Source organism: Escherichia sp. WS568, assembly GCF_046486085.1.
Lineage (GTDB): Bacteria > Pseudomonadota > Gammaproteobacteria > Enterobacterales > Enterobacteriaceae > Escherichia > Escherichia coli.
Map to the genome: position 1 here is coordinate 57,307 of NZ_JBJQMC010000011.1, position 56,225 is coordinate 113,531.

Sequence of the window (56,225 nt, forward strand, 5' to 3'; positions counted from 1 at the left end):
GGCAGATATTAACGCCCAGAACGCCATTATGCATGACGGCAAAGCCTCAGAAGGCGATATTCAGGGCCACGTTGATGGTTGGATCAAAGCCCACCAGCAGCAGTTCGATGGCTGGGTGAATGAAGCGCTGGCAGCGCAGAAGTAATTTTTATTCGGGCGGATAAGGCGTTTTTGCCTCATCCGCCGCTCTGTACACAATGCCTGATGCGACGCTGGTGCGTCTTATCATACCTACAAACCACACCGCACATTTCAACAATCTATCTTTCATCCCATATTCATCAACATCCGCTATTATTGATTTCCAGCTTAATCATCACCTGATGAACAAAAATAATGACTAAACCTAATCATGAGCTTAGCCCGGCACTGATCGTGCTGATGTCTATCGCCACCGGTCTGGCGGTAGCCAGTAACTATTACGCCCAGCCATTACTCGACACCATCGCGCGTAACTTTTCCCTTTCCGCCAGTTCGGCGGGCTTTATTGTTACCGCCGCGCAGTTGGGCTATGCCGCAGGTCTGCTGTTTCTTGTTCCCCTCGGTGATATGTTTGAACGCCGCCGCCTGATTGTCTCGATGACCTTACTGGCAGCGGGCGGTATGTTGATTACCGCCAGCAGTCAGTCGCTGGCGATGATGATCCTCGGTACGGCATTAACCGGTTTATTCTCAGTCGTGGCACAAATTCTGGTTCCGCTGGCAGCGACGCTGGCTTCACCGGACAAACGCGGCAAAGTGGTCGGCACCATTATGAGCGGGCTGCTGTTGGGGATCTTGCTGGCACGGACCGTTGCCGGATTGCTGGCGAGTCTCGGTGGCTGGCGAACTGTCTTTTGGGTCGCTTCGGTATTAATGGCACTGATGGCGCTGGCGTTATGGCGTGGTCTGCCACAAATGAAATCAGAAACCCACCTCAACTACCCACAGTTGCTAGGTTCTGTTTTCAGCATGTTTATCAGCGATAAAATCCTGCGCACCCGCGCGTTGCTGGGCTGCCTGACCTTTGCCAACTTCAGCATTCTCTGGACCTCAATGGCCTTTTTGCTTGCCGCTCCACCTTTTAACTACAGCGATGGCGTAATTGGTCTGTTCGGACTTGCAGGAGCTGCCGGGGCGTTAGGCGCTCGTCCGGCGGGCGGTTTTGCCGATAAGGGCAAATCACACCTCACCACAACTTTCGGCCTGCTGCTGCTGTTACTTTCATGGCTGGCTATCTGGTTTGGACACACTTCTGTACTGGCGCTGGTTATCGGCATCCTGGTGCTGGACCTCACCGTGCAGGGCGTGCATATCACTAACCAGACGGTAATTTATCGAATACACCCTGATGCGCGTAATCGCCTGACCGCAGGTTACATGACCAGCTACTTTATTGGCGGTGCCGCCGGTTCGCTAATTTCAGCCTCAGCCTGGCAACATGGCGGTTGGGCTGGCGTTTGTCTGGCTGGCGCGACGATTGCCCTGGTTAACTTACTGGTCTGGTGGCGAGGTTTTCATCGTCAGGAAGCCGCAAATTAAGCAATCAGCAACCGTTTTCGTGGCTTTACACTTATAAGGGTGTTAAGAAGCCCATCAGTCTGATAAGGTTAAGATATTCATTCAGTCTATTTATAATATTAACAATCGTTAAGCGTACACTCTATGGAAAGCCCTACTCCACAGCCTGCTCCTGGTTCGGCGACCTTCATGGAAGGATGCAAAGACAGTTTACCGATTGTTATTAGTTATATTCCGGTGGCCTTTGCGTTCGGTCTGAATGCGACCCGTCTGGGATTCTCTCCTCTCGAAAGCGTTTTTTTCTCCTGCATCATTTATGCAGGCGCGAGCCAGTTCGTCATTACCGCGATGCTGGCAGCCGGGAGTAGTTTGTGGGTTGCTGCACTGACCGTCATGGCAATGGATGTTCGCCATGTTTTGTATGGCCCGTCACTGCGTAGCCGTATTATTCAGCGTCTGCAAAAATCGAAAACCGCCCTGTGGGCGTTTGGCCTGACGGATGAGGTTTTTGCCGCCGCAACCGCAAAACTGGTACGCAATAATCGCCGCTGGAGCGAAAACTGGATGATCGGCATTGCCTTCAGTTCATGGTCATCGTGGGTATTTGGTACGGTAATAGGGGCATTCTCCGGCAGCGGCTTGCTGCAAGGATATCCCGCCGTTGAAGCAGCATTAGGTTTTATGCTTCCGGCACTCTTTATGAGTTTCCTGCTCGCCTCTTTCCAGCGCAAACAATCTCTTTGCGTTACCGCAGCGTTAGTTGGTGCCCTTGCAGGCGTAACGCTATTTTCTATTCCCGTCGCCATTCTGGCAGGCATTGTCTGTGGCTGCCTCACTGCGTTAATCCAGGCATTCTGGCAAGGAGCGCCCGATGAGCTATGAGGTTCTGCTGCTTGGGTTACTGGTTGGCGCGGCGAATTATTGCTTCCGCTATCTGCCGCTGCGCCTGCGTGTGGGTAATGCCCGCCCAACCAAACGTGGCGCGATAGGCATTTTGCTCGACACCATTGGCATCGCCTCGATATGCGCTCTGCTGGTTGTCTCTACCGCACCAGAAGTGATGCACGATACACGCCGTTTCGTGCCCACGCTGGTCGGCTTCGCGGTACTGGGTGCCAGTTTCTATAAAACACGCAGCATTATCATCCCAACACTGCTTAGTGCGCTGGCCTATGGGCTAGCCTGGAAAGTGATGGCGATTATATAACCCACAAGAATCATTTTTCTAAAACAATACATTTACTTTATTTGTCACTGTCGTTACTATATCGGCTGAAATTAATGAGGTCATACCCAAATGGATAGTTCGTTTACGCCCATTGAACAAATGCTAAAATTTCGCGCCAGCCGCCACGAAGATTTTCCTTATCAGGAGATCCTTCTGACCCGTCTTTGCATGCATATGCAAAGCAAGCTGCTGGAAAACCGCAATAAAATGCTGAAGGCTCAGGGGATTAACGAGACGTTGTTTATGGCGTTGATTACGCTGGAGTCTCAGGAAAACCACAGTATTCAGCCTTCTGAATTGAGTTGTGCTCTTGGATCATCCCGTACCAACGCGACGCGTATTGCCGATGAACTGGAAAAACGCGGTTGGATCGAACGTCGTGAAAGCGATAACGATCGCCGCTGCCTGCATCTGCAATTAACGGAAAAAGGTCACGAGTTTTTGCGCGAGGTTTTACCACCGCAGCATAACTGCCTGCATCAACTCTGGTCCGCGCTCAGCACAACAGAAAAAGATCAGCTCGAGCAAATCACCCGCAAATTGCTCTCCCGTCTCGACCAGATGGAACAAGACGGTGTGGTTCTCGAAGCGATGAGCTAACGCGTCATCTCGCTCAAAAATCCAGATTTATAAAAGAAAAAATGACTGGCCAGCATCGCAACATGCTGGCCTTTTTGGCAAGCAGGTCGGCTCAGCCGATGAGTTAAGAAGATCGTGGAGAACAATATGAGCGCAAATGCGGAGACTCAAACCCCGCAGCAACCGGTAAAGAAGAGCGGCAAACGTAAGCGTCTGCTCCTCCTTCTCACCTTGCTCTTTATAATTATTGCCGTAGCGATAGGGATTTATTGGTTTTTAGTACTGCGTCATTTCGAAGAAACCGATGATGCATACGTGGCAGGGAATCAGATTCAAATTATGTCTCAGGTGTCTGGCAGCGTGACGAAAGTCTGGGCCGATAACACCGATTTTGTAAAAGAAGGCGACGTGCTGGTCACTCTCGACCCGACAGATGCTCGCCAGGCGTTTGAAAAAGCCAAAACTGCACTGGCTTCCAGCGTTCGCCAAACCCACCAGCTGATGATTAACAGCAAACAGTTGCAGGCGAATATTGAGGTGCAAAAAATCGCACTCGCGAAAGCACAAAGCGACTACAACCGCCGTGTGCCGCTGGGCAATGCCAACCTGATTGGTCGCGAAGAGCTGCAACACGCCCGCGACGCCGTTACCAGTGCCCAGGCACAACTGGACGTCGCTATTCAACAATACAATGCAAATCAGGCGATGATTCTGGGGACGAAACTGGAAGATCAGCCTGCCGTGCAACAGGCTGCCACCGAAGTACGTAACGCCTGGCTGGCGCTGGAGCGTACTCGTATTGTCAGTCCGATGACCGGTTATGTCTCCCGCCGCGCGGTACAGCCTGGGGCGCAAATTAGCCCAACGACGCCGCTGATGGCGGTCGTTCCAGCCACCAATATGTGGGTGGATGCCAACTTTAAAGAGACGCAGATTGCCAATATGCGTATCGGTCAACCGGTCACCATCACCACCGATATTTACGGCGATGATGTGAAATACACCGGTAAAGTGGTTGGTCTGGATATGGGCACAGGTAGCGCGTTCTCACTGCTTCCGGCGCAAAACGCCACCGGTAACTGGATCAAAGTCGTTCAGCGTCTGCCTGTTCGTATTGAACTGGACCAGAAACAGCTCGAGCAATACCCGCTGCGTATCGGTTTGTCCACGCTGGTGAGCGTCAATACCACTAACCGTGACGGTCAGGTACTGGCAAATAAAGTACGTTCCACACCGGTAGCGGTAAGCACCGCGCGTGAAATCAGCTTGGCACCTGTCAATAAACTGATCGACGATATCGTAAAAGCTAACGCTGGCTAATCCAGAGGTGCGTGTGATGCAACAGCAAAAACCGCTGGAAGGCGCGCAACTGGTCATTATGACGATTGCGCTGTCACTGGCGACATTCATGCAGGTGCTGGACTCCACCATTGCTAACGTGGCGATCCCCACTATCGCCGGGAATCTGGGCTCATCGCTCAGCCAGGGAACGTGGGTAATCACTTCTTTCGGGGTGGCGAATGCCATCTCGATCCCGCTTACCGGCTGGCTGGCAAAGCGCGTCGGGGAAGTGAAATTGTTCCTCTGGTCAACCATCGCCTTTGCTATTGCGTCGTGGGCGTGTGGTGTCTCCAGCAGCCTGAATATGCTGATCTTCTTCCGCGTGATTCAGGGGATTGTCGCCGGGCCGCTGATCCCGCTTTCGCAAAGTCTATTGCTGAATAACTACCCGCCAGCCAAACGCTCGATCGCGCTGGCGTTGTGGTCGATGACGGTGATTGTTGCGCCAATTTGCGGTCCGATCCTCGGCGGTTATATCAGTGATAATTACCACTGGGGCTGGATATTCTTCATCAACGTGCCGATTGGCGTGGCGGTGGTGTTGATGACACTGCAAACTCTGCGCGGACGTGAAACCCGCACCGAACGGCGGCGGATTGATGCCGTGGGGCTGGCACTGCTGGTTATTGGTATCGGCAGCCTGCAGATTATGCTCGACCGCGGTAAAGAGCTGGACTGGTTCTCATCACAGGAAATTATCATCCTCACCGTGGTGGCGGTGGTGGCTATCTGCTTCCTGATTGTCTGGGAGCTGACCGACGATAACCCGATAGTCGATCTGTCGTTGTTTAAGTCGCGCAACTTCACCATCGGCTGCTTGTGTATCAGCCTCGCGTATATGCTCTACTTCGGCGCGATTGTTCTGCTGCCGCAGTTGTTGCAGGAGGTCTACGGTTACACGGCGACGTGGGCAGGGCTGGCCTCTGCACCGGTAGGGATTATTCCGGTGATCCTGTCGCCGATTATCGGCCGCTTCGCGCATAAACTGGATATGCGCCGACTGGTAACCTTCAGCTTTATTATGTATGCCGTCTGCTTCTACTGGCGTGCCTATACCTTTGAACCGGGTATGGATTTTGGCGCGTCGGCCTGGCCGCAGTTTATCCAGGGTTTTGCGGTGGCCTGCTTCTTTATGCCGCTAACCACCATTACGCTGTCCGGTTTGCCACCGGAACGACTGGCGGCAGCATCGAGCCTCTCCAACTTTACGCGAACGCTGGCGGGGTCTATCGGCACATCGATAACCACGACTATGTGGACCAACCGCGAGTCGCTGCACCATGCGCAGTTGACTGAGTCGGTAAACCCGTTCAACCCGAATGCCCAGGCGATGTACAGTCAACTGGAAGGGCTTGGGATGACGCAACAGCAGGCATCAGGCTGGATTGCCCAGCAGATCACCAATCAGGGGCTGATTATTTCCGCCAATGAGATCTTCTGGATGTCAGCCGGGATATTCCTCGTCTTGCTGGGGCTGGTGTGGTTTGCTAAACCGCCATTTGGCGCAGGTGGCGGCGGAGGCGGTGCGCACTAAGTACAACTAAGCCAGTTCATTTGAACTGGCTTTTTTCAATTAATTGTGAAGATAGTTTACTGACTAGATGTGCAGTTCCTGCAACTTCTCTTTCGGCAGCGCCAGTTCTTCGTTGCTGTTGATGCGCACGTCACGTTCCAGAATGTTACGCGCAATATCCTGCGCTTCCTGCAACGAGTGCATCTGGTAAGTGCCACACTGGTAGACGTTCAGTTCCGGGATCTGATTCTGATCCTGCACTTTCAGCACGTCTTCCATTGCCGCTTTCCAGGCATCAGCGACACGCTGCTCATCTGGCGTACCAATCAGACTCATATAAAAACCGGTGCGGCAGCCCATTGGCGAGATATCGATAATCTCTACGCCATTACCGTTAAGATGGTTACGCATAAAACCAGCAAACAGGTGCTCCAGGGTATGGATCCCTCTTTCTGGCATCACTTCTTTGTTCGGCACGCAGAAGCGCAGATCGAACACGGTGATTGCGTCGCCATGCGGGGTGTTCATTGTTTTCGCCACCCGAACTGCAGGCGCTTCCATCCGGGTATGATCGACTGTGAAGCTATCTAACAACGGCATTTAGCCACCTCCGGTAATTTTTTTAAAAATTTTCTGAACTCTTTCTTCCCAGGCGAGTCTGAGTATATGAAAGACGCGCATTTGTTATCATCATCCCTGAATTCAGAGATGAAATTTTGGCCACTCACGAGTGGCCTTTTTCTTTTCTGTCAGGCGTGTTTTTCCAGCCACACCGCAAACGGTTCGGTATCAGCGGCTTCCATTTCCTGCTGACGGCGTTCAGACGCCTCGCGCTCGGCGACAAAATCCTCTTCGCGCAGAATTTCCAGCGGCTCTTCACGCAGCAGATTACGGTACGCTTCAGCAAACGCTTTGCCTGTTCCGCCAATACCAGTATCAATCATAGACCTTAAGATACGGGCAGAGAAAGTCAGATCGGGATTATCGAAGCAGGCGACCAGTTCATCACACACTTTCTGATACGCTTCGCCGCCGTTAATGCTATCCAGCGTTTGCGCGACGCGTTTCAGATCGCGGAACAGATCTTTACCCACCTGCGGTAACGGGAACTGCGCGGTTTCGCAGCCGATACCCAGCGTCAGGCCCGGTTTGCGACCTTCGAGGATCACCCGGTTCCAGTTAACGCGTGTACAGGCAAGTTCGCTACTGCTCATTTCCGGTGCATCAGCCAGCGCACACCAGACCATAAACAGGTCGAGGAATCGCACCTGCTGTTCATCTACACCAATCGGCGAGAATGGGTTGATGTCCAGCGAACGCACTTCAATATATTCAATGCCGCCACGTAACAGCGCATCAGAAGGCGACTCGCCGCTGCGGGTAACGCGTTTTGGACGAATCGGCGCGTACAGTTCGTTTTCAATCTGCAGCACGTTGCTGTTGATTTGCAGCCTCTTACCATCTTTCTCAATGCCAATCTTCGCGTACTCTTCCGATGGCGTTTTGATTGCCTGTTTAAGGCCCGCTACGTACTCGTAAAGATCGTTGAAGGTAATACCAAGATTGCTTTGCGATTTATTGGTATAGCCGAGATCACTCAAACGAAGAGAGGTCGCATACGGCAGGTAATACATACCGCACTCGGTTTTCTCAAACGGCAGCGATGTTGGTTTTCCTTGCAGGAAAGAAGAACAAATCGCCGGAGACGCGCCAAACAGATAAGGAATGACCCAACCGAAACGATAGTAATTGCGGATAACGCGGAAATAGCCCGCAGAAATTTTCTCTTTGGCATCAGCGCCCGCGATATCACCACACTTCGCTTGCCAGAATGCCATTGGCAAAGAGAAATTGTAGTGCACGCCGGAAATGGTTTGCATCAGCGCGCCGTAGCGATTTTTCAGCCCTTCACGGTACAGCGTTTTAAAGCGTCCAGTGTTAGAAGTGCCGTACTGTGCCAGTTCGATGTCCTGACCTTCTGCGATGTAGCATGGCATACTTAACGGCCACATCCGCTCATCGCCCATATTGCGCGCCGTATAACGATGCAGATCGCGCATAAAGGTCAACATATGTTCAATATCACCATCCACTGGTGTAATGAATTCCAGCAATGCTTCCGCAAAATCGGTAGTAATCCATTTGTGCGTCAGTGCGGAACCTAATGCTTCAGGATGACCTGTTGTTGCCAATGTGCCATCAGCATTAACACGCAAAGTTTCGCGCTCCAGCCCACGCTGTATCCCCTTTAACGCCTGAGGATGTTTTTCCAGCCAGGCCAGCGCCTGTGATACGTCCGGGATCAAATTGACCTCCCGCCTGTCAAAATCGTTTTAATTAGCATAACTGTAATGGTGACCATATGTGCAGGCCTACAATTAGTGCCACCACATCATGCCCTGAACGGTAGCTGCTGCAACTGCAACATAGCGTAACGCTTTACCAAGGCACAAAAAAAAGATTACCGGTCCCCACGAGATGCGCATCCATCCCGCTAACAGACACAGTAAATCGCCAACCACGGGCATCCAGCTTAATAATAGCGTGACTGCACCATAGCGTTTCAGCCAGCCGGTAGCTTTCTCTTGCCAGCGCGATGTTTTACGCAATGGAAAGAAACGCCCAAGGATAACGTTAGTTAACCCTCCAAGGCTATTACCCATTGTTGCTGTTAAAACTAAAACCCAGGGATGACTGATCCCGGAAAGCAACATTGCCACCAGCACGACTTCGGAGTTGCCGGGTAATAGTGTAGCGCTGAGAAAACTACTGGCAAACAACGAGAAAAGCGATAACGCTTCACTCACAGCAAGCGAACATCCACAGCGTCCATGCCTGCTGCACGGGCCGCCTGAATACCGAAATCGGCATCTTCAAAGACCACACACTGTGTCGGTTGCACGCCCATACGCTGCGCGCACAACAAAAATGTGTCTGGCGCGGGTTTATGGTGTTTGACGTGATCGGCAGCGACGACGGCGTCAAAATAACGGCGTAATCCCAGGTGCGCCAGCAATGCCTCAGCGATGGCGCTTTCACTCCCCGTTCCTACAGCCATTGGGCGACGACCATGCCAACTTTTCACCACTTCAACAAGAGGAAGCGGCTCGACACTATCCAGCAGCATACTTCTTACTGCTTCTGTTTTTTCACGCGCTAACGCATGCGGGTCGAGATCGGCCTGATTCAGCTCAATAATTGCCTGAGCAATACGCCAGGTGGGCGAGCCATTAAGCGCAATCATCGCCTGAACATCGTACTGAAGACCGTAGTGCCCTAATACTTCGCGCCACGCTTTACGGTGCGTAGGCTCGGTATCCAGGATGGTGCCATCCATATCAAAAATTAAACCTGCATAACGCTCGTACATGGTCTTCTCGCAAGTCGAAAAATATGACGCTACTTTAGCGTAATTGCTTGATTTTGTCGCTGATGGCGAAGGAGAAGAAAATTCAGGAAATGGATAAAGTAGTTATTTAGAAATGAGATATTTTTGAAGGAAATTTTTTGGAGAAGATGGTGCATCCGGGAGGATGACTCACTGGCGTTCGCCCTTCGGGCCGTTGCTGGCCGGCGTTATCCTCCCTGGTGCCTGCGGTTAATACCGCTACCTCTTCGATATCTTCATTGCTGAAGATTACGGAGAAGATGGTGCATCCGGGAGGATTCGAACCTCCGACCGCTCGGTTCGTAGCCGAGTACTCTATCCAGCTGAGCTACGGATGCATCGGGAAAATTTATTTTATTGCTGATATTGATACCGCTACTAAAGCCATATCAAGTAAGAGATGGTGCATCCGGGAGGATTCGAACCTCCGACCGCTCGGTTCGTAGCCGAGTACTCTATCCAGCTGAGCTACGGATGCATCGGGAAATTTATTTTACTGCTGATATTGATACCGCCACTAAAGCTATATCAAGTAAGAGATGGTGCATCCGGGAGGATTCGAACCTCCGACCGCTCGGTTCGTAGCCGAGTACTCTATCCAGCTGAGCTACGGATGCATCGGGAAACTTACTTTACTGCAGATTTTTTGATACCGCTACTAAAGCCGTATCAAGTAAGAGATGGTGCATCCGGGAGGATTCGAACCTCCGACCGCTCGGTTCGTAGCCGAGTACTCTATCCAGCTGAGCTACGGATGCATCGGGAAATTTATTTTACTGCTGATATTGATACCGCCACTAAAGCTATATCAAGTAAGAGATGGTGCATCCGGGAGGATTCGAACCTCCGACCGCTCGGTTCGTAGCCGAGTACTCTATCCAGCTGAGCTACGGATGCATCGGGAAACTTACTTTACTGCAGATTTTTTGATACCGCTACTAAAGCCGTATCAAGTAAGAGATGGTGCATCCGGGAGGATTCGAACCTCCGACCGCTCGGTTCGTAGCCGAGTACTCTATCCAGCTGAGCTACGGATGCAAATGGCGGTGAGGCGGGGATTCGAACCCCGGATGCAGCTTTTGACCGCATACTCCCTTAGCAGGGGAGCGCCTTCAGCCTCTCGGCCACCTCACCACACGCCTCTTACGAGTGCTTCGAAGAACTTGTTTATCGCTCATCGTCGCTGCGTGGCGCACATATTACTTTCTGAGACTTATAAGTCAAACAATTTTTCCCACACTTTTATCGTTTGCACACTTCACGCTCAATTAGTCTGTAAAAACGTCAAAAAGAGTGTTTTATCAACAGAAAAACGGAGGTCTGACAGATAGCAGTAATGCAAAAAAATGGAGACTTAAGTTGAATGAACGGGAGTAAAGCGAAAAGACAATGGAGTGAAAGAGAAATTTTGAGGGTGCGTCTCACCGATAAAGATGAGACGCGGAAAGATTAGTAACTGGACTGCTGGGATTTTTCAGCCTGGATACGCTGGTAGATCTCTTCACGGTGAACAGAAACTTCCTTCGGGGCATTTACGCCAATACGTACCTGGTTGCCCTTTACCCCTAAAACTGTCACGGTGACCTCATCCCCAATCATGAGGGTCTCACCAACTCGACGAGTCAGAATCAGCATTCTTTGCTCCTTGAAAGATTAAAAGAGTCGGGTCTCTCTGTATCCCGGCATTATCCATCATATAACGCCAAAAAGTAAGCAATGACAAACACATTACATCTAAGCAGTCATGGCATTACATTCTGTTAAACCTAAGTTTAGCCGATATACACAACTTCAACCTGACTTTATCGTTGTCGATAGCGTTAATGCGAATGCCGTGAAGCGAGTCCACGGCATTGCCTGACGCTTATATTATTGCAATTTCGCGCTGACCCAGCCTTTCACACTGGCTAACGCTGCAGGTAAGGCCGCAGCATCCGTACCACCGGCTTGCGCCATGTCAGGACGTCCACCACCCTTGCCGCCCACCTGCTGAGCGACCATACCAATCAGCTCCCCTGCTTTCACACGATCTGTGACGTCCTTAGATACGCCTGCAATCAGAGAAACCTTACCTTCGGCTACCGTTGCCAGCACGATAATTGTCGACCCCAGCTGATTTTTTAAATCGTCAACCATGGTACGCAACATTTTCGGCTCAACACCGCTAAGCTCGCTAACCAACAGCTTAACACCATTAACATCAATTGCCTTACTGGAAAGATTTGCGCTCTCCTGTGCGGCAGCTTGTTCTTTAAGCTGTTGTAACTCTTTTTCCAACTGACGCGTACGTTCCAGTACTGAACGCACTTTATCAGCCAGATTATTGCTATCGCCTTTCAGCAGATGCGCGACTTCGCTTAAGCGATCACTGTCTGCATGAACGGTGGCGATAGCGCCTTCTCCGGTTACCGCTTCGATACGACGAACGCCTGCAGCAGTACCCGATTCAGAGATGATGCGGAACAGACCAATATCACCAGTGCGGCTGGCGTGAGTACCGCCACACAACTCGGTGGAGAAATCACCCATGCTCAGCACGCGTACGCGCTCATCATACTTCTCGCCAAACAGCGCCATCGCACCTTTCGCTTTCGCCGCTTCGAGATCCATGATGTTGGTTTCGATCGGCAAGTTACGGCGAATCTGTGCGTTCACCAGGTCTTCGACCGCACGAATCTCTTCTGGTTTCATCGCTTCGTTGTGTGAGAAGTCGAAGCGCAGCACTTTGTCGTTAACCAGTGAACCTTTCTGCGATACATGAGTACCCAGAACCTGGCGCAGCGCAGCGTGCATCAGGTGCGTTGCGGAGTGATTCAGACGAATACGGGCGCGACGAGCCTCATCAACATCAGCCTGCACCGCGTCGCCCACTTTCAGAGAACCCGTAGCAAGTTTACCGATGTGACCAATCGCCTGGCCGTATTTCTGAGTATCTTCCACCGCAAAGGAGAAGTTAGCGCCTTTCAGTTCGCCTTTATCACCAACCTGACCGCCGGATTCCGCATAGAATGGCGTTTGATCCAGCACGACCACAGCTTCCTGGCCTGCATTGATGGCATCAACCGCTTTACCATCAACAAACAGCGCGGTCACTTTGCCGTTCAGTTCCAGATGGTCATAGCCTTTAAATTCAGATGCACTGTCAACACGGATCATTGCGTTGTAATCGGCACCAAAGCCGCTGGCTTCGCGCGCACGACGACGCTGCTCTTCCATTGCTGCTTCAAATCCAGCTTCGTCAACTTTGATGTTGCGCTCACGACAAACATCAGCCGTCAGGTCAACCGGGAAGCCATAGGTGTCGTACAGACGGAAAGCAGTTTCACCATCCAGCGTATCACCAGAAAGTTTTGCCAGCTCTTCATCCAGCAACGCCAGACCGCGCTCCAGAGTACGAGCAAACTGCTCTTCTTCAGTCTTCAGCACCTGCTCAACCTGCGCCTGCTGGCGTTTCAGGTCTTCACCCGCAGAGCCCATAACGTCGATCAGCGGACCAACCAGTTTGTAGAAAAAGGTTTCTTTCGCGCCGAGCATATTACCGTGACGCACTGCGCGACGAATGATACGACGCAGTACATAACCACGGTTTTCGTTGGACGGCATTACGCCATCCGCGATCAGGAACGCACAAGAACGAATGTGGTCAGCGATTACGCGCAGCGATTTATTGCTCAGATCGGTTGCGCCAGTGACTTTCGCTACCGCCTGGATCAGCGTGCGGAACAAGTCGATGTCATAGTTAGAGTTAACGTGTTGCAGCACCGCAGCAATACGCTCCAGACCCATACCGGTATCTACAGACGGCTTCGGCAGCGGTTCCATCGTGCCATCGGCCTGGCGGTTGAACTGCATGAAGACGATGTTCCAGATCTCAATGTAGCGGTCGCCGTCTTCTTCCGGACTTCCCGGAGGGCCACCCCAAATGTGGTCGCCGTGATCGTAGAAGATTTCGGTGCACGGGCCGCACGGACCAGTGTCACCCATCTGCCAGAAGTTGTCAGATGCGTATGGCGCACCTTTGTTATCGCCGATGCGAATAATACGTTCGCGCGGGATCCCTACTTCTTTTTCCCAGATTTCGTAGGCTTCGTCGTCGCTTTCATAGACGGTAACCCACAGACGCTCTTTCGGCAGGGCAAACCATTTTTCGCTGGTCAGCAGTTCCCATGCAAACTGAATGGCATCGTGTTTGAAATAGTCGCCGAAGCTGAAGTTGCCCAGCATTTCGAAGAAGGTATGGTGACGCGCGGTGTAACCGACGTTTTCCAGGTCGTTGTGTTTACCACCCGCACGCACGCAGCGTTGGGAAGTGGTAGCGCGGGAATAATTACGCTTGTCGAGCCCAAGGAACACATCCTTGAACTGGTTCATCCCGGCGTTGGTAAACAACAAAGTTGGGTCGTTATGGGGTACCAGGGAGCTGCTGGCAACTACCTGATGTCCCTTACTATGGAAAAAGTCGAGAAACGCCTGACGGATCTCAGCGGTGCTCTTGCTCATAATTATCCTGAAATCAAGCTAACGAAATATCGCCACCAGCCGTTGCGTGTCGTTAACCGCCCGGCTGGTAACTGAAAAGTGGGAATAAGATAAGTTTTCTTGACTGGGAAGTAAAATACCGTATGCGTTCAGTCGGCAAAATTTCGCCAAATATCCTGGATATCTTCCATCAGATAGCCACGATAGAGCAGAAAACGCTGGATCTTAACTTTTTCTGAAAAGACAGTTGGCAAAGGTTCGCCATATTTTCGCGTCGCCTGATCGCGCGCCAGTGCGCACCAGTCGATGTCACATTCACGCATCGCTTTTTCTGTCGCTTCGCGGGAAATACCTTTCTGATTCAGTTCCTGACGAATACGCGCAGGTCCATAACCTTTGCGGCTACGGCTGGCGATAAAGCGCGCAACAAATCGGCTGTCATCAAGATAGCCATGTTCATGGCACCAGGCAATAACGCGCTCGTAATCTTCTGCCGTGGCATCAATCTCTTCCGGGCCATTTTTGCCCATAATCGGTGCCGCGAGTTTACGTCGCAGTTCTTGCTCACTGTGATCGCGCACCGCCAGAATGCGTACCGCACGATCCAACAGGCGAGCATATGCCGGGCGAAGGGATGTTGATTCTGTCATGGCATATCCTTACAACTTAAAAAAGCAAAAGGGCCGCAGATGCGACCCTTGTGTATCAAACAAGACGATTAAAAATCTTCGTTAGTTTCTGCTACGCCTTCGCTGTCATCTACAGAGAAATCCGGCGTTGAGTTCGGGTTGCTCAGCAGCAACTCACGTACTTTCTTCTCGATCTCTTTCGCGGTTTCCGGGTTATCTTTCAGCCAGGCAGTCGCATTCGCTTTACCCTGACCGATCTTCTCACCTTTGTAGCTGTACCATGCGCCTGCTTTCTCGATCAGCTTCTCTTTCACGCCCAGATCAACCAGTTCGCCATAGAAGTTGATACCTTCGCCGTAGAGGATCTGGAATTCAGCCTGTTTAAACGGCGCAGCGATTTTGTTCTTCACCACTTTCACACGGGTTTCGCTACCCACCACGTTTTCGCCCTCTTTCACCGCGCCGATACGACGGATGTCGAGACGAACAGAGGCGTAGAATTTCAGCGCGTTACCACCGGTAGTGGTTTCCGGGTTACCGAACATCACACCAATTTTCATACGGATCTGGTTGATGAAGATCAGCAGCGTGTTGGACTGCTTCAGGTTACCCGCCAGCTTACGCATCGCCTGGCTCATCATACGTGCCGCAAGGCCCATGTGAGAGTCGCCGATTTCGCCTTCGATTTCCGCTTTCGGCGTCAGTGCCGCCACGGAGTCAACGACGATAACGTCTACTGCGCCAGAACGTGCCAGGGCGTCACAGATTTCCAGTGCCTGCTCGCCAGTGTCCGGCTGGGAGCACAGCAGGTTGTCGATATCGACGCCCAGTTTACGTGCGTAGATTGGGTCCAGCGCGTGTTCAGCATCGATAAACGCACAAGTTTTACCTTCGCGCTGGGCTGCGGCGATCACCTGCAACGTCAGCGTGGTTTTACCGGAAGATTCCGGTCCGTAGATTTCGACGATACGGCCCATCGGCAGACCACCTGCCCCAAGCGCGATATCCAGTGAAAGCGAACCGGTAGAGATGGTTTCCACATCCATGGAACGGTCTTCACCCAGGCGCATGATGGAGCCTTTACCAAATTGTTTCTCAATCTGGCCCAGTGCTGCCGCCAACGCTTTCTGTTTGTTTTCGTCGATAGCCATTTTTACTCCTGTCATGCCGGGTAATACCGGATAGTCAATATGTTCTGTTGAAGCAATTATACTGTATGCTCATACAGTATCAAGTGTTTTGTAGAAATTGTTGCCACAAGGTCTGCAATGCATACGCAGTAGCCTGACGACGCACCGCATCACGGTCACCGCTGAAGCATTCCCGGCGGGTAATACCTTCGCCGCGGGCGGTGGCAAAAGCAAACCAGACGGTGCCGACAGGCTTCTCTTCACTGCCGCCATCCGGCCCGGCGATACCACTAATAGACACGGCATAATCAGCACGAGCCGCTTTCAGTGCGCCTATCGCCATTTCCACCACGACGGGTTCACTCACCGCGCCATGCTGCGCCAGCGTCTCTTCACGTACGCCGATCATTTGCGCTTTGGCTTCGTTACTGTAGGTGACAAATCCGCGTTCAAACCAGGCGGAGCTACCGGCAATATCGGTAATCACTTTCGCTACCCAACCACCGGTACAAGACTCAGCAGTTGTTACGGTTGCGCCACGGGCTTTCAGCGCCTGCCCAACCTGTTCGCTTAACTGCATCAGTTCACTGTCAGTCATCACAACCTCTGTCAGTCAAAAATTTATGCCGGACAAGATAGCACTTTCGTCAGGAAGATGGTGTTGGCGTTGCAATTTTACGAGGAGGATTCAGAAAAAAGCTGATTAGCCAGAGGGAAGCTCACGCCCCCCTCTTGCAAAGAGTTACTGCACGCGCGCCAGCGCCACGGCTTGTCCTAACTGCCAGACCGCCATTGCGTAATGGGTGCTGTGGTTATAACGGGTAATGGTGTAGAAGTTCGGCAGACCGTACCAGTACTGGTAACCTGTTCCAACATCCAGACGCAGCAGGCTGGCTTGTTGATGGTTGCCCAGCGGCTGCTGTGGCGTTAAACCTGCCGCGGCAAGCTGCGAAATGCTGTACTTGGTTTTGAAGCCATTTGGCAAGCCTGGAGCCTGACCGTTTGCCATTACCGCAACCTGATCACCTTTCACCCAGCCGTGCGCTTTGAAATAGTTCGCCACACTACCAATGGCATCAACCGGATCCCACAGGTTGATATGCCCGTCGCCGCTGAAATCTACCGCATATTGTTTGTAAGACGACGGCATAAACTGTCCGTAGCCCATCGCCCCGGCAAAGGAACCTTTCAGATTGAGCGGATCGTCCTGCTCGTCGCGCGCCATTAACAGGAAGGTTTCCAGCTCGCCAGAGAAATATTCCGCGCGGCGTGGGTAGTTAAATGACAGCGTTGCCAGCGCATCGAGGATACGGGTTTTCCCCATCACGCGCCCCCAACGGGTTTCAACGCCGATAATCCCGACGATAATTTCCGGCGGTACGCCATACACCTGCCACGCGCGATTCAACGCATCTTCATACTGATTCCAGAAAACCACACCATTCTGCACGTTGTCCGGCGTAATAAATTTTTTGCGATAACGCAGCCATGCGCCGTTCGGACCTGATGGCGGTTTCACCGATGTGGTTGGTGCCTGGTTATCCATCAGCCGCAGTACCGAATCCAGACGTTTCGCCTGGGAGAGAATTTCCTGCAACTGCTGACGATTGAAACCGTGTTTGTTCACCATTTTGTCGATGAACTGCTGGGCATTCGGGTTATTGGCGAAGTCACCGCCCATCTGCATCACATTGTGCTGCGGCTCAAGCAGGAAGCCGCCAGACGGCGTTCCGGTGGTCGTTTCAGTCTCAGTAGGTTTTGGCTTGCTGCTACAGGCGGCAAGCAACACAAAAAGGGGAAGCAATGTTACATAACGACGCTTGAACATGAGGGGTCCATTTAACAGATTCAACCAGGGGCAAGTATGGTAAAGCATCCCGCCCCGCACAAGGAAGCGGTAGTCACTGCCCGATACGGACTTTACATAACTCAACTCATTCTCCTCACTACCTTCTTTATATAAACTTTCAAAATAAAATATTTATCTTTCATTTTGCGATCAAAATAACACTTTTAAATCTTTCAATCTGATTAGATTAGATTGCCGTTTGGTAATAAAACAATAAATCCTGAAGGAGAGAACAATGATAGAAACCATTACTCATGGTGCAGAGTGGTTTATCGGGCTGTTCCAAAAGGGCGGAGAGGTGTTTACCGGGATGGTGACCGGCATTCTTCCGCTGTTGATTAGCCTGTTGGTTATCATGAACGCACTGATTAATTTTATCGGTCAGCATCGTATTGAACGTTTTGCTCAACGTTGCGCCGGTAACCCTGTTTCCCGTTACCTGCTGTTACCGTGCATTGGCACGTTTGTCTTTTGCAATCCGATGACCTTAAGCCTGGGTCGCTTTATGCCGGAAAAGTACAAACCCAGCTATTACGCGGCGGCCTCTTATAGCTGCCACTCAATGAATGGCCTCTTCCCCCATATCAACCCTGGCGAACTGTTTGTTTATCTTGGCATTGCCAGCGGTCTGACAACACTGAATCTGCCACTTGGCCCACTGGCGGTGAGTTATCTGCTGGTTGGTTTGGTCACCAACTTCTTCCGCGGCTGGGTGACCGATCTGACCACCGCCATTTTTGAGAAAAAGATGGGCATTCAACTTGAACAAAAAGTTCATCTGGCAGGAGCAACATCATGACGCGTATTCGGATCGAAAAAGGAACGGGTGGCTGGGGCGGCCCGCTTGAGCTGGAAGCCAAACCGGGAAAAAAAATCGTCTATATCACCGCCGGTACCCGGCCTGCGATTGTTGACAAACTGGCACAGCTTACTGGCTGGCAGGCTATTGACGGATTTAAAGAAGGTGAACCCGCGGAGGCGGAAATTGGTGTCGCGGTAATCGACTGTGGCGGCACATTACGCTGTGGCATCTATCCGAAACGGCGTATTCCCACCATTAATATCCACTCGACGGGCAAGTCCGGCCCGCTGGCGCAGTACATTGTGGAAGATATTTATGTCTCTGGCGTAAAAGAAGAAAACATCACTGTAGTGGGTGATGCGACACCACAACCCTCTTCCGTGGGCCGTGACTATGACACCAGCAAGAAAATCACCGAACAAAGCGATGGTTTACTGGCGAAGGTGGGAATGGGTATGGGTTCTGCCGTTGCCGTGTTGTTTCAATCTGGTCGTGACACCATCGACACTGTATTAAAAACCATTCTGCCGTTTATGGCGTTCGTCTCGGCGCTTATCGGCATCATTATGGCTTCTGGCCTTGGTGACTGGATTGCCCACGGTCTTGCTCCGCTGGCGAGCCATCCACTGGGTCTGGTCATGTTGGCGCTCATCTGCTCCTTCCCGCTGCTTTCACCTTTCCTCGGCCCAGGCGCAGTTATCGCGCAGGTTATCGGCGTATTGATTGGTGTGCAGATTGGTCTCGGCAATATTCCGCCGCATCTGGCTTTACCTGCACTGTTTGCCATCAACGCGCAGGCGGCCTGCGACTTCATCCCGGTCGGTTTGTCGCTGGCGGAAGCTCGTCAGGACACGGTTCGCGTCGGTGTCCCTTCTGTTCTGGTGAGCCGCTTTTTAACCGGCGCGCCAACTGTACTGATCGCCTGGTTTGTCTCCGGTTTTATCTATCAATAGAGGCTGAAACATGACCGTTATTTATCAGACCACCATCACCCGTATTGGCGCGAGCGCCACTGACGCCCTCAGCGACCAGATGCTCATCACCTTTCGTGAAGGCGCGCCTGCGGATCTCGAAGAGTATTGCTTCATTCATTGCCACGGCGAGTTGAAAGGTGCACTCCATCCCGGTTTGCAATTTACGCTCGGGCGGCATCGCTATCCGGTGACCGCCGTTGGCAGCGTGGCGGAAGACAACCTTCGCGAACTGGGTCATGTCACCCTGCGCTTCGATGGTTTAAGCGAAGCGGAATTTCCGGGCACTGTCCATGTGGCAGGCCCTGTACCCGACGATATCGCGCCGGGATCGGTTTTGAAGTTTGAATCTGTTAAGGAGTAAAAAATGAATCAGGTTGCCGTTGTCATCGGTGGTGGGCAAACATTAGGCGCGTTCCTGTGCCACGGTCTGGCTGCCGAGGGGTATCGCGTCGCGGTTGTCGATATTCAGAGCGACAAAGCCGCAAATGTGGCACAAGAAATTAACGCCGAATATGGTGAAGGTATGGCGTACGGTTTTGGTGCTGACGCCACCAGCGAGCAAAGCGTTCTGGCGCTTTCTCGTGGGGTAGATGAAATCTTTGGTCGCGTGGATTTACTGGTCTACAGCGCCGGAATAGCAAAAGCAGCCTTTATCAGCGATTTCCAGCTTGGAGATTTTGACCGCTCGCTACAGGTGAATCTGGTGGGCTATTTCCTGTGTGCCCGTGAATTTTCGCGTTTGATGATCCGCGACGGGATTCAGGGTCGCATTATTCAGATCAACTCGAAATCCGGCAAAGTGGGCAGCAAACACAACTCTGGCTACAGCGCAGCGAAATTTGGTGGCGTCGGGCTGACTCAATCACTGGCGCTGGATCTGGCGGAGTACGGCATTACGGTGCATTCGCTGATGCTCGGTAACCTGCTGAAATCGCCTATGTTCCAGTCACTGTTGCCACAATACGCGACCAAGCTGGGTATCAAACCGGAGCAAGTCGAGCAGTATTACATCGATAAAGTACCGCTCAAACGCGGCTGCGATTATCAGGATGTGCTGAATATGCTGCTGTTCTACGCCAGTCCTAAGGCGTCGTACTGCACTGGTCAGTCGATCAATGTCACCGGCGGTCAGGTGATGTTCTGATCAACAGCGGAGATCTTTTAAGGATCTCCGCGCGACTAATAGAATGCCTGATGCGCTACGCTTATCAGGCCTACAGGACTTCCGCCACTACATTACGGAGAAGTTATGGTATCCGCACTCATCACCGTCGCCGTTATCGCCTGGTGTGCGCAACTGGCTTTAGGCGGCTGGCAAATTTCTCGTTTTAACCGTGCCTTCGACACACTATGCCAGCAAGGGCGGGTTGGCGTGGGCCGTTCCAGCGGGCGCTTTAAACCGCGGGTCGTGGTCGCCATCGCCCTGGACGATCAGCAGCGCATCGTCGACACCTTGTTTATGAAAGGACTGACCGTCTTCGCCCGACCGCAAAAAATTCCCGCAATTACCGGTATGCATGCGGGTGATTTACAGCCCGATGTGATCTTTCCCCATGATCCACTATCACAGAATGCTCTATCATTGGCGCTTAAACTGAAACGTGGATAATTTCGTTGTGAATGTTACTTGCTTGCGAAGTTATCATTTTGAAACCTAAATCAGGTAATCACGCCCATGAAACCTCGTCAGCGTCAGGCCGCCATTCTGGAGTATCTGCAAAAGCAGGGTAAATGCTCGGTTGAAGAATTGGCGCAATACTTTGACACCACAGGAACAACCATTCGCAAAGATCTGGTCATTCTGGAACATGCCGGAACCGTCATTCGTACTTATGGCGGAGTGGTGTTGAATAAAGAGGAATCCGATCCGCCTATCGATCATAAAACACTCATCAACACCCACAAGAAAGAGCTGATTGCAGAAGCTGCCGTTAGTTTTATCCATGATGGCGATTCGATCATTCTTGATGCTGGCAGTACCGTTTTGCAGATGGTTCCCCTGCTCTCGCGCTTTAATAACATCACAGTGATGACCAACAGCCTGCATATCGTCAATGCGCTATCCGAACTGGATAACGAACAAACTATCCTGATGCCAGGCGGAACATTTCGTAAAAAATCGGCCTCATTTCACGGGCAACTGGCAGAGAATGCCTTCGAGCATTTCACCTTCGATAAATTGTTTATGGGCACCGACGGCATCGATCTCAATGCGGGCGTAACCACCTTCAACGAGGTCTATACCGTCAGTAAGGCGATGTGTAATGCCGCGCGCGAAGTGATTTTGATGGCTGACTCATCGAAGTTTGGTCGTAAAAGCCCCAACGTGGTTTGTAGTCTTGAAAGCGTCGATAAGCTAATTACCGACGTAGGTATCGATCCGGCGTTTCGTCAGGCGCTGGAAAAGAAAGGGATCGATGTGATCATAACCGGAGAGAGCAATGAGTGAAGCACTACTGAACGCGGGACGTCAGACGTTAATGCTGGAGTTACAGGAAGCAAGCCGTTTACCGGAACGTCTGGGCGATGATTTTGTTCGCGCCGCCAATATCATCCTGCACTGCGAAGGCAAAGTGGTGGTTTCGGGAATTGGCAAATCGGGCCACATTGGTAAGAAAATCGCCGCAACGCTTGCCAGCACCGGCACTCCTGCCTTTTTTGTCCATCCGGCAGAGGCATTGCACGGCGACCTGGGGATGATCGAAAGCCGCGATGTGATGCTGTTTATCTCTTACTCCGGTGGCGCGAAGGAACTGGATCTGATTATTCCGCGTCTGGAAGATAAATCTATCGCGCTGCTGGCGATGACCGGCAAACCGACGTCACCGCTGGGCCTGGCGGCGAAAGCGGTGCTGGATATCTCCGTAGAACGCGAAGCCTGCCCGATGCATCTTGCGCCGACCTCCAGCACCGTGAATACCCTGATGATGGGCGACGCGTTGGCGATGGCAGTCATGCAGGCGCGTGGTTTTAATGAAGAAGATTTTGCCCGCTCCCACCCAGCCGGGGCACTGGGCGCTCGCTTGCTGAATAAAGTGCATCATCTGATGCGCCGTGATGACGCTATTCCGCAGGTAGCGTTAACCGCCAGCGTGATGGATGCGATGCTGGAACTCAGCCGCACCGGTCTGGGGCTGGTGGCGGTATGTGACGCTCAGCAACAGGTACAAGGCGTCTTTACCGACGGTGATTTACGTCGCTGGCTGGTTGGCGGCGGCGCACTCACCACGCCAGTCAATGAAGCGATGACGGTCGGCGGCACCACGTTGCAATCGCAAAGCCGTGCCATCGACGCCAAAGAAATCCTGATGAAACGCAAAATCACCGCCGCACCGGTAGTGGATGAAAACGGCAAACTCACCGGCGCAATTAACCTGCAGGATTTCTATCAGGCCGGGATTATTTAATCCTTCAGCCCCAGACGTTTCGCCAACCGATGCAAGTTGGCGACGTCGGTTTCCAGCATCCGTGCGCTGGCAGCCCAGTTGTGATGATTTTGTGCCAGTGCCTGACGAATGGTTTCACGCTGGAACGCTTCTGTCGCTTCACGCAGGTTTTGCTTAACGATAGGCACCGCCGCCGCTTCTGGCGGCGGCAACGTCACCTCAGGAAAAGCAAAATGTTGCGCTTCAAGAATCACTTCATCGCCGCTGCGAGTGGCTCTCGCCAGCACTACCGCCCGATGAATAGCATGTTCCAGTTCACGAACGTTCCCCGGAAAATTGTAGTGTTGCAGTAAATTTCGCGCTCTGGCACTTAATACCACGCGGGAGAGCCCCAACCGCAGGCGGCACTGTTCGCAGAAATACCCCGCCAGCAGAATGACATCATCGCCCCGCTCACGCAGCGGCGGCACTGAAAGTGGAAACACGCTCAGGCGGTGGAACAAGTCAGCGCGAAATCGCCCTGCCAGTACCTCTTCGCGTAAGTCACGGTTAGTCGCCGCCAGCACGCGCACATCGACCCGCAAACTGCGGTCATCGCCAACGCGCTGAATATCGCCATACTGCAACACCCGCAGCAGCTTGGCCTGCAATGCCAACGACAACTCGCCGATCTCATCCAGAAACAGCGTGCCGTTATCCGCCATTTCAAACTTCCCGCTGCGGTTACTGATAGCGCCAGTAAACGCCCCTTTCACGTGCCCGAACAACTCACTTTCCGCCACACTTTCCGGCAGTGCGGCACAGTTGAGATAGACCAGCGGATTCACCGCCCTTGGCGAGGCTTCATGAATCGCTTTCGCCACCAGCTCCTTACCGGTTCCCGTCTCACCGCTGATTAAGACGTTGAGATCGGACGCCGCCACAATCTCAATCTCTTTTTTCAATTGCGTCATGCCTGGCGACAGACCGATCATCTGCGTCTGTTTCACCGCTTCAAACGGCGCGGCATCGCCCGGCAGCATATTCTGGCTTTCCAGTTGCTCAATCAGCAACGCATTGCTTAACGCTCCCGCCGCCAGCGCGGCAATCAGGCGTAACTCTTCGTCGCTGAAAACATCGAACTGATCGGGCTGCATCCCGTCGAGCGTCAATGCGCCGATCAGGTTTTGCCCGGCAAACAATGGCAGACCAACGCAGGCGTGAACCTTCAGACTCTCCTGCCCGGGAATCAAACCGTCATAGGGATCGGGCAATTCGCTGTCTGCGGGAAAGCGCACCACGTCCCCGGCGCGGGCAATCGCTTCCAGCCGTGGATGCCCTTCCAGCGCAAAGCGTCTACCGAGTACATCCTTCGCCAGCCCGTCGATGGCAAGCGGAATAAACTGCCGCGAGTCATAACGTAGCAACGCAGAGGCATCACACTCCAGCACCTGACGCAGCGTGGTGATCAGGCGCTGAAAACGATCCTGATGACCAATCCCACGCTGCAATTCGATGGCGATATTCGCCAGCACATCAACGGAAAAACTCATCTTTGCCTCACTGTCAATTTGACTATAGATATTGTCATATCGACCATTTGATTAATAGTCATTTTGACTACTCATTAATGAGCATGAATTAATTTATACATAAAAATCAATCAGATAAAAAACTGGCACGCAATCTGCAATTAGCAAGACATCTTTTTAGAACACGCTGAATAAATTGAGGTTGCTATGTCTATTGTGGTGAAAAATAACATTCATTGGGTTGGTCAACGTGACTGGGAAGTGCGTGATTTTCACGGTACAGAATATAAAACGCTGCGCGGCAGCAGCTACAACAGCTACCTCATCCGTGAAGAAAAAAACGTGCTGATCGACACCGTCGACCATAAATTCAGCCGCGAATTTGTGCAGAACCTGCGTAATGAAATCGATCTGGCAGATATCGATTACATCGTAATTAACCATGCTGAAGAGGACCACGCCGGGGCGCTGACCGAACTGATGGCACAAATTCCCGATACGCCGATCTACTGTACTGCCAACGCTATCGACTCGATAAATGGTCATCACCATCATCCGGAGTGGAATTTTAATGTGGTGAAAACTGGCGACACGCTGGATATCGGCAACGGCAAACAGCTCATTTTTGTCGAAACGCCAATGCTGCACTGGCCGGACAGCATGATGACTTACCTGACAGGCGACGCGGTGCTGTTCAGTAACGATGCTTTCGGTCAGCACTACTGCGACGAGCATCTGTTCAACGATGAAGTGGATCAGACGGAGCTTTTCGAGCAGTGCCAGCGTTACTACGCCAATATCCTGACGCCGTTCAGCCGCCTGGTAACGCCGAAAATTACCGAGATCCTGGGCTTTAACTTGCCAGTCGATATGATAGCGACCTCTCACGGCGTGGTATGGCGCGATAACCCGACGCAAATTGTCGAGCTGTACCTGAAATGGGCGGCGGATTATCAGGAAGACAGAATCACCATTTTCTACGACACCATGTCGAATAACACCCGCATGATGGCTGACGCTATCGCCCAGGGGATTGCGGAAACCGACCCACGCGTGGCGGTGAAAATTTTCAACGTCGCCCGAAGCGATAAAAACGAAATCCTGACCAATGTCTTCCGCTCAAAAGGCATGCTGGTCGGCACCTCTACGATGAATAATGTGATGATGCCGAAAATCGCCGGGCTGGTGGAGGAGATGACCGGATTACGCTTCCGTAACAAACGCGCCAGCGCTTTCGGCTCTCACGGCTGGAGCGGCGGTGCGGTGGATCGTCTTTCCACGCGCCTGCAGGATGCGGGTTTCGAAATGTCGCTTAGCCTGAAAGCCAAATGGCGACCAGACCAGGACGCTCTGGAGTTATGTCGTGAACACGGTCGCGAAATCGCCCGTCAGTGGGCGCTCGCGCCGCTGCCGCAGAGCACGGTGAATACGGTAGTTAAAGAAGAAACCTCTGCCACCACGACGGCTGACCTCGGCCCACGGATGCAATGCAGCGTCTGCCAGTGGATTTACGATCCGGCAAAAGGTGAGCCAATGCAGGACGTTGCGCCAGGAACGCCGTGGAGTGAAGTCCCGGATAACTTCCTGTGCCCGGAATGCTCTCTCGGCAAAGACGTCTTTGACGAACTGGCATCGGAGGCAAAATGAGCAACAGCATTGTGATCATTGGTTCGGGCTTCGCCGCCCGCCAACTGGTGAAAAATATTCGCAAACAGGACGCCAGTATTCCATTAACTCTGATTGCCGCCGACAGCATGGATGAGTACAACAAACCTGACCTCAGCCATGTTATCAGTCAGGGGCAACGTGCCGACGACCTTACCCGCCAGACGGCAGGTGAATTTGCCGAGCAGTTTAATCTGCGCCTGTTTCCGCACACCTGGGTAACGGATATCGATGCCGAAGCCCATGTGGTGAAAAGTCAGAATAATCAGTGGCAATACGACAAGTTAGTGCTGGCAACCGGTGCCAGCGCCTTTGTCCCGCCAGTGCCCGGGCGTGAGTTAATGCTGACGTTAAATAGTCAGCAAGAGTATCGCGCCTGTGAAACGCAACTGCGGGATGCCCGACGCGTGTTGATTGTTGGCGGTGGCTTGATTGGTAGCGAGCTGGCGATGGATTTTTGTCGGGCAGGCAAAGCGGTCACGCTGATCGACAACGCTGCCAGTATTCTGGCGTCGTTAATGCCACCGGAAGTAAGCAGCCGCTTGCAGCATCGGTTGACGGAGATGGGCGTTCATCTGCTGTTAAAATCTCAGTTGCAGGGACTGGAAAAAACGGATTCTGGCATTCTGGCAACGCTGGAATGCCAGCGCTGCATTGAAGTGGATGCGGTAATTGCCGCCACCGGACTGCGCCCGGAAACCGCCCTGGCACGACGCGCCGGGCTGACGATTAATCGTGGCGTTTGCGTCGATAGTTATCTGCAAACCAGTAATGCCGATATTTATGCGCTGGGCGATTGCGCGGAAATTAACGGTCAGGTATTGCCGTTCCTCCAGCCGATTCAACTTAGCGCAATGGTGCTGGCAAAAAATCTTCTCGGCAATAACACGCCGCTGAAACTCCCGGCGATGCTGGTGAAAATCAAAACGCCAGAATTACCGCTGCATCTGGCAGGCGAAACCCAGCGTCAGGATTTACGCTGGCAAATTAATACCGAACGCCAGGGAATGGTTGCGCGCGGTGTTGACGATGCTGACCAGCTTCGCGCCTTTGTGGTCAGTGAGGATCGGATGAAAGAGGCGTTTGGATTGTTGAAAACGTTGCCGATGTAGGCATGGTTTTCTCCCTCGCCCAAAGGGCGAGGGGACTGTCCGCGCTACTTTTAACGCTTAGTTACGCCACATCCGCCACTATGCAGCATGCAGGATGCGCGCCGCAGCAATAACCCCCTGCCCCAGAGACAAGCCGCCATCACCCGCCGGTAAACTCTGCGGAAAGAGTAATGTGAAATCAGCGAGATAATGCGCCAGGCGTGTACGCAGCAATCGGTTATGAATAACCCCACCGCTAAATACCAGCGTAGTGATACCGCGCATCGTGGCCTGCTCACGCATCAACGCGGCAAAACCCTGCGCCAGCGCATCATGAAACGCCCACGCGCGTTGATTAACCGGTGCCTGCCAGTTCAGCCACTGCTGCCAGAAAGTGGCGAGATCCAGTTGATTGTCCACCAGCGGCATCGTCACCGGATGCGTCACTCCGTCGCATGAAGCTGCGAGCGCCTCCAGAGCACAAGCCGCTTCACCTTCATAACTTAACGTGGCTGGCGCACAGCCCAGTGCCGCCGCCACAGCATCAAACAAACGCCCACACGATGACGCCAGCGGCGCGTTAATTCCACGCTCAATGGCCCGCGCCAGCACGCTCCAGTTTTGCTGTTGCACACTTGCCGTTTCAGGGTAATTCTGCCACTCCGGCACAAAGCGCAGGCACTGCGCCAGCAGGTTACGCCACGGCTGCTTTGCAGCCAAATCGCCCCCAGCAAGCGCCACCGCTGGCAAGCCGCCCAGGTGCTGGCATTCGCGATAGTTCACCCGCAGACACTCGCCGCCCCACAAAGCGCCGTTCTCCCCCATACCGATACCGTCGAGCGTCAAAGCAATGACATCACCGCCCTCCAGTGGCCAGTGATGTTCTGCCAGACACGCCGCCGCGTGGGCATGATGATGCAGCACCGTTTGCGTCGGCAGATTCATTTCGCGCGCCCACTGGCTGGAGACATAGCCCGGATGTGCGTCATGCACAACGTATTGCGGGGTAAAATCGTAGATGTTTTGCATCAGGCGTAACGCTTCGCGCCACTGCATCTGGATGCCATCGTCACTTAAATCGCCCAGATGCTGACTCAACACCGCTTGTTCACCGCGCACCAGGCAGAAGGTATTTTTCAGATCCGCGCCGAGACACAGCACAGGCGGAACATTTTTAAAGCCCGGAGGCAAAGCCAGCGCATCCGGCACATACCCCCGCGAACGGCGCAGCATTTCGCCGCTTTCGCGCACCACCGAATCATCCATCCGCTGCACGATGTCGCGGTTATGTATCAAGAATCCGTCGGCAATGCCCTGCAAATCCGCCAGCGCCTGTTCGTTGCTGATAGCTGGTGGTTTACCGCTCAGGTTGCCGGAGGTCATCACCAGCGGGCATTGCAGTTCCTGTAACAGCAAATGCTGGAGCGGGTTCGCAGGCAACATCACCCCAACTTCGTTAAGGCCAGGGGCGATATCATCACAAAGCTCAGGTATGTATTTTTTATCCACCAGCACAATCGGCGCGGCGGGCGTGGAAAGCAACTGGCGCGCAGCGTCTGGTAAACCGTCAGCCACTGGCAACATGACCGCCAGCGGTTTCGCCGGGCGATGTTTACGTGCCCGTAGTGTCGCCACCGCGTTACTGTTACGCGCATCGCAGGCGAGATGAAATCCGCCAATCCCTTTGATGGCGACAATGTTGCCCATTTTTAACTGTGCGATAGCCGCCTGTAATGCCGCCTCTTGTTCTGCATGTTCACCATGACTTACCCATTCAAGATGTGGGCCACACTCCGGGCAGGCCACCGGCTGGGCGTGGAAGCGACGATCGAGCGGGTCGCGGTACTCTTTGTCACAAGCCGGACACAGCGGAAACGCCGCCATCACGGTAAACGGGCGGTCGTAAGGCATCGCGCGAATAATGGTGAAACGCGGGCCGCAGTGGGTACAGTTGATAAACGGATAACGATAACGCCGCTCGCCCGGGGTATTCATTTCGGCAAGGCAAGCAGGGCAAGTGGCGGCATCCGGGACAATTTGCGTATTCATGGTGCCGCCTGTGCTCTGGCGGATAGTGAACTCAGTGGGCAGTTGTGACCAGATAAACGGCTCACGCTCGACGCTATCAATACGCGCCAGCGGCGGGCAGTGCTGATGCAATTGAACAAGAAACGTTTCCGGGGCTTCCAGCAGCCGGACTTCTACGCCATCGCCGTCATTACAGACATCGCCGTGAAGATTTAATTGCTGTGCCAGTTGCCAGACAAACGGACGAAAACCGACGCCCTGCACTTTGCCACGAATACGCAGTTGGACACCGCAAGATATGTTTTTTGCCATTGAGTTATTCCCGCCATCATGAATTTCGTAACCCGCCCTGCCGGACACGACAGCGTCGCATCCGGCAGTCACAGGTCGGCGATACTGCCCGCTTCGTATTCTACGAATATTTCCGGGAATTCCTTTGATGCCAGAACAGTTCTGTAAGATTTTTAGAACATCAGCGCCGTACGGCGACGTTTTTCTGCGCTCAGTTGTTCAAGTTTATTACGATCGACACAAATCAGCGCATGGGTCGGGCAAGCCGCCATACACGCCGGGCCGTCTTCACGATGGTTACAGAGGTCGCATTTATTGGCTTCGGCTTTGTCAGCCCGTACATTCAGCCCCGCGCCGCTGTTGCGAATCACCGGACGTACCACCACTTCCATCGCGCCATACGGGCAAGCCACAACGCAGGTTTTGCAACCAATGCAACGTTCCTGCATCACATGAACAAACCCTTTATCACGGCTGATAGCACCATTCGGGCAGACGTTAGCACACGGTGCATCTTCACACTGACGGCAGACTGTTGCCGTAGAAATGTTCACACCTTTAATGACATGGATTCGCGGTAAAAAAGTTTCCGGGGTCAGCGATGCACAGTCCTGATTCTCCTGATGAGAAACCACGCACGCCACTTCACAGGTACGGCAACCAATACATTTACTCGCGTCAGCAATGATGAAACGGTTCATCAAATTCTCCAGCAATGACAGTTAATGCGCCGATACATTCACAAATCATGCCAGTTTTTAATTTACTGTTATTTAAAGAAATTAAATTCTGTAATGCAGGAAAAACGATGTCATCGACACTAGTGACGATGACATGTGATGACAATGTTTATTGCGAAAGAGCAATGAGGGAGCCGCGGCGGATCAGTTTTCCGCTGAAGGTTTTCGGCGGTGAGAAATCCCCACCATCGAGCATAAAAATCAGCCGTCCAATAATTTCCTGAATCATCTCAGTTACCGGAATTTTTACGCTGGAGAGCGCCGGAACGGTGTAGGGGGCAATAGCGATATCATCGAATCCGATAACTGACACCTGCTCTGGCACCGCTACGCCGCGCTCGTGCAACGCTTTCATCGCACCTATCGCCATATCGTCGTTACTGGCAACTAACACGCTAAATTTAGCCCCACGTTCGAGCAACGTTTCTACCCCTTCGGCCCCGCTGGCAGGCGTCCATTTACCGTTAGCGATAAGTTTTTCATTGAGCGCAATACCATGCTGCGACAGCGCGTCTTTATACCCGGCAAGACGTTCAATGCTGGTGGGGGAATCCATCGAGCCGGTAAGGAAAGCAATCTCCTGATGCCCGGCGTTTATCAACTCTGCCACGGCGTTAAAGCTGGTCTGTTTATGATCGCACCAGACGCTATGGCTGCTATTTTTGCGCAGGCGGCGATTAAGCACCATTATCGGCTGACTGTGCGCGTCAATGATGTCATCAATTTCATCCACGCTTAAAAAGCGCGGATAAATCATGATCGCGTCGCAGCGCAGATCCAGCAGATACTGAATCGCCTGGCGCTCTTCTTCGGCGCTGTGTTTACCATCTGCCAATAGCAACTGCCGCCCTTTCTCTTCCGCCATTCGCGCGGCATGAAACAGTAGTTCACTAAAATAAATGCCGTGGTAAAGCGTGTTAGTCACTACCAGCCCCAGCGTCTGGGTACTTTTCGCCGACAGATTGCGGGCCAGCAAATTTGGGCGGTAACCGCTCTCTTCTACCGCCTGAAACACGCGATCTTTAGTCTCCTGGCTGACGTAGCCATTACCTGAAAGCACGCGGGAAACGGTCGCTTTTGAAACCCCGGCGCGCTTCGCCACTTCCAGCATCGTCGTCATCATTTTCATCCCTTTACACGCAATCAACGCAGTGTACTGCACCGTTTGCCGATTGTCCTTGCGCAATCGGCGGGAAAAATATTCAGGTGACCGGTTTCACAAATATAAAAAATGAACAATTAACTCTCTTGCTTATTTAGTGACAACTATTCATGATTTTGTGAAACCGGTTTCCTAATTCCGTTTCAGCATCGGCATTTTTCCGTCACGTCGACTGATAACAACTACATCTACCCTACTGATAACAGGATAAAATCCGATGGCCAAAAATTATGCGGCGCTGGCACGCTCGGTGATAGCGGCACTGGGCGGCGTTGATAACATCTCGGCAGTCACGCACTGTATGACGCGTTTGCGCTTCGTTATCAAAGATGACCAGCTTATCGACAGTCCGACGTTGAAAACCATCTCCGGCGTGCTCGGCGTGGTACGTAGTGACAACCAGTGTCAGGTGATTATCGGCAATACCGTTTCACAAGCCTTTCAGGAAGTCGTCAGCCTGCTGCCGGGAGATATGCAGCCCGCACAGCCCGAGGGTAAACCCAAACTTACGCTACGTCGCATTGGTGCGGGGATCCTCGATGCGCTGATCGGCACCATGTCACCGCTGATCCCGGCGATTATCGGCGGATCGATGGTCAAACTGCTGGCGATGATCCTCGAAATGAGCGGCGTGCTGACAAAAGGATCGCCGACCTTAACCATTCTGAATGTGATTGGTGACGGTGCTTTCTTCTTCCTGCCGCTAATGGTCGCGGCATCTGCCGCCATCAAATTTAAAACCAATATGTCGCTGGCGATTGCCATCGCGGGTGTGCTGGTACATCCGAGTTTTATTGAACTGATGGCGAAAGCGGCCCAGGGTGAACATGTCGAATTTGCCCTGATTCCGGTCACCGCGGTGAAATACACCTACACGGTGATCCCGGCGCTGGTGATGACCTGGTGCCTGTCATATATCGAACGCTGGGTGGACAGCATTACACCGGCGGTGACGAAAAACTTCCTCAAGCCAATGCTGATTGTGTTGATTGCCGCACCGCTGGCAATCCTGCTGATTGGCCCGATTGGTATCTGGATCGGTAGCGCCATTTCGGCGCTGGTTTACACCATTCATGGTTATCTGGGCTGGCTTTCAGTCGCCATTATGGGCGCGCTGTGGCCTCTGCTGGTAATGACCGGGATGCACCGCGTCTTTACGCCAACCATCATTCAGACCATTGCCGAAACCGGCAAAGAAGGAATGGTCATGCCATCAGAGATCGGCGCTAACCTGTCGCTGGGCGGTTCATCACTGGCGGTGGCGTGGAAAACGAAAAACCCGGAACTGCGCCAGACGGCGCTGGCTGCGGCGGCATCAGCCATTATGGCGGGGATTTCCGAACCGGCGTTATATGGCGTGGCGATCCGCCTGAAACGTCCGCTTATCGCCAGTCTTATCAGTGGTTTTATTTGCGGCGCGGTTGCCGGTATGGCGGGGCTTGCCAGCCACTCAATGGCAGCGCCGGGGCTATTTACCAGCGTGCAGTTCTTCGATCCGGCGAATCCAATGAGCATCGTCTGGGTGTTCGCGGTCATGGCGCTGGCGGTGGTGCTGTCGTTTATCCTCACACTGTTGCTCGGCTTTGAGGATATTCCTGTTGAGGAAGCGGCTGCCCAGGCGCGAAAGCATCAGAGTGTACAACCGACCGTCGCCAAAGAAGTAAGTCTTAATTGAGGATGAAAATGTCAGTATTTCCAGAAGGTTTTTTATGGGGCGGCGCGCTTGCCGCCAACCAGTCTGAAGGTGCGTTCCGTGAAGGTGGCAAAGGGCTGACCACCGTCGATATGATCCCACACGGCGAGCATCGAATGGCGGTGAAACTGGGGCTGGAAAAACGTTTTCAGTTGCGCGATGACGAGTTTTATCCCAGCCATGAGGCGACGGATTTTTATCATCGTTATAAAGAAGATATCGCCCTGATGGCAGAGATGGGATTCAAAGTGTTCCGTACCTCAATTGCCTGGAGCCGCCTCTTCCCGCAGGGCGATGAACTGACGCCCAACCAGCAGGGCATTGCTTTTTATCGCGCGGTATTTGAAGAGTGTAAAAAGTACGGTATCGAACCGCTGGTCACGTTGTGCCACTTCGATGTGCCGATGCATCTGGTCACCGAATATGGCTCCTGGCGTAACCGCAAGCTGGTGGAGTTTTTCAGCCGCTACGCCCGGACCTGCTTTGAAGCATTTGATGGTCTGGTGAAATACTGGCTTACCTTCAATGAAATCAACATTATGTTGCATAGCCCGTTCTCCGGCGCGGGTCTGGTGTTTGAAGAAGGGGAAAATCAGGATCAGGTGAAATATCAGGCCGCGCATCACCAGCTGGTTGCCAGTGCGCTAGCTACCAAAATCGCCCATGAGGTTAACCCGCAAAATCAGGTGGGCTGTATGCTGGCGGGCGGCAACTTCTACCCTTACAGTTGCAAGCCGGAGGATGTCTGGGCGGCGTTGGAGAAAGACCGGGAAAACCTGTTTTTTATCGATGTGCAGGCGCGGGGCGCGTATCCGGCTTACTCTGCCCGCGTATTCCGCGAAAAAGGGGTAACCATCAACAAAGCACCGGGCGATGATGAAATCCTGAAAAACACCGTCGATTTTGTCTCATTCAGCTATTACGCCTCGCGCTGCGCCTCGGCGGAGATGAACGCCAACAACAGCAGTGCGGCGAATGTAGTGAAATCGCTGCGTAACCCGTATCTACAGGTAAGCGACTGGGGCTGGGGTATTGATCCACTCGGTCTGCGTATCACCATGAACATGATGTACGACCGCTATCAGAAGCCGCTGTTTCTGGTGGAAAACGGCCTCGGCGCAAAAGATGAATTTGCTGCCAACGGTGAGATTAACGATGACTATCGCATCAGCTATTTACGCGAACATATCCGCGCAATGGGCGAAGCGATTGCAGATGGCATTCCGCTGATGGGCTACACCACCTGGGGCTGTATTGATTTGGTTTCCGCCTCAACGGGTGAAATGAGCAAACGCTACGGTTTTGTCTATGTAGACCGTGACGATGCAGGCAACGGCACGCTGGCGCGCACGCGTAAGAAATCGTTCTGGTGGTATAAAAAAGTGATTGCCAGTAATGGTGAGGATTTAGAGTAAGTAACATTGCCGGATGCGGCGTGAACGCCTTATCCGGCCTACAAGGCCCGATAAGCGTTGCGCATCGGGCAATCTGGCGTTTGGCATCAGAGCTGGTTCACCCCATCAAGAACATCCCCCTTTATCAAGCAACGCTGCGTCAGTGCCAGATCTTCCGTTTGCGGGTCGCGCCCGGCGATGGGTTTGAGGACGAGTTTACGGTTGGGGGTATAAGTAAAACGCGTGAGCGCGGGATAGCTTAACTTGCCAAACCAGCCGTGAACACGCTGCCATTTGGCGTCTTTTACCTGATACAGACTGGTTATCCAGTAACCGGAATCAAACTGCATATCCAGCAATTGCGTGTGGCCATTGCCTTGCAAATCCAGCAAATCATCTACGCCAGTTTTGCTTGCGGTGTAGAATCCCCAAGGTTCAAAGACACAGGGACGACCATCGCGCGTGAACGTCATAAGGATTAAATGTGCATAAGGAGCCAGACCATTACCAGCACTTGGTAACCAGATAACCAGATCCTGAATGCCGTTACGATCCAGATCGGCACGATAGAACTGCCCTTTGCCCGCCATATTTGCCAGCAAACCCACAGGCACCTTCCAGGATTTACCGGTGCGGTCTTTAGCAGTTAATTGCCAGTAATCCTCTTCATTTGGCATCTTCTCAAGCGTCACGCCAGCAACGCCCACTTTTCTAAAATGCCAGTTTTGCTCGGCATCATAAGGCATGGTCAGGAGAGGTTTAAGCGCCCGCTTTTGCGCGTATTCGCTGTCACTCATCGGCAGATATTCGGTAAAGCTGGTGGCCTGTGCAGGCAGCACTAAGCTCAATAAAAAAGCGCACATCCCTGTTCTGATGTTCAATTCCCTGAATTCCTTACTGAAAAACTACTCTTCTTCCACCGCTAACTGCGCGAAGCCGCCATTCCCTTCCCAGCCTTCCAGACGTTGATAAACGGTTTCCACCGCATCTTTAATCGGCTGGGTCATCGGGTAGTAAAAGCCGACGATATCCGGCTGGATGCCGAGGAAAATCACTTCGCCAATGTCTTCTTTCAACTGGTCGATAAGGTAGTTCAGCGGCATGTTATGGGTAGTCATCATAAACATCTCGGCGATGTCATCCGGGTCGATGATGCGGATCTCGCCGGGGTTTAGCCCCATATCCGTGGCGTCGACAATCAGCAGTCGTGTCGGGCGCAGTTCACGGATGGCGACGATATCGTTTTCCGGTGCGCTACCGCCGTCAATCACCACCCAGTTACCTTTCGGCGCGGCGGCGCACTTTTCCGCCAGCAGCGGGCCTGCGCCATCATCGCCCATCATGCTATTGCCAACACAGAGTAAAACGTCAGTCACGCAATCTCCTCACCATCAAATAGATGGCATTTTCCTGATAAATATCATGCAGCATACTTAACAGCATGGTACTCCATTCTTTCTGCTGCGAAGTTTGCGCTGCCCGGGCTTTATCGAATGCGTTAGCCAGCATCGGCACATGGTTAATGTCGATGACGATCTCACCGTACTTCGGCACGCCTTCCATTTTACGGCGGGCTTCGCTGCCCGCCTCCAGAGTGGCAATCCATGCCAGATAGTCATCCCACGGGCAGGTGAGCGCCGCTTCCAGGCAATCGATAACCCCAAGGTGGTGACCAATCGCCAGGCTGTAATAGACCACCTGCTGCGCCTCGGCGGGCGTGGCATCGTTCTCATCAATAAATTTACGGCTCAGTTGACTGAACACCACCTTTTCACTCATCGGATACGCGCCTCTTCAACAACATGATTCAGATGGCTGACAATCTCGTTCAGACGCGGATCGTTTTCCGCTTCCAGCCAGCGTGCAACCTGTTCTTCGCCCTGCCCTAATTGCGTCAGGAAATCATCGGCAATCTGGCGACCGTAACGATAACCCGCCAGGCGGCGTGCTTCGCGATCCACTTTCACACGCAGCGGCTGCACCATATCGCCATGAAGGATTTCCGCCGGTTGTTCATCCTGCTCACCCGGGCCACGGGCGTGAATTTTCTGCTCCAGCAGGCCGAGCGCCATTGCAAAGCCGTATAGCGTAGCGGCTGGCGTTGGCGGGCAGCCAGGGATGTAGACATCTACCGGGACGATTTTATCCGTACCGCCCCACACGCAGTAGAGATCGTGGAAGATCCCGCCGCTGTTACCGCAGGCACCGTAGGAGATACAGATTTTCGGGTCCGGCGCGGACTGCCACGCACGCAGCGCAGGGGATCGCATTGCACGGGTGACCGCGCCGGTAAACAGTAAAATATCCGCATGACGCGGTGACGGGACGACTTTAATGCCGAAGCGTTCTGCATCGAACAGCGGCGAAAGCGTGGCGAAAATTTCGATTTCACAGCCGTTGCAGCCGCCGCAGTCCACGCGGTAAACGTAGGCAGAACGTTTGATTTTTTTCAGTAACGACGCCTTCATGCTGGCGATGGATTCATCCACCGTCATCGGGACCGGAATGCCGTTAGCGTCACGGGGGCCTAATAAATTGCTCATCAGATGGCCTCTTTCATATGGCGAGTCAGTTCAATACGGTCGGACGGCACCAGGCATTTCTGGCGCTTACATTCCGGGCAAGTCTCAAAGCTTTCGCGGTGGTTTTCCGCGCGGCTGTCGCCGTTGTGCTTAAGCAGCGCAATGGCGTAGTCGATCTCTTTCTGGACGGCGAAAGGACGATTGCAGACGCGACAGTTGCACAGCGCGAAGCGGGACTGTTGCAGGAAGTCTTCTTTCTTCCACACCGCCAGTTCGTACTCTTGCGACAGTTTGATCGCCGCCGTCGGGCAAACTTCTTCGCAGCGTCCACAGAAGATGCAGCGCCCGAGATTAAACTCCCAGGCAAGCTCTCCTGTGGCGAGGTCAGTTTCAACCGTTAAGGCGTTTGACGGGCAGGCATTGACGCAGGCCGAGCAGCCGATGCACTGCTGCGGGTTCTGCTCTGGCTTACCACGGAAGTTTTTATCAACCGCAATCGGCTCCAGCGGATAAGACGAGGTCGCCGTGCCGGTTTTGATGACTTTTTTGATAAAGGTAAACATGGCGATTCCTTATTTCAGCGGCGAGTTTTTACGCTCAATGCTGTAGCGCTCGAGTTCTTTGTACGGCACCACTTTGCTCTTCTTCTTACGTACATCGACCACGGTCATGCGGTCGGTACAGGAGTAGCAAGGGTCCAGGCTACCGATAATCAACGGCGCATCGGAAACGGTGTTGCCGCGCAGCATGTAGCGCAGGGTCGGCCAGTTTGCGTAGGTCGCCGCACGGCAGCGCCAGCGGTACAGCTTCTGGTTGTCGCCGGTCATGCTCCAGTGGATATCGTCGCCGCGCGGCGCTTCGGCAAAGCCCAGCGCGAAACGGTGCGGAATGTAGGTAAAGCCTTCCACCATCAGCGGGCCGCCCGGCAGGTTATCCAGACCGTAATCGATCATATTCAGCGCGGTATAGACTTCGTTGATACGCACTTTCAGACGGGAAATAACGTCGCAGCCCTGCTCGCTGTGGACTTCCATTGGCAGCAGGCCATAACCAACAAACGGGTGATCGGCACGGGTATCACGGGCATGACCGCTGGCACGGACCATCGGGCCAACGTTACTGAAGTCGCGAGCGATTTCCGGGTCCAGACGACCAATGCCGACGGTGCGTTGTTCCATGTTCGGTGTGCTCAGCAGCACATCCACCAGCTCCTGCACTTCACGACGCATCTGTTGTGCCAGCTGGCGGGTCTGGATCATGTCGTCTTTCAGCAGATCGCGACGAATCCCGCCGATCAGGTTCAGGCCGTAGGTTTTACGTGCACCGGTAAGGATCTCTGCCATTTTCATGGAGGTTTCACGCACGCGGAAGAACTGCATAAAGCCGGAGTCGAAGCCGGTAAAGTGACAGGCCAGGCCGAGGTTGAGCAGATGCGAGTGCAGGCGTTCCACCTCCAGCAGAATGGCGCGGATCATCTGCGCACGTTCTGGCACCTGAATACCCATCGCGTTTTCCACCGACGTGGTGTAGGCGGTGCTGTGAGCAAAGCCGCAGATCCCGCACACACGGTCAGAGAGGAAGGTCACTTCGTTGTAACCCATGCGGGTTTCCGCCAGTTTTTCCATGCCGCGATGGACATAGAACAGGCGGTAGTCGGCGTCGATAATGTTTTCGCCATCGACGAACAGACGGAAGTGACCCGGTTCGTCAGAAGTGACGTGCAGCGGACCAATCGGCACGACATTGTTTTTCTTGTCGCCCAGTTCGTTGATGAACTCGTAGGTTTCAGCATCGGTAGTCGGTGCCGGACGCTGACGATAATCCATGCTGTCTTTACGCAGCGGATAAAGTTCATCCGGCCAGTCATCCGGCAGCACCAGACGACGTTCATCCGGAAGCCCTACCGGAATCAAACCGTACATATCGCGCACTTCGCGCTCGCCCCACACCGCCGCCGGAACGCGCGGTGTCACGGACGGATATTCCGGTTTGTTGGCGTCAACTTCGACGCGCACGGTTATCCAGCATTTGGTGCCCTTCTCCATCGACAGCACGTAGTAAACGGCGTAATGACCATTCAGTTTGCGTTCGTCGTTACCAAACAGCACCGACAGCCAGCCCCCTTGTTTGTAGTAGAGAAACTCCACCACTTCCGGCAGGTAGTTCACCTTCACGGTGACGGTTAGCTGATCTTTGGTCTGCCAGGCGTGGTCCAGCACGACGCCCGGAAATGCCTCATTCAGCGCGGCGAGATAATGTTGACCTAATTTTTCTTCAGACATGCTCAAACTCTCTTTAATCACGCCGCCAGCAAGGAGACGAACGCTAAAAATGCAAAGCCAAACCCAGCCCAGGTAATGCGCGGAGTAATATCAAGACGCAGACGGGCCATGCTGTTTTCGAACAGCGCGATAACCAGTACGCCGACCACCAGTTTGACGATGGCAATCACCAGTGCCAGCAGCAGCCCACCGACGGTGAAGGTTTCCATTTGTCCCCACGGAATAAACACCCCGACGAACATCTGCAACACCACCAGCTGTTTCAGGCTGATGCCCCATTTCATGACGCCAAAACCGCTGCCGCTGTACTCAGAGAGCGGACCTTCCTGCAACTCCTGCTCGGCTTCCGCCAGGTCGAACGGCAGTTTGCCCATTTCGATAAAAGTGGCGAACGCACAGGCACAAAGCGCCAGCACCAGCGGGATGCTCTGGCTCAGTGGCCAGTGATAAACGGTGTCGGTGATGTTGCTGATGTTGGTGGAACCGGCAACCTGTGCGGCGACCCACAGACCAAGCAGCAGCATCGGTTCAACCAACACGCCAAGCATCGCTTCACGGCTCGCGCCGATAGCGGTAAACGGGCTACCGGTATCCAGACCAGAAATGGCAAAGAAGAAACGCGCGATGGCGAAGAGATACAGTAAGGTGATCAAATCGCCCAGTTGCGGCAGCGGAGAACCGACGGTCACCACCGGCAGCGCAGTGGCGATAGTCAGCATGACGCCCACCATCACATACGGCGTCAGGCGGAACACCCAGCCGGAGGCATCCGGGCCAACGCTCTGGCGACCCAGCAGTTTGATAATGTCGCGATACTCCTGCAACACGCCCGGCCCGCGACGGTTATGCAAGCGGGCGCGCGCCACGCGGGTTATACCGGAGAGCAGCGGCGCAACGGCAAATAACACCAGCGCCTGAATTAACGGATATAAAACACTCATTCTCAGGCTCCTCGTGAAACAATAATCACCACCAGCACCGCCAGTTCAACCAGCGCCATCCGGCGGAACAGCAACGCACTCCCCTCGCACTGCCAGCCCGGCACCAGCGACACCGGATTCAGCCATTTGCGTAGTTTCAGCACCGGCGCAAACGCCTGTTTCACCGGCATGGCAAAACCGTGAGCGGTAATCACCATTGATTTTTCATGATCGTAGCCGCACACCCAGGCCGCGCCGCGGGAACGCGACGGCAAACGATCGCCTTTGCAAATCGCCATAATGATGAATGGCAGCAGCGGGCAGGCAATCAGCAGCAACGTGATCATGGGTTGAGAAACGGTGGTGTTAGCAGGCTCCAGCGGCAGAGGTACAGCAGCAGAGAGCATCGGCAGTAGCCACGGCGCAGCAACACCGCCAATTACGCAGCAAATCGCCAGTGCCACTACGCTTACGCTCATCAGGAGCGGCGCACAGGTGGCGTTTTCGGCCTCTTTGGTACGCGGCGCGCCGAGGAAAGTAACGCCATAAACTTTCGCCATACACATCACCGCCAGCGCACCGGTAATTGCCAGCCCCACGGCAAGCAGCGGCCCGAGAAGACGGGCAACAAACGCGCCACTATTGCTCAGTTTGAAGAAGGATTGATAGATAACCCATTCCCCGGCAAACCCGTTCAGTGGCGGCAGCGCAGCCATTGCCATCAGCCCGACTAACATGGCGATGGAGATAACCGGCATTTTCTTGCCAATACCACCGAGTTTTTCGATATCGCGATGACCGGTACGGAACCAGACGCTCCCCGCCCCGAGGAAAAGCACGCTTTTGAACAGGCTATGGTTAAGCAGATGGTACAGACCACCGACCAGACCAAGGGCAATCAGCGCCGGTTGTTCGAGCGCGATACCCGTTACGCCAGCGCCCAGCCCCAGCAGGATAATGCCGATATTCTCCAGGGTGTGGTAAGCCAGCAGACGTTGGATATTATGTTCCATCAACGCATACAGACCGCCGACGAATGCGGTGATCATGCCGAGTACCAGCAGTGCGATCCCCCACCACAGCGGTGCATTACCGCCCAGCAGTGACAGGGTTAAAATGCCCAGCAGGCCAATTTTCATGACTACCGTGGAAAACAACGCGGCAGCTGGCGCAGAGGCGTTAGCATGTGCCTGCGGCACCCAGCCGTGCAGCGGAATAATCCCGGCCAGCAGGCCAAAGCCAATCACACCGAGCAGCCAGATATCGGAACCGAGCGGCAACTGTTGCATACGCATATCCAGCAGGCGCAGATCCAGCGTGCCGTAACGCTGCCACAGCAGCCAGCAAGCAATCGCCAGCAGCAGAGTGCCAAGACGCCCCAGCGCAAACCACAGTTTGCCCTCTTTGCTGTTGCTGGTGAGGAACACCGCACACAAGGCCATGACTTCGGCCATTACCACGAACATGCCGAGGTTGCTGGCAATGACGGCGCAGACGGCGGCAGCCATCAACATATTGATCTGCAAGCCGTTGCACTTCACCTGCGCGTGGCGATGCCAGTCAATGTTGTAGAGGCTGACAAACAGACCGCACAGACCGAGCGTAATCAGCCAAATCGCGTTAAGCGGAGAGATTTGCACATCGTAGCTTACCAGCGACAGCGCACCGCTCACGCCAACCGCGCCAGTCAGCACAGTAAAGCCCGCGGCTGCCGTATACAGGCTACCAACCGCGCCGCCAATTCCGGCTATCCAGCCGCTTAGCGCCTTTTGAAAAGAAAAGAGAAATGCCAGAACAGCGGCGGCGACAAACCACGCCACGCCGCTATTGATCAGGGAAATTGCGCTCATTTAGCCTCTCCACTTTGAGCCTGCTGAAACAAGGTGAGATCGCCAAAGTCCGTGTTAAAAGTCAGCTCACGCTTACGTTTGCTGACGCGGGCGATATCGGTGTTATCCACCAGATGCAGGGCTTTAGTCGGGCACATCCGCACGCAGGCCGGACCTTGTTCATCAAAACTACAAAGGTCACATTTGACGGCGATCGCGCGAATACCTGGCACCCAGTCAAGCAATGTGCTGACACGCGCCGGAGCAGGCGGTGCCGGTGGCGCTTTCGGGGTATTGGCGTTTGCCGGAATATCCAGCGGACGGCTGCCGGAAAATTCAATTGCGCCAAACGGGCAGGCGATGCCGCACAGTTTGCAGCTTACGCACAGACTTTCATTCAACTGCACGGCCCCATCAACGCGGGTGATGGCGTTAACCGGGCAAACCACCGCACAGGGCGCATCTTCACAGTGGTGACAGAGCTGCGGCGCAGATTCTTTTTCATTGAGCATCACTCGCAGGCGCGGCATTGATTGCAGGCCGTGCTGGCGATGCGTCTCTGAACAGGCAGCCTCACAAGTGTGGCAGCCGATACAGAGCGTGGAGTCAGCAATTACAAAACGATTCACCAGGCATTCCTCAGGTGATTGTCATTTTTGACGAAAACATGCCGATGAAATGTCATTTTCGACACTCATCGACACGCCCATCCCCAAACAGGCGTAACGCCTGCAAAACGGGCAAAGCCTCAGCTCATGCTGCCGGGCTTTGTCCCTTTACCAGTTGGCTTAAATTCACCGGCACATTGTTTTCAATGGCGGTATATAAGCTGTCGTAAACGCCAGCGATTTTTTCGAGATAGTGTTCCAGAACCTGTTCGCGATCGCGGATGTTGACCTTGCCATCAATCATGCCGTCAATGCTCAGTTGCGCCTGCGCAATCCACTGTTTGTCTTCACCCTCTTTTGTTTCGACGTAATACTCGATGGTGTGGCTGTTAAAGCCATCCGCCAGGGTGACATAAATACGAAAATGTTCAAAAAGGACGAAACAGAGTTCTTTGTCCGGCGCGCAGCTCATGGCGTGATGCAGGCGCGCTTTCGATAACGTGATCCCCTGAACCAGCGAATTACAGTAGATGTGCCACTGGTCCTGTAGGCGACGATGCCGCTGTGCGATGTAATCGGCTTTCTCGCTTATTTCCCAAATAGTCATTGTCAGGTTACCCGTTTAACAGAGATGCCAGCTTTAAGCATTTTCTGTGCCAACTTTTAATTTATTGTTATTAAAGAGATTTTTAAGCTAAAGATGAATTTCGTCGCCGTGTCGACGTGTCATTTCGACATCATCGACATTATTCACCGCAGGGATAATCAACACTGGCACAATTATTGCTTGTAGCTGGCAATAGTTAATGGGAGGCGATATGCACGAAATAACCCTCTGCCAACGGGCACTGGAATTGATCGAACAGCAGGCCGCAAAACACGGCGCAAAACGCGTAACTGGGGTCTGGCTCAAAATTGGCGCATTTTCTTGTGTCGAAACCAGCTCTCTTGCCTTTTGTTTTGATCTGGTTTGCCGCGGCAGCATGGCGGAAGGTTGTAAACTGCACCTCGAAGAACAAGAGGCCGAATGCTGGTGTGAAACATGCCAACAGTATGTGACGCTACTGACCCAGCGCGTCCGCCGCTGTCCACAGTGTCATGGTGACATGCTACAGATTGTGGCAGACGACGGTTTACAGATTCGGCGGATAGAAATAGACCAGGAGTGAGCGATGTGTACAACATGCGGTTGCGGTGAAGGCAACCTCTATATTGAGGGTGATGAACATAACCCTCATTCCGCGTTTCGTAGCGCGCCATTTGCCCCGGCGGCACGCCCGAAGATGAAAATCACCGGCATTAAAGCGCCTGAATTTACCCCCAGCCAGACTGAAGAAGGCGACCTGCATTACGGTCATGGCGAAGCGGGCACTCACGCGCCGGGCATGAGCCAGCGTCGGATGCTGGAAGTCGAAATTGACGTGCTGGACAAAAACAACCGTCTGGCTGAACGCAACCGCGCGCGCTTTGCTGCCCGCAAGCAACTGGTGCTCAACCTGGTTTCCAGCCCTGGTTCCGGTAAAACCACCCTGCTGACGGAAACCTTAATGCGCCTGAAAGACAGCGTTCCGTGCGCGGTTATTGAAGGCGATCAGCAAACCGTGAACGATGCCGCACGCATTCGTGCTACCGGCACACCAGCGATTCAGGTGAATACCGGTAAAGGTTGCCATCTTGACGCACAGATGATCGCCGACGCCGCGCCGCGCCTGCCACTGGACGATAACGGTATTCTGTTTATCGAAAACGTTGGCAACCTCGTATGTCCGGCGAGCTTCGATCTCGGTGAAAAACACAAAGTGGCGGTGCTTTCCGTTACCGAAGGTGAAGACAAACCGCTGAAATATCCACATATGTTTGCCGCCGCCTCACTGATGCTGCTCAACAAAGTTGACCTGCTGCCGTATCTCAACTTTGACGTTGAGAAGTGCATCGCCTGCGCCCGCGAAGTCAATCCAGAAATTGAAATCATCCTTATTTCCGCCACCAGCGGCGAAGGGATGGACCAGTGGCTGAACTGGCTGGAGACACAGCGATGTGCATAGGCGTTCCCGGCCAGATCCGCACCATTGACGGCAACCAGGCGAAAGTCGACGTCTGCGGCATTCAGCGCGATGTCGATTTAACGTTAGTCGGCAGCTGCGATGAAAACGGTCAGCCACGCGTAGGCCAGTGGGTACTGGTTCACGTTGGCTTTGCCATGAGCGTAATTAATGAAGCCGAAGCGCGCGACACTCTCGACGCCTTACAAAACATGTTTGACGTTGAGCCGGATGTCGGTGCGCTGTTGTATGGCGAGGAAAAATAATGCGTTTTGTTGATGAATATCGCGCGCCGGAACAGGTGATGCAGTTAATTGAGCATCTGCGCGAACGTGCTTCACATCTCTCTTACACCGCCGAACGCCCTCTGCGGATTATGGAAGTGTGTGGCGGTCATACCCACGCCATTTTTAAATTCGGCCTCGACCAGTTGCTGCCGGAAAACGTTGAGTTTATCCACGGTCCCGGTTGCCCGGTGTGTGTACTGCCGATGGGTAGAATCGACACCTGCGTGGAGATTGCCAGCCATCCGGAAGTCATCTTCTGTACCTTTGGCGACGCCATGCGCGTACCAGGGAAACAGGGTTCGCTGTTACAGGCAAAGGCACGCGGTGCCGATGTGCGCATCGTTTACTCGCCGATGGATGCGTTGAAACTGGCGCAGGAGAATCCAACCCGCAAAGTGGTGTTCTTCGGCTTGGGTTTTGAAACCACCATGCCGACCACCGCCATCACTCTGCAACAGGCAAAAGCCCGCGATGTGCAGAATTTTTACTTCTTCTGCCAGCACATTACGCTCATCCCAACACTGCGCAGTTTGCTGGAACAGCCGGATAACGGTATCGACGCGTTCCTCGCGCCCGGCCACGTCAGTATGGTGATCGGCACTGATGCCTATAATTTTATCGCCAGCGATTTTCATCGTCCGCTGGTGGTGGCTGGTTTCGAACCGCTTGATCTACTGCAAGGCGTGGTCATGCTGGTGGAGCAGAAAATAGCGGCCCACAGCAAGGTAGAGAATCAGTATCGTCGGGTGGTGCCGGATGCCGGTAACCTGCTGGCGCAACAGGCGATTGCCGATGTGTTCTGTGTCAACGGCGACAGCGAATGGCGCGGCTTAGGCGTGATTGAATCTTCTGGTGTACACCTGACGCCGGATTATCAACGATTCGATGCCGAAGCGCATTTCCGCCCGGCACCGCAGCAGGTCTGCGATGACCCGCGCGCACGTTGTGGCGAAGTATTAACGGGCAAATGTAAGCCGCATCAATGCCCGCTGTTTGGTAACACCTGTAATCCTCAAACCGCGTTTGGTGCGCTGATGGTTTCCTCCGAAGGAGCGTGCGCCGCGTGGTATCAGTATCGTCAGCAGGAGAGTGAAGCGTGAATAATATCCAACTCGCCCACGGTAGCGGCGGCCAGGCGATGCAGCAATTAATCAACAGCCTGTTTATGGAAGCCTTTGCCAACCCGTGGCTGGCAGAGCAGGAAGATCAGGCACGTCTTGATCTGGCGCAGCTGGTAGCGGAAGGCGACCGTCTGGCGTTCTCCACCGACAGTTACGTTATTGACCCGCTGTTCTTCCCTGGCGGTAATATCGGCAAGCTGGCGATTTGCGGCACCGCGAATGACGTTGCGGTCAGTGGCGCTATTCCGCGCTATCTCTCCTGTGGCTTTATCCTCGAAGAAGGATTGCCGATGGAGACACTGAAAGCCGTAGTGACCAGCATGGCAGAAACCGCCCGCGCGGCAGGCATTGCCATCGTTACTGGCGACACTAAAGTGGTGCAGCGCGGCGCGGCAGATAAACTGTTTATCAACACCGCTGGCATGGGCGCAATTCCGGCGAATATTCACTGGGGCGCACAAACGCTAACCGCAGGCGATGTTCTGCTGGTGAGTGGAACTCTCGGCGACCACGGGGCGACTATCCTTAACCTGCGTGAGCAGCTGGGGCTGGATGGCGAACTGGTCAGCGACTGTGCGGTACTAACGCCGCTTATTCAGACGCTGCGTGACATTCCCGGCGTGAAAGCGCTGCGTGATGCCACCCGTGGTGGTGTAAACGCGGTGGTACATGAGTTCGCGGCAGCCTGCGGTTGTGGTATTGAACTTTCAGAAGCGGCACTGCCGGTTAAACCTGCTGTGCGTGGCGTTTGCGAGCTGCTGGGACTGGACGCCCTTAACTTTGCCAACGAAGGCAAACTGGTGATCGCCGTTGAACGCAACGCGGCAGAGCAAGTGCTGGCAGCGTTACATTCCCATCCACTGGGGAAAGACGCGGCGCTGATTGGTGAAGTGGTGGAACGTAAAGGTGTTCGTCTTGCCGGTCTGTATGGCGTGAAACGAACCCTCGATTTACCACACGCCGAACCGCTTCCGCGTATATGCTAATAAAATTCTAAATCTCCTATAGTTAGTCAATGACCTTTTGCACCGCTTTGCGGTGCTTTCCTGGAAGAACAAAATGTCATATACACCGATGAGTGATCTCGGACAACAAGGGTTGTTCGACATCACTCGGACACTATTGCAGCAGCCCGATCTGGCCTCGCTGTGTGAGGCTCTTTCGCAACTGGTAAAGCGTTCTGCGCTCGCCGACAACGCGGCTATTGTGTTGTGGCAAGCGCAGACTCAACGTGCGTCTTATTACGCGTCGCGTGAAAAAGACACCCCCATTAAATATGAAGACGAAACTGTTCTGGCACACGGTCCGGTACGCAGCATTTTGTCGCGCCCTGATACGCTGCATTGCAGTTACGAAGAATTTTGTGAAACCTGGCCGCAGCTGGCCGCAGGTGGACTATACCCCAAATTTGGTCACTATTGCCTGATGCCACTGGCGGCGGAAGGGCATATTTTTGGTGGCTGTGAATTTATTCGTTATGACGATCGCCCCTGGAGCGAAAAAGAGTTCAATCGTCTGCAAACATTTACGCAGATCGTTTCGGTCGTCACCGAACAAATCCAGAGCCGCGTCGTTAACAATGTCGACTATGAGTTGTTATGCCGGGAGCGCGATAACTTCCGCATCCTGGTTGCCATTACCAACGCGGTGCTTTCCCGCCTGGATATGGACGAACTGGTCAGCGAAGTCGCCAAAGAAATCCATTACTACTTCGACATTGACGATATCAGCATCGTCTTACGCAGCCACCGTAAAAACAAACTCAACATCTACTCCACTCACTATCTTGATAAACAGCATCCCGCCCACGAACAGAGCGAAGTCGATGAAGCCGGAACCCTCACCGAACGCGTCTTCAAAAGTAAAGAGATGCTGTTGATTAATCTCCACGAGCGGGACGATTTAGCCCCCTATGAACGCATGTTGTTCGACACCTGGGGCAACCAGATTCAAACCTTGTGCCTGTTACCGCTGATGTCTGGCGACACCATGCTGGGCGTGCTGAAACTGGCGCAATGCGAAGAGAAAGTGTTTACCACTACCAATCTGAATTTACTGCGCCAGATTGCCGAACGTGTGGCAATCGCTGTCGATAACGCCCTCGCCTATCAGGAAATCCATCGTCTGAAAGAACGGCTGGTTGATGAAAACCTCGCCCTGACCGAGCAGCTCAACAATGTTGATAGTGAATTTGGCGAGATTATTGGCCGCAGCGAAGCCATGTACAGCGTGCTTAAACAAGTTGAAATGGTGGCGCAAAGTGACAGTACCGTGCTGATCCTCGGTGAAACTGGCACGGGTAAAGAGCTGATTGCCCGTGCTATCCATAATCTCAGTGGGCGTAATAATCGCCGCATGGTAAAAATGAACTGCGCGGCGATGCCTGCCGGATTGCTGGAGAGCGATCTGTTTGGTCATGAGCGTGGGGCTTTTACCGGTGCCAGCGCCCAGCGCATTGGTCGTTTTGAACTGGCGGATAAAAGCTCCCTGTTCCTCGACGAAGTGGGCGATATGCCGCTGGAGTTACAGCCGAAGTTGCTGCGTGTATTACAGGAACAGGAGTTTGAACGCCTCGGCAGCAACAAAATCATTCAGACGGACGTACGTTTAATTGCCGCGACTAACCGCGATCTGAAAAAAATGGTCGCCGACCGAGAGTTCCGTAGTGATCTCTATTACCGCCTGAACGTATTCCCGATCCACCTGCCGCCACTACGCGAGCGTCCGGAAGATATTCCGCTGCTGGCGAAAGCCTTTACCTTCAAAATTGCCCGTCGTCTGGGGCGCAATATCGACAGCATTCCTGCCGAGACGCTGCGCATCCTGAGCAACATGGAATGGCCGGGCAACGTGCGTGAGCTGGAAAACGTCATCGAGCGCGCGGTATTGCTAACACGCGGCAACGTGCTGCAGCTGTCATTGCCAGATATTGCTTTACCAGAACCTGAAACGCCGCCTGCCGCAACGGTTGTCGCCCAGGAGGGCGAAGATGAATATCAGTTGATTGTTCGCGTGCTGAAAGAAACAAACGGCGTGGTTGCCGGGCCTAAAGGCGCTGCGCAACGTCTGGGGCTGAAACGCACGACTCTGCTGTCACGGATGAAGCGACTGGGAATTGATAAATCGGCATTGATTTAACAGATGTGGTTATACTCGATCAACATTCAATGAAAGGAGGCAGTATGGCAGTTTCAGCAAGAAATCAATTAACCGGAACAGTTAGCGCAGTAGCAATGGGCGCTGTGAATGATGAAGTAGAACTGACGCTGGCAGGTGGTGCAAAGCTGGTGGCAATTGTTACACACAGCAGCCAGCAGGCTCTTGGTCTGGCAAAAGGGAAAGAAGCGATTGCCCTGATTAAAGCCCCGTGGGTAACACTGGCAACGGAAGACTGTGGACTGAAATTCTCTGCTCGCAACCAGTTTGCTGGCAGCGTGTCGACAATCACCGAAGGCGCAGTGAACGCCACTGTCCATATCAAAACGGATGCGGGTTTTGAAATTGTGGCAGTGGTAACAAATGAAAGTCAGGATGAAATGAAACTCACCACTGGCTCGCGCGTTATTGCATTGATCAAAGCATCAGCCATCCTGATTGCCACCAAAGCGTAAACGCCTTATTTGCCGGAGAGTATGGCTCTCCGGCAGATTTATTTCTTTGGACGATATTTTTCTGGCAACTCCGGCACCGGACGCTTGTCATCGATGAGATGACGCACGGTTAAGATCGGATGACGCCACAGCATTCGCGGCCCGGCCCAACGCATAATCTGTTTCATCTCTTCACGCTTTGCTGGCTGGTAACAGTGCACCGGACACTGCTTACAGGCTGGTTTCTCTTCGCCGAACACACATTTATCCAGCCGCTTTTGCGCGTAGGCAAACAGCGCGTCGTAATGCTCCGGCTCCGCTGACGCCTGCGGGCATTTCGCTTGATAAAGATCGATCATTTTTTTAATCGTCAGTTTTTCACGAGAGATACGCTTGCCGGACATGCTGCCTCCATACTCTTAAGGTGTATTTATATTACAACTTAATTTGAAAGGGGACTATGGCTCTGAAGGAGGAGGTTTATTCAACCGACGCAATTTTGCGTACTTGCTTCATAAGCATCACGCAAAAGCTGCAAAACAGCATCTTTCCCGGAATCACCATCAAGAACTCGCCGTTCGCTTCTTCCCCTGAAATGATTAACTCCGGTATCATGTGCGCCTTATGTGATTACAACGAAAATAAAAACCATCACACCCCATTTAATATCAGGGAACCGGACATAACCCCATGAGTGCAATAGAAAATTTCGATGCCCATACGCCCATGATGCAGCAATATCTCAAGCTGAAAGCCCAGCATCCCGAGATCCTGCTGTTTTACCGGATGGGTGATTTTTATGAACTATTTTATGACGATGCAAAACGCGCCTCGCAACTGCTGGATATTTCACTGACCAAACGCGGTGCTTCAGCGGGAGAGCCGATCCCGATGGCGGGGATCCCCTACCATGCGGTGGAAAACTACCTCGCCAAACTGGTGAATCAGGGCGAGTCCGTTGCCATCTGCGAACAAATTGGCGATCCGGCGACCAGCAAAGGTCCGGTTGAGCGCAAAGTTGTGCGTATCGTTACGCCGGGCACCATCAGCGATGAAGCGCTGTTGCAGGAGCGTCAGGATAACCTGCTGGCGGCTATCTGGCAGGACAGCAAAGGTTTCGGCTACGCGACGCTGGATATCAGTTCCGGGCGTTTTCGCCTGAGCGAACCGGCTGACCGCGAAACGATGGCGGCAGAGCTGCAACGCACTAATCCGGCAGAGCTGTTGTATGCAGAAGATTTCGCCGAGATGTCGCTGATTGAAGGTCGTCGCGGACTGCGCCGTCGCCCGCTGTGGGAGTTTGAAATCGACACCGCGCGCCAGCAGTTGAATCTGCAATTTGGCACTCGCGATCTGGTCGGTTTTGGCGTCGAGAACGCGCCGCGCGGACTTTGTGCTGCCGGTTGTCTGTTGCAGTATGCGAAAGATACCCAACGCACGACCCTGCCGCATATTCGTTCTATCACCATGGAACGTGAGCAGGACAGCATCATTATGGATGCCGCGACGCGTCGTAATCTGGAAATCACCCAGAATCTGGCGGGTGGTGCGGAAAATACGCTGGCTTCTGTGCTCGACTGCACCGTCACGCCGATGGGCAGCCGTATGCTGAAACGCTGGCTGCATATGCCAGTGCGCGATACCCGCGTGTTGCTTGAGCGCCAGCAAACTATTGGCGCATTGCAGGATTTCACCGCCGAGCTGCAGCCGGTACTGCGTCAGGTCGGCGACCTGGAACGTATTCTGGCACGTCTGGCTTTACGAACTGCTCGCCCACGCGATCTGGCCCGTATGCGTCACGCTTTCCAGCAACTGCCGGAGCTGCGTGCACTATTAGAAAATGTCGATAGCGCTCCGGTACAGGCGCTGCGTGAAAAAATGGGCGAGTTTGCCGAGCTGCGCGATCTGCTGGAGCGAGCAATCATCGACACACCGCCAGTGCTGGTACGCGACGGTGGTGTTATCGCACCGGGCTATAACGAAGAGCTGGATGAGTGGCGCGCGCTGGCTGACGGCGCGACCGATTATCTGGAGCGTCTGGAGGTCCGCGAGCGTGAACGTACCGGCCTGGACACGCTGAAAGTTGGCTTTAATGCAGTGCACGGCTACTACATTCAGATCAGCCGTGGGCAAAGCCATCTGGCACCGATTAACTACATGCGCCGCCAGACGCTGAAAAACGCCGAGCGTTACATTATTCCGGAGCTGAAAGAGTACGAAGATAAAGTTCTCACCTCAAAAGGCAAAGCACTGGCTCTGGAAAAACAACTTTATGAAGAGCTGTTCGACTTGCTGTTGCCGCATCTGGAAGCGTTGCAACAGAGCGCGAGCGCGCTGGCGGAACTCGACGTGCTGGTGAACCTGGCGGAACGGGCCTATACCCTGAACTACACCTGCCCGACCTTTATTGATAAACCTGGCATTCGCATTACCGAAGGCCGCCATCCGGTGGTTGAACAGGTACTGAATGAGCCGTTTATCGCCAACCCGCTGAACCTGTCGCCGCAGCGCCGCATGTTGATCATCACCGGTCCGAACATGGGCGGTAAAAGTACCTATATGCGCCAGACCGCGTTGATTGCGCTGATGGCCTATATCGGCAGCTACGTACCGGCGCAAAAAGTCGAGATTGGCCCGATCGATCGCATCTTTACCCGCGTAGGTGCCGCGGATGATCTGGCTTCCGGACGTTCAACCTTTATGGTGGAGATGACCGAAACCGCCAATATTTTACATAACGCCACCGAATACAGTCTGGTGTTGATGGACGAGATTGGGCGTGGAACGTCCACTTACGATGGTCTGTCGCTGGCGTGGGCATGCGCGGAAAATCTGGCAAATAAGATCAAAGCGTTGACGCTGTTTGCTACCCACTATTTCGAGCTGACCCAACTGCCGGAGAAAATGGAAGGCGTCGCCAACGTGCATCTCGATGCGCTGGAGCACGGCGACACCATTGCCTTTATGCATAGCGTGCAGGATGGCGCGGCAAGCAAAAGCTACGGCCTGGCGGTTGCAGCGCTGGCAGGCGTGCCAAAAGAGGTTATTAAGCGCGCACGGCAAAAACTGCGTGAGCTGGAAAGCATTTCGCCGAACGCCGCTGCTACGCAAGTGGATGGTACACAAATGTCTTTGCTATCCGTACCGGAAGAAACTTCGCCTGCGGTCGAGGCACTGGAAAACCTGGACCCAGATTCACTCACTCCGCGTCAGGCGCTGGAGTGGATTTATCGCTTGAAGAGTCTGGTGTAATAACAATTCCCGATAGTCTTTTGCTATCGGGAATATTAACGACAACTGACGAATCAAATAAAAATACCCTGTATAATAGGAAATCTTATTTTACAGGGTAAAACCATGCCATCTACACGCTATCAAAAAATCAATGTCCATCACTATCGCCATATATGGGCCGTTGGTGATATTCATGGTGACTATCAATTATTACAATCCCGCTTACATCAACTCTCTTTTTGCCCTGAAACCGACTTACTTATTTCGGTAGGCGATAACATCGATCGTGGGCCGGAGAGTCTTAACGTGCTGCGCCTGTTAAACCAGCCCTGGTTTACATCGGTTAAAGGCAACCATGAAGCGATGGCGTTGGATGCGTTCGCGACCGGCGATGGCAATATGTGGCTTGCCAGCGGTGGCGACTGGTTCTTTGAGTTAAGTGATACGGAACAAAAAGAAGCAATAGACCTGTTGCTACGTTTTCATAATCTTCCACATATTATTGAAATCACTAACGACAGAATAAAATATGTCATCGCACATGCGGATTATCCGGGTGATGAATATCAGTTTGGTAAAGAAATAGCAGAAAGCGAATTACTCTGGCCTGTTGATCGCGTGCAGAAATCATTCAAGGGAGAGTTAAAAGAAATAAACGGTGCCGACTGTTTTATCTTTGGACATATGATGTTTGATAACATCCAGACATTTGCCAATCAGGTTTATATTGATACCGGCTCGCCGGAAAGCAGACGGTTATCGTTTTATAAAATTAAATAACGTGGCCGGGTAAAGCAAAGCCTCTACCCGGCACTTTTTTATTAACACTTACCTTCCGCCAGCAGCGGCGGGATGCTCGGCACCATCGGCGCGTCATCAATATCTTTCTGCGTCATGCGGAACGCTTCGGGATAATGTTCGCGGCTGGTGCGGCGCAGCGGTTCGGTATCGCGCCAGGTATAGAGGCAATGCTGGCACTGGTAGACCGTCCAGACATCTTTTACCGGCGATTTCGCCATCACTTCAATCTGTTCATCAGCACAACGTGGACAAATCATCTTGTTCTCCTTATTGACGTGCGGCCAGCATAGCGGTCAGTTTTTCAGCCCAGGCTTTGGTTTCCGGTAAATCCACCACCGGCTGACTGTAGTGACCACGGTTGTCCGGGGCGACAGGCGTGGTGGCGTCGATAATCAGCTTGTCGGTGATCCCCGCCGGACTTGAGCCAGGGTCGAGTTCCAGCACGGACATATTCGGCAACTGCACCAAATCCCCTGCCGGGTTCACTTTCGAAGAGAGCGCCCACATCACCTGCGGCAGGTTGAACGGATCAACGTCTTCATCGACCATAATCACCATCTTCACATAGCCCAGACCGTGTGGCGTGGTCATCGCACGGAGGCCCACCGCGCGGGCAAAGCCACCGTAGCGTTTTTTGGTGGAGATAATCGCCAGCAGGCCGTGGGTGTACATGGCGTTTACCGCCTGCACTTCCGGGAACTCGGCTTTCAGTTGCTGATACAGCGGCACGCAGGTGGCTGGCCCCATCAGGTAGTCGATTTCCGTCCACGGCATCCCGAGATAGAGCGATTCAAAAATGGGTTTGCTGCGATAAGAGACGTTATCGATGCGCACCACGGTCATGTTGCGCCCGCCGGAGTAGTGCCCGGTAAACTCACCGAACGGCCCTTCGATTTCACGTTTACGACTTTCGATAACCCCTTCGAGGATCACTTCCGAGCCCCAGGGTACATCAAAACCGGTCAGTGGGGCGGTGGCAATCGGGTACGGACTTTCGCGCAGCGCGCCCGCCATTTCGTACTCGGACTGATCATATTTCAGCGGCGTGGCCCCCATCAGGGTGATGATCGGATCGTTACCGAGGGTGATGGCAATCGGCAGATCTTCACCGCGCTCTTCCGCTTTATGCAGATGCAGCGCGATATCGTGCATCGGCACCGGTTGCAGGCCGAGCTTACGTTTGCCCTTCACTTCCATGCGGTAGATACCGACGTTCTGCTTGCCGAAGTTATCCGGGTCGAGCGGATCGCGGGAAACCACGCACGCTTTGTCGAGATAGAAACCGCCATCACCGTCGTTTAAACGAAACAGCGGCAGGATATCGAACAGGTTAATCTTTTCGCCATCGACGGTGTTCTGCGCCCAGGCTGGATTGGCTCGGCGTTCCGGGGCTATCGGGAAGTTGTCCCAGCGGCGGATAAACTCATCGATCTGTTTTTTAACCGGGGTATTTGGCGGCAGGCCGAGGGAAATCGCGTGGTTCTGCCAGGAACCGATGGTGTTCATCGCCACGCGGGCATCGGTAAAGCCGCGAATATTGTCAAACCACAGCGCGGGCGCGCCGTCGCCGATACGCCCGGTGGCGTTGGCTGCGGCTGCCAGATCCGGTTCTGCGTTCACCTCTTCGCTGATTTTCAGCAATTGCCCATGGTCGTCGAGCGCCTGTAAAAAGCTGCGTAAATCATCAAATGCCATTATTCATTCTCCTGAGAAAAATTCCGGGCCTGCGGCAATCCTTGCCAGCGCCTGGCGTGAGGATGTTCGAGGCCAAATTGATCCAGCACGCGGGCTACCACGTGGTGGACAATGTCATCTACCGTTTCGGGATGGTTATAAAAGGCAGGCATCGGCGGCACCATCGCCACGCCCATGCGCGAAAGTGCGAGCATATTTTCGAGATGGATTGTGCTAAGCGGCATTTCACGCGGCACCAGCACCAGTTTGCGGCCTTCTTTGAGCACGACGTCCGCCGCGCGCCCCACCAGGCCATCGGCGTAACCGGCACGGATACCGGCGAGCGTTTTCATACTGCACGGAATAACGATCATGCCGTCGGTACGAAAGGAACCTGAGGAGATGGTCGCCGCCTGATCCGCCGGGTTATGGCTGAAGTCTGCGAGGGCAGCAACATCGCGAGCGCTGTAAGGCGTTTCCAGTTCAATGGTGGTTCTCGCCCACTTCGACATCACCAGATGAGTCTCGACATTCGGCATCTCCCGCAGCGCTTGCAGTAATGCCACCCCAAGAGGCGCACCGGTAGCCCCTGTCATCCCGACGATCAGTTTCATTGCTTACTCTCTAAATTGTTCGTATACGAACGTTATTATTAAAATACGCCTCTGTTTTCATCGCGGCAAGCGCTGAAAAGTAACAACATCTTCTTCGTCACTGAAAAACCGCTATGATAGCGGCAGATAGTTTGCCCGGAGTTTACATGGCGTTACGAAATAAAGCGTTCCATCAGTTACGACAGCTTTTTCAGCAGCACACGGCTCGCTGGCAGCACGAGTTACCTGATCTGACCAAACCACAGTACGCGGTGATGCGCGCCATTGCTGATAAACCTGGTATCGAACAGGTGGCACTGATAGAAGCAGCCGTCAGCACCAAAGCAAC

Annotated in this window: 57 protein-coding genes and 7 tRNA genes (2 of these 64 only partly in view); 28 read left to right on the plus strand and 36 right to left on the minus strand. The window is 53.4% G+C overall.

The genetic code is table 11. The annotated features are described in order from the left end of the window. From proX to emrB, 7 genes are all read left to right on the plus strand, one after another. Positions 1 to 145, plus strand: partial view of a glycine betaine/L-proline ABC transporter substrate-binding protein ProX gene (gene proX, locus ACJHWR_RS13915; RefSeq protein WP_001216531.1) — the final stretch only. 848 nt of this gene lie to the left of the window's left edge; only the last 145 of its 993 coding nucleotides appear in the window; its start codon lies beyond the left edge, outside the window; the stop codon is at positions 143 to 145. Between the two features lie 191 nt (positions 146 to 336). Further along, positions 337 to 1,521 carry an MFS transporter gene (locus ACJHWR_RS13920; protein ID WP_000165717.1) on the plus strand — a complete coding sequence of 395 codons (1,185 nt, stop codon included), beginning with the start codon at positions 337 to 339 and terminating at the stop codon, positions 1,519 to 1,521. A gap of 123 nt (positions 1,522 to 1,644) precedes the next feature. Further along, positions 1,645 to 2,382: an L-valine exporter subunit YgaZ gene (gene ygaZ / locus ACJHWR_RS13925; RefSeq protein WP_000445658.1), complete on the plus strand. Its 738-nt coding sequence runs from the start codon at positions 1,645 to 1,647 to the stop codon at positions 2,380 to 2,382. After that, positions 2,372 to 2,707, plus strand: coding sequence for an L-valine transporter subunit YgaH (gene ygaH, locus ACJHWR_RS13930; protein ID WP_000119745.1), 336 nt, complete (start codon positions 2,372 to 2,374; stop codon positions 2,705 to 2,707). Before ygaZ ends, ygaH begins: the two co-directional genes overlap by 11 nt. A gap of 90 nt (positions 2,708 to 2,797) precedes the next feature. Then, complete coding sequence (emrR, locus tag ACJHWR_RS13935; RefSeq protein ID WP_000378442.1) at positions 2,798 to 3,328, plus strand: multidrug efflux transporter EmrAB transcriptional repressor EmrR; 531 nt, start codon at positions 2,798 to 2,800, stop codon at positions 3,326 to 3,328. 126 nt (positions 3,329 to 3,454) lie between these two features. Next, positions 3,455 to 4,627 carry a multidrug efflux MFS transporter periplasmic adaptor subunit EmrA gene (emrA, locus tag ACJHWR_RS13940; protein ID WP_001295175.1) on the plus strand — a complete coding sequence of 391 codons (1,173 nt, stop codon included), beginning with the start codon at positions 3,455 to 3,457 and terminating at the stop codon, positions 4,625 to 4,627. 16 nt (positions 4,628 to 4,643) lie between these two features. After that, positions 4,644 to 6,182: a multidrug efflux MFS transporter permease subunit EmrB gene (gene emrB, locus ACJHWR_RS13945; protein ID WP_001296316.1), complete on the plus strand. Its 1,539-nt coding sequence runs from the start codon at positions 4,644 to 4,646 to the stop codon at positions 6,180 to 6,182. Positions 6,183 to 6,245: 63 nt separating this feature from the next. On the opposite strand, the gene luxS is transcribed toward emrB, so the two are convergent. From luxS to mltB, 17 genes are all read right to left on the minus strand, one after another. After that, positions 6,246 to 6,761, minus strand: coding sequence for an S-ribosylhomocysteine lyase (gene luxS / locus ACJHWR_RS13950; protein ID WP_001130208.1), 516 nt, complete (start codon positions 6,759 to 6,761; stop codon positions 6,246 to 6,248). Between the two features lie 149 nt (positions 6,762 to 6,910). Beyond that, complete coding sequence (gshA, locus tag ACJHWR_RS13955) at positions 6,911 to 8,467, minus strand: glutamate--cysteine ligase (RefSeq protein WP_000611781.1); 1,557 nt, start codon at positions 8,465 to 8,467, stop codon at positions 6,911 to 6,913. Positions 8,468 to 8,539: 72 nt separating this feature from the next. Next, positions 8,540 to 8,968 carry a YqaA family protein gene (locus ACJHWR_RS13960; RefSeq protein ID WP_001287454.1) on the minus strand — a complete coding sequence of 143 codons (429 nt, stop codon included), beginning with the start codon at positions 8,966 to 8,968 and terminating at the stop codon, positions 8,540 to 8,542. Then, positions 8,965 to 9,531: a fructose-1-phosphate/6-phosphogluconate phosphatase gene (yqaB, locus tag ACJHWR_RS13965; protein ID WP_000273309.1), complete on the minus strand. Its 567-nt coding sequence runs from the start codon at positions 9,529 to 9,531 to the stop codon at positions 8,965 to 8,967. Before yqaB ends, ACJHWR_RS13960 begins: the two co-directional genes overlap by 4 nt. A gap of 279 nt (positions 9,532 to 9,810) precedes the next feature. Then, positions 9,811 to 9,887, minus strand: a tRNA-Arg gene (locus tag ACJHWR_RS13970). A 63-nt stretch (positions 9,888 to 9,950) separates the two neighbouring features. Next, positions 9,951 to 10,027 (minus strand) — tRNA-Arg (locus ACJHWR_RS13975). 62 nt (positions 10,028 to 10,089) lie between these two features. Continuing rightward, a tRNA-Arg gene (locus ACJHWR_RS13980) sits at positions 10,090 to 10,166 on the minus strand. Positions 10,167 to 10,230: 64 nt separating this feature from the next. Continuing rightward, positions 10,231 to 10,307, minus strand: a tRNA-Arg gene (locus ACJHWR_RS13985). Between the two features lie 62 nt (positions 10,308 to 10,369). After that, a tRNA-Arg gene (locus ACJHWR_RS13990) sits at positions 10,370 to 10,446 on the minus strand. 64 nt (positions 10,447 to 10,510) lie between these two features. Then, positions 10,511 to 10,587, minus strand: a tRNA-Arg gene (locus ACJHWR_RS13995). A gap of 3 nt (positions 10,588 to 10,590) precedes the next feature. Then, positions 10,591 to 10,683: transfer RNA gene (locus ACJHWR_RS14000), tRNA-Ser, on the minus strand. Positions 10,684 to 10,998: 315 nt separating this feature from the next. Further along, positions 10,999 to 11,184 carry a carbon storage regulator CsrA gene (gene csrA / locus ACJHWR_RS14005; protein ID WP_000906486.1) on the minus strand — a complete coding sequence of 62 codons (186 nt, stop codon included), beginning with the start codon at positions 11,182 to 11,184 and terminating at the stop codon, positions 10,999 to 11,001. A gap of 234 nt (positions 11,185 to 11,418) precedes the next feature. Next, positions 11,419 to 14,049 carry an alanine--tRNA ligase gene (gene alaS / locus ACJHWR_RS14010; protein ID WP_000047191.1) on the minus strand — a complete coding sequence of 877 codons (2,631 nt, stop codon included), beginning with the start codon at positions 14,047 to 14,049 and terminating at the stop codon, positions 11,419 to 11,421. Positions 14,050 to 14,177: 128 nt separating this feature from the next. Beyond that, positions 14,178 to 14,678 carry a recombination regulator RecX gene (gene recX, locus ACJHWR_RS14015; protein ID WP_000140495.1) on the minus strand — a complete coding sequence of 167 codons (501 nt, stop codon included), beginning with the start codon at positions 14,676 to 14,678 and terminating at the stop codon, positions 14,178 to 14,180. 68 nt (positions 14,679 to 14,746) lie between these two features. Continuing rightward, positions 14,747 to 15,808, minus strand: coding sequence for a recombinase RecA (gene recA, locus ACJHWR_RS14020; protein ID WP_000963143.1), 1,062 nt, complete (start codon positions 15,806 to 15,808; stop codon positions 14,747 to 14,749). 79 nt (positions 15,809 to 15,887) lie between these two features. Next, positions 15,888 to 16,385 (minus strand): nicotinamide-nucleotide amidase, encoded by a 498-nt coding sequence (gene pncC / locus ACJHWR_RS14025; protein ID WP_000132231.1) that lies wholly within the window; start codon positions 16,383 to 16,385, stop codon positions 15,888 to 15,890. A 144-nt stretch (positions 16,386 to 16,529) separates the two neighbouring features. Further along, entirely contained in the window at positions 16,530 to 17,615 is a 1,086-nt protein-coding gene (gene mltB, locus ACJHWR_RS14030) for a lytic murein transglycosylase B (protein WP_012311623.1), read from the minus strand. 256 nt (positions 17,616 to 17,871) lie between these two features. Between mltB and srlA the strand changes: the two genes are divergently transcribed. The 7 genes from srlA (at position 17,872) to gutQ (ending at position 22,819) form a co-directional block, all read left to right on the plus strand. Next, positions 17,872 to 18,435, plus strand: coding sequence for a PTS glucitol/sorbitol transporter subunit IIC (gene srlA / locus ACJHWR_RS14035; protein ID WP_000573321.1), 564 nt, complete (start codon positions 17,872 to 17,874; stop codon positions 18,433 to 18,435). After that, positions 18,432 to 19,391, plus strand: a complete 960-nt coding sequence (srlE, locus tag ACJHWR_RS14040) for a PTS glucitol/sorbitol transporter subunit IIB (protein WP_000196926.1) — start codon at positions 18,432 to 18,434, stop codon at positions 19,389 to 19,391. Before srlA ends, srlE begins: the two co-directional genes overlap by 4 nt. Before the next feature lie 10 nt (positions 19,392 to 19,401). Beyond that, positions 19,402 to 19,773, plus strand: coding sequence for a PTS glucitol/sorbitol transporter subunit IIA (gene srlB, locus ACJHWR_RS14045; RefSeq protein WP_000216213.1), 372 nt, complete (start codon positions 19,402 to 19,404; stop codon positions 19,771 to 19,773). A 3-nt stretch (positions 19,774 to 19,776) separates the two neighbouring features. Next, positions 19,777 to 20,556 carry a sorbitol-6-phosphate dehydrogenase gene (gene srlD / locus ACJHWR_RS14050; RefSeq protein ID WP_001077343.1) on the plus strand — a complete coding sequence of 260 codons (780 nt, stop codon included), beginning with the start codon at positions 19,777 to 19,779 and terminating at the stop codon, positions 20,554 to 20,556. 105 nt (positions 20,557 to 20,661) lie between these two features. Further along, positions 20,662 to 21,021, plus strand: coding sequence for a transcriptional regulator GutM (gutM, locus tag ACJHWR_RS14055; protein ID WP_000252908.1), 360 nt, complete (start codon positions 20,662 to 20,664; stop codon positions 21,019 to 21,021). A 66-nt stretch (positions 21,022 to 21,087) separates the two neighbouring features. Next, complete coding sequence (gene srlR / locus ACJHWR_RS14060; protein WP_000804553.1) at positions 21,088 to 21,861, plus strand: glucitol operon DNA-binding transcriptional repressor SrlR; 774 nt, start codon at positions 21,088 to 21,090, stop codon at positions 21,859 to 21,861. Beyond that, positions 21,854 to 22,819, plus strand: coding sequence for an arabinose-5-phosphate isomerase GutQ (gene gutQ, locus ACJHWR_RS14065; RefSeq protein WP_001287420.1), 966 nt, complete (start codon positions 21,854 to 21,856; stop codon positions 22,817 to 22,819). Before srlR ends, gutQ begins: the two co-directional genes overlap by 8 nt. Here gutQ and norR read toward each other — a convergent pair. Continuing rightward, positions 22,816 to 24,330: a nitric oxide reductase transcriptional regulator NorR gene (norR, locus tag ACJHWR_RS14070; protein ID WP_000010733.1), complete on the minus strand. Its 1,515-nt coding sequence runs from the start codon at positions 24,328 to 24,330 to the stop codon at positions 22,816 to 22,818. The genes gutQ and norR overlap by 4 nt on opposite strands. Before the next feature lie 186 nt (positions 24,331 to 24,516). Here norR and norV point away from each other — a divergent pair, with 186 nt between their 5' ends. Continuing rightward, complete coding sequence (gene norV / locus ACJHWR_RS14075; RefSeq protein ID WP_000029604.1) at positions 24,517 to 25,956, plus strand: anaerobic nitric oxide reductase flavorubredoxin; 1,440 nt, start codon at positions 24,517 to 24,519, stop codon at positions 25,954 to 25,956. Further along, a complete protein-coding gene (norW, locus tag ACJHWR_RS14080) occupies positions 25,953 to 27,086 on the plus strand; it encodes an NADH:flavorubredoxin reductase NorW (RefSeq protein ID WP_000071563.1) in 1,134 nt (377 codons plus the stop codon). The genes norV and norW overlap by 4 nt, the downstream gene beginning before the upstream one ends. A 78-nt stretch (positions 27,087 to 27,164) precedes the next feature. Here the strand turns inward: norW and hypF are convergent, their stop codons facing one another. From hypF to ascG, 3 genes are all read right to left on the minus strand, one after another. Further along, complete coding sequence (gene hypF, locus ACJHWR_RS14085) at positions 27,165 to 29,405, minus strand: carbamoyltransferase HypF (RefSeq protein WP_001107202.1); 2,241 nt, start codon at positions 29,403 to 29,405, stop codon at positions 27,165 to 27,167. A gap of 152 nt (positions 29,406 to 29,557) precedes the next feature. After that, the gene (hydN, locus tag ACJHWR_RS14090; RefSeq protein ID WP_001078777.1) at positions 29,558 to 30,085 is read right to left on the minus strand and encodes an electron transport protein HydN; all 528 of its coding nucleotides are present in this window, start codon (positions 30,083 to 30,085) and stop codon (positions 29,558 to 29,560) included. 148 nt (positions 30,086 to 30,233) lie between these two features. Further along, positions 30,234 to 31,244, minus strand: a complete 1,011-nt coding sequence (gene ascG / locus ACJHWR_RS14095) for a DNA-binding transcriptional regulator AscG (protein WP_024175809.1) — start codon at positions 31,242 to 31,244, stop codon at positions 30,234 to 30,236. Between the two features lie 259 nt (positions 31,245 to 31,503). Here ascG and ascF point away from each other — a divergent pair, with 259 nt between their 5' ends. Beyond that, positions 31,504 to 32,961, plus strand: a complete 1,458-nt coding sequence (gene ascF / locus ACJHWR_RS14100) for a PTS cellobiose/arbutin/salicin transporter subunit IIBC (RefSeq protein ID WP_001107884.1) — start codon at positions 31,504 to 31,506, stop codon at positions 32,959 to 32,961. 8 nt (positions 32,962 to 32,969) lie between these two features. Further along, positions 32,970 to 34,394, plus strand: a complete 1,425-nt coding sequence (gene ascB / locus ACJHWR_RS14105) for a 6-phospho-beta-glucosidase AscB (RefSeq protein ID WP_000110324.1) — start codon at positions 32,970 to 32,972, stop codon at positions 34,392 to 34,394. A gap of 86 nt (positions 34,395 to 34,480) precedes the next feature. Here ascB and ACJHWR_RS14110 read toward each other — a convergent pair whose 3' ends face one another. The 10 genes from ACJHWR_RS14110 to hycA all read right to left on the minus strand — a co-directional run bounded on the left by ACJHWR_RS14110 (position 34,481) and on the right by hycA (position 43,141). Next, positions 34,481 to 35,236, minus strand: coding sequence for a hypothetical protein (locus ACJHWR_RS14110; protein ID WP_012311597.1), 756 nt, complete (start codon positions 35,234 to 35,236; stop codon positions 34,481 to 34,483). A gap of 42 nt (positions 35,237 to 35,278) precedes the next feature. After that, complete coding sequence (hycI, locus tag ACJHWR_RS14115) at positions 35,279 to 35,749, minus strand: hydrogenase maturation peptidase HycI (protein WP_000132961.1); 471 nt, start codon at positions 35,747 to 35,749, stop codon at positions 35,279 to 35,281. After that, complete coding sequence (hycH, locus tag ACJHWR_RS14120; RefSeq protein ID WP_001291914.1) at positions 35,742 to 36,152, minus strand: formate hydrogenlyase assembly protein HycH; 411 nt, start codon at positions 36,150 to 36,152, stop codon at positions 35,742 to 35,744. Before hycH ends, hycI begins: the two co-directional genes overlap by 8 nt. Next, positions 36,149 to 36,916, minus strand: coding sequence for a formate hydrogenlyase subunit HycG (gene hycG / locus ACJHWR_RS14125; protein WP_000067399.1), 768 nt, complete (start codon positions 36,914 to 36,916; stop codon positions 36,149 to 36,151). The genes hycH and hycG overlap by 4 nt, the downstream gene beginning before the upstream one ends. Further along, on the minus strand, positions 36,916 to 37,458 hold the full coding sequence (gene hycF, locus ACJHWR_RS14130) for a formate hydrogenlyase subunit HycF (protein WP_000493805.1): 543 nt from the start codon (positions 37,456 to 37,458) through the stop codon (positions 36,916 to 36,918). The genes hycG and hycF overlap by 1 nt, the downstream gene beginning before the upstream one ends. Positions 37,459 to 37,467: 9 nt before the next feature. Continuing rightward, on the minus strand, positions 37,468 to 39,177 hold the full coding sequence (gene hycE / locus ACJHWR_RS14135; RefSeq protein ID WP_001288122.1) for a formate hydrogenlyase subunit HycE: 1,710 nt from the start codon (positions 39,175 to 39,177) through the stop codon (positions 37,468 to 37,470). Positions 39,178 to 39,194: 17 nt separating this feature from the next. Beyond that, positions 39,195 to 40,118: a formate hydrogenlyase subunit HycD gene (gene hycD / locus ACJHWR_RS14140; RefSeq protein ID WP_000115226.1), complete on the minus strand. Its 924-nt coding sequence runs from the start codon at positions 40,116 to 40,118 to the stop codon at positions 39,195 to 39,197. Between the two features lie 2 nt (positions 40,119 to 40,120). Next, positions 40,121 to 41,947 carry a formate hydrogenlyase subunit 3 gene (gene hycC / locus ACJHWR_RS14145; RefSeq protein ID WP_001274405.1) on the minus strand — a complete coding sequence of 609 codons (1,827 nt, stop codon included), beginning with the start codon at positions 41,945 to 41,947 and terminating at the stop codon, positions 40,121 to 40,123. Then, entirely contained in the window at positions 41,944 to 42,555 is a 612-nt protein-coding gene (gene hycB / locus ACJHWR_RS14150) for a formate hydrogenlyase subunit HycB (protein WP_001079186.1), read from the minus strand. Before hycB ends, hycC begins: the two co-directional genes overlap by 4 nt. A 124-nt stretch (positions 42,556 to 42,679) precedes the next feature. Further along, a complete protein-coding gene (gene hycA / locus ACJHWR_RS14155) occupies positions 42,680 to 43,141 on the minus strand; it encodes a formate hydrogenlyase regulator HycA (RefSeq protein WP_000158062.1) in 462 nt (153 codons plus the stop codon). 211 nt (positions 43,142 to 43,352) lie between these two features. Here hycA and hypA point away from each other — a divergent pair, with 211 nt between their 5' ends. The 7 genes from hypA to ACJHWR_RS14190 all read left to right on the plus strand — a co-directional run bounded on the left by hypA (position 43,353) and on the right by ACJHWR_RS14190 (position 49,595). Further along, a complete protein-coding gene (gene hypA, locus ACJHWR_RS14160) occupies positions 43,353 to 43,703 on the plus strand; it encodes a hydrogenase maturation nickel metallochaperone HypA (protein WP_024175810.1) in 351 nt (116 codons plus the stop codon). Between the two features lie 3 nt (positions 43,704 to 43,706). After that, positions 43,707 to 44,579, plus strand: coding sequence for a hydrogenase nickel incorporation protein HypB (gene hypB / locus ACJHWR_RS14165; RefSeq protein WP_000337665.1), 873 nt, complete (start codon positions 43,707 to 43,709; stop codon positions 44,577 to 44,579). Next, positions 44,570 to 44,842 carry a hydrogenase 3 maturation protein HypC gene (gene hypC / locus ACJHWR_RS14170; RefSeq protein ID WP_000334881.1) on the plus strand — a complete coding sequence of 91 codons (273 nt, stop codon included), beginning with the start codon at positions 44,570 to 44,572 and terminating at the stop codon, positions 44,840 to 44,842. Before hypB ends, hypC begins: the two co-directional genes overlap by 10 nt. Then, complete coding sequence (hypD, locus tag ACJHWR_RS14175; RefSeq protein ID WP_001212982.1) at positions 44,842 to 45,963, plus strand: hydrogenase formation protein HypD; 1,122 nt, start codon at positions 44,842 to 44,844, stop codon at positions 45,961 to 45,963. The genes hypC and hypD overlap by 1 nt, the downstream gene beginning before the upstream one ends. After that, positions 45,960 to 46,970, plus strand: a complete 1,011-nt coding sequence (gene hypE / locus ACJHWR_RS14180) for a hydrogenase maturation carbamoyl dehydratase HypE (protein ID WP_001059916.1) — start codon at positions 45,960 to 45,962, stop codon at positions 46,968 to 46,970. Before hypD ends, hypE begins: the two co-directional genes overlap by 4 nt. Positions 46,971 to 47,043: 73 nt before the next feature. Beyond that, positions 47,044 to 49,122, plus strand: a complete 2,079-nt coding sequence (gene flhA / locus ACJHWR_RS14185) for a formate hydrogenlyase transcriptional activator FlhA (RefSeq protein WP_001305775.1) — start codon at positions 47,044 to 47,046, stop codon at positions 49,120 to 49,122. 44 nt (positions 49,123 to 49,166) lie between these two features. Next, positions 49,167 to 49,595, plus strand: coding sequence for a molybdopterin-binding protein (locus tag ACJHWR_RS14190; RefSeq protein WP_000301062.1), 429 nt, complete (start codon positions 49,167 to 49,169; stop codon positions 49,593 to 49,595). Positions 49,596 to 49,633: 38 nt separating this feature from the next. Here ACJHWR_RS14190 and ACJHWR_RS14195 read toward each other — a convergent pair whose 3' ends face one another. Next, a complete protein-coding gene (locus ACJHWR_RS14195; protein WP_000015479.1) occupies positions 49,634 to 49,978 on the minus strand; it encodes a nitrous oxide-stimulated promoter family protein in 345 nt (114 codons plus the stop codon). Between the two features lie 76 nt (positions 49,979 to 50,054). Further along, complete coding sequence (locus tag ACJHWR_RS14200; protein WP_000611937.1) at positions 50,055 to 50,189, minus strand: hypothetical protein; 135 nt, start codon at positions 50,187 to 50,189, stop codon at positions 50,055 to 50,057. A gap of 75 nt (positions 50,190 to 50,264) precedes the next feature. Here ACJHWR_RS14200 and mutS point away from each other — a divergent pair, with 75 nt between their 5' ends. Both mutS and pphB read left to right on the plus strand, forming a co-directional pair. Beyond that, positions 50,265 to 52,826 (plus strand): DNA mismatch repair protein MutS, encoded by a 2,562-nt coding sequence (gene mutS, locus ACJHWR_RS14205; protein ID WP_001272887.1) that lies wholly within the window; start codon positions 50,265 to 50,267, stop codon positions 52,824 to 52,826. A 105-nt stretch (positions 52,827 to 52,931) separates the two neighbouring features. Beyond that, on the plus strand, positions 52,932 to 53,588 hold the full coding sequence (pphB, locus tag ACJHWR_RS14210) for a protein-serine/threonine phosphatase (protein ID WP_001141352.1): 657 nt from the start codon (positions 52,932 to 52,934) through the stop codon (positions 53,586 to 53,588). Between the two features lie 41 nt (positions 53,589 to 53,629). Here the strand turns inward: pphB and ACJHWR_RS14215 are convergent, their stop codons facing one another. The 3 genes from ACJHWR_RS14215 to ACJHWR_RS14225 are packed head-to-tail and all read right to left on the minus strand — an operon-like array spanning position 53,630 to position 55,897. Beyond that, positions 53,630 to 53,866: a non-oxidative hydroxyarylic acid decarboxylases subunit D gene (locus ACJHWR_RS14215; protein ID WP_000562981.1), complete on the minus strand. Its 237-nt coding sequence runs from the start codon at positions 53,864 to 53,866 to the stop codon at positions 53,630 to 53,632. 10 nt (positions 53,867 to 53,876) lie between these two features. Beyond that, complete coding sequence (locus ACJHWR_RS14220; protein WP_000863217.1) at positions 53,877 to 55,304, minus strand: non-oxidative hydroxyarylic acid decarboxylases subunit C; 1,428 nt, start codon at positions 55,302 to 55,304, stop codon at positions 53,877 to 53,879. Further along, entirely contained in the window at positions 55,304 to 55,897 is a 594-nt protein-coding gene (locus ACJHWR_RS14225; protein ID WP_000767728.1) for a non-oxidative hydroxyarylic acid decarboxylases subunit B, read from the minus strand. The genes ACJHWR_RS14220 and ACJHWR_RS14225 overlap by 1 nt, the downstream gene beginning before the upstream one ends. Before the next feature lie 146 nt (positions 55,898 to 56,043). On the opposite strand from ACJHWR_RS14225, the gene ACJHWR_RS14230 reads away from it, so the two are divergent. Next, positions 56,044 to 56,225, plus strand: partial view of a MarR family winged helix-turn-helix transcriptional regulator gene (locus ACJHWR_RS14230; protein WP_001208071.1) — the beginning only. The gene runs 226 nt beyond the window's last position; only the first 182 of its 408 coding nucleotides appear in the window; the start codon lies at positions 56,044 to 56,046; its stop codon lies beyond the right edge, outside the window.

What these genes read in the sequence shown, in the direction of transcription:
- emrA (WP_001295175.1), top strand. Translation starts at nt 3,455, where the DNA reads ATGAGCGCAAATGCGGAGACTCAAACCCCGCAGCAACCGGTAAAGAAG.
- alaS (WP_000047191.1), bottom strand. Translation starts at nt 14,049, where the DNA reads ATGAGCAAGAGCACCGCTGAGATCCGTCAGGCGTTTCTCGACTTTTTC.
- hypC (WP_000334881.1), top strand. Translation starts at nt 44,570, where the DNA reads ATGTGCATAGGCGTTCCCGGCCAGATCCGCACCATTGACGGCAACCAG.
- recX (WP_000140495.1), bottom strand. Translation starts at nt 14,678, where the DNA reads ATGACAGAATCAACATCCCTTCGCCCGGCATATGCTCGCCTGTTGGAT.
- ygaH (WP_000119745.1), top strand. Translation starts at nt 2,372, where the DNA reads ATGAGCTATGAGGTTCTGCTGCTTGGGTTACTGGTTGGCGCGGCGAAT.
- mutS (WP_001272887.1), top strand. Translation starts at nt 50,265, where the DNA reads ATGAGTGCAATAGAAAATTTCGATGCCCATACGCCCATGATGCAGCAA.
- ascG (WP_024175809.1), bottom strand. Translation starts at nt 31,244, where the DNA reads ATGACGACGATGCTGGAAGTGGCGAAGCGCGCCGGGGTTTCAAAAGCG.
- hypB (WP_000337665.1), top strand. Translation starts at nt 43,707, where the DNA reads ATGTGTACAACATGCGGTTGCGGTGAAGGCAACCTCTATATTGAGGGT.
- ACJHWR_RS14110 (WP_012311597.1), bottom strand. Translation starts at nt 35,236, where the DNA reads ATGTGCGCTTTTTTATTGAGCTTAGTGCTGCCTGCACAGGCCACCAGC.
- pncC (WP_000132231.1), bottom strand. Translation starts at nt 16,385, where the DNA reads ATGACTGACAGTGAACTGATGCAGTTAAGCGAACAGGTTGGGCAGGCG.
- emrR (WP_000378442.1), top strand. Translation starts at nt 2,798, where the DNA reads ATGGATAGTTCGTTTACGCCCATTGAACAAATGCTAAAATTTCGCGCC.
- flhA (WP_001305775.1), top strand. Translation starts at nt 47,044, where the DNA reads ATGTCATATACACCGATGAGTGATCTCGGACAACAAGGGTTGTTCGAC.
- hydN (WP_001078777.1), bottom strand. Translation starts at nt 30,085, where the DNA reads ATGAACCGTTTCATCATTGCTGACGCGAGTAAATGTATTGGTTGCCGT.
- hypF (WP_001107202.1), bottom strand. Translation starts at nt 29,405, where the DNA reads ATGGCAAAAAACATATCTTGCGGTGTCCAACTGCGTATTCGTGGCAAA.
- ascF (WP_001107884.1), top strand. Translation starts at nt 31,504, where the DNA reads ATGGCCAAAAATTATGCGGCGCTGGCACGCTCGGTGATAGCGGCACTG.
- csrA (WP_000906486.1), bottom strand. Translation starts at nt 11,184, where the DNA reads ATGCTGATTCTGACTCGTCGAGTTGGTGAGACCCTCATGATTGGGGAT.
- srlD (WP_001077343.1), top strand. Translation starts at nt 19,777, where the DNA reads ATGAATCAGGTTGCCGTTGTCATCGGTGGTGGGCAAACATTAGGCGCG.
- ygaZ (WP_000445658.1), top strand. Translation starts at nt 1,645, where the DNA reads ATGGAAAGCCCTACTCCACAGCCTGCTCCTGGTTCGGCGACCTTCATG.
- hypD (WP_001212982.1), top strand. Translation starts at nt 44,842, where the DNA reads ATGCGTTTTGTTGATGAATATCGCGCGCCGGAACAGGTGATGCAGTTA.
- norR (WP_000010733.1), bottom strand. Translation starts at nt 24,330, where the DNA reads ATGAGTTTTTCCGTTGATGTGCTGGCGAATATCGCCATCGAATTGCAG.
- gutM (WP_000252908.1), top strand. Translation starts at nt 20,662, where the DNA reads ATGGTATCCGCACTCATCACCGTCGCCGTTATCGCCTGGTGTGCGCAA.
- srlA (WP_000573321.1), top strand. Translation starts at nt 17,872, where the DNA reads ATGATAGAAACCATTACTCATGGTGCAGAGTGGTTTATCGGGCTGTTC.
- yqaB (WP_000273309.1), bottom strand. Translation starts at nt 9,531, where the DNA reads ATGTACGAGCGTTATGCAGGTTTAATTTTTGATATGGATGGCACCATC.
- gutQ (WP_001287420.1), top strand. Translation starts at nt 21,854, where the DNA reads ATGAGTGAAGCACTACTGAACGCGGGACGTCAGACGTTAATGCTGGAG.
- ACJHWR_RS14220 (WP_000863217.1), bottom strand. Translation starts at nt 55,304, where the DNA reads ATGGCATTTGATGATTTACGCAGCTTTTTACAGGCGCTCGACGACCAT.
- ACJHWR_RS14225 (WP_000767728.1), bottom strand. Translation starts at nt 55,897, where the DNA reads ATGAAACTGATCGTCGGGATGACAGGGGCTACCGGTGCGCCTCTTGGG.
- ACJHWR_RS13920 (WP_000165717.1), top strand. Translation starts at nt 337, where the DNA reads ATGACTAAACCTAATCATGAGCTTAGCCCGGCACTGATCGTGCTGATG.
- hypA (WP_024175810.1), top strand. Translation starts at nt 43,353, where the DNA reads ATGCACGAAATAACCCTCTGCCAACGGGCACTGGAATTGATCGAACAG.
- recA (WP_000963143.1), bottom strand. Translation starts at nt 15,808, where the DNA reads ATGGCTATCGACGAAAACAAACAGAAAGCGTTGGCGGCAGCACTGGGC.
- mltB (WP_012311623.1), bottom strand. Translation starts at nt 17,615, where the DNA reads ATGTTCAAGCGTCGTTATGTAACATTGCTTCCCCTTTTTGTGTTGCTT.
- hycA (WP_000158062.1), bottom strand. Translation starts at nt 43,141, where the DNA reads ATGACTATTTGGGAAATAAGCGAGAAAGCCGATTACATCGCACAGCGG.
- norW (WP_000071563.1), top strand. Translation starts at nt 25,953, where the DNA reads ATGAGCAACAGCATTGTGATCATTGGTTCGGGCTTCGCCGCCCGCCAA.
- luxS (WP_001130208.1), bottom strand. Translation starts at nt 6,761, where the DNA reads ATGCCGTTGTTAGATAGCTTCACAGTCGATCATACCCGGATGGAAGCG.
- ascB (WP_000110324.1), top strand. Translation starts at nt 32,970, where the DNA reads ATGTCAGTATTTCCAGAAGGTTTTTTATGGGGCGGCGCGCTTGCCGCC.
- hycE (WP_001288122.1), bottom strand. Translation starts at nt 39,177, where the DNA reads ATGTCTGAAGAAAAATTAGGTCAACATTATCTCGCCGCGCTGAATGAG.
- ACJHWR_RS14200 (WP_000611937.1), bottom strand. Translation starts at nt 50,189, where the DNA reads ATGATACCGGAGTTAATCATTTCAGGGGAAGAAGCGAACGGCGAGTTC.
- ACJHWR_RS14190 (WP_000301062.1), top strand. Translation starts at nt 49,167, where the DNA reads ATGGCAGTTTCAGCAAGAAATCAATTAACCGGAACAGTTAGCGCAGTA.
- hycC (WP_001274405.1), bottom strand. Translation starts at nt 41,947, where the DNA reads ATGAGCGCAATTTCCCTGATCAATAGCGGCGTGGCGTGGTTTGTCGCC.
- ACJHWR_RS14195 (WP_000015479.1), bottom strand. Translation starts at nt 49,978, where the DNA reads ATGTCCGGCAAGCGTATCTCTCGTGAAAAACTGACGATTAAAAAAATG.
- srlB (WP_000216213.1), top strand. Translation starts at nt 19,402, where the DNA reads ATGACCGTTATTTATCAGACCACCATCACCCGTATTGGCGCGAGCGCC.
- emrB (WP_001296316.1), top strand. Translation starts at nt 4,644, where the DNA reads ATGCAACAGCAAAAACCGCTGGAAGGCGCGCAACTGGTCATTATGACG.
- norV (WP_000029604.1), top strand. Translation starts at nt 24,517, where the DNA reads ATGTCTATTGTGGTGAAAAATAACATTCATTGGGTTGGTCAACGTGAC.
- hycG (WP_000067399.1), bottom strand. Translation starts at nt 36,916, where the DNA reads ATGAGCAATTTATTAGGCCCCCGTGACGCTAACGGCATTCCGGTCCCG.
- ACJHWR_RS14215 (WP_000562981.1), bottom strand. Translation starts at nt 53,866, where the DNA reads ATGATTTGTCCACGTTGTGCTGATGAACAGATTGAAGTGATGGCGAAA.
- hycH (WP_001291914.1), bottom strand. Translation starts at nt 36,152, where the DNA reads ATGAGTGAAAAGGTGGTGTTCAGTCAACTGAGCCGTAAATTTATTGAT.
- hycF (WP_000493805.1), bottom strand. Translation starts at nt 37,458, where the DNA reads ATGTTTACCTTTATCAAAAAAGTCATCAAAACCGGCACGGCGACCTCG.
- srlE (WP_000196926.1), top strand. Translation starts at nt 18,432, where the DNA reads ATGACGCGTATTCGGATCGAAAAAGGAACGGGTGGCTGGGGCGGCCCG.
- pphB (WP_001141352.1), top strand. Translation starts at nt 52,932, where the DNA reads ATGCCATCTACACGCTATCAAAAAATCAATGTCCATCACTATCGCCAT.
- hycD (WP_000115226.1), bottom strand. Translation starts at nt 40,118, where the DNA reads ATGAGTGTTTTATATCCGTTAATTCAGGCGCTGGTGTTATTTGCCGTT.
- srlR (WP_000804553.1), top strand. Translation starts at nt 21,088, where the DNA reads ATGAAACCTCGTCAGCGTCAGGCCGCCATTCTGGAGTATCTGCAAAAG.